Source organism: Brucella sp. NBRC 12953, from assembly GCF_040369775.1.
Taxonomy (GTDB): domain Bacteria; phylum Pseudomonadota; class Alphaproteobacteria; order Rhizobiales; family Rhizobiaceae; genus Brucella; species Brucella pseudogrignonensis.
This window is the reverse complement of the sequence record NZ_BAABSV010000010.1, coordinates 115,025-172,695: the sequence shown is the minus strand read 5'-3', so window position 1 is coordinate 172,695 and position 57,671 is coordinate 115,025. Positions and strand designations below refer to the sequence as shown.

The following is a 57,671-nucleotide window of genomic DNA, read 5'->3' as shown; positions in this document are numbered from 1 at the left end:
TGGGCCCAATGATCATAATCCTGTTGCTGGCCGCGGACATAAAGCAGGCCATTGAGTGATGATGAGCCACCCAGCACCTTTCCGCGCGGCCAGTGCAATGACCGGCCGTTGAGCCCGGGGTCCGGCTCGGTTGCGTAGCACCAGTCATATTTGGGGTCGTGCATGGTCCGGAAATAGCCGACCGGAACGTGGATCCAGGGATTGGTATCTTTCCCTCCCGCCTCCAGCAAATGGACCGTTACCGTGGGATCCGCACTCATCCGGTTGGCCGCGATGCAGCCCGCAGATCCAGCCCCGACGATAATGTAATCTGCAACTTCATTCATAAAGATATTCCTCATCACGGGGTCCGCTTGCAGTCGTCAAGCGGCCCCATTCTATCGCGCTTAAAGTCCGGTCAGTCCTTGCGCTGTCTGCCGGCGCCGTCGTTCCATCGCCAGCGCGCAGGCCAGCGAAATAACCGCAGCAAAAACCACGTAGACGCACACCCAGAAAGGATCGTTGTTATTGATGGCCATCAGATAGGTGGCGATCATCGGGGTCAGACCAGATGCGATGATGCCCGAGAACTGATAGACAAATGAGATTCCGGTATATCGCACCGTCGGATCAAAAAGATCCGCGAACAGCGCCGCTTCCGGACCGTAACACATTGGATAGATGATGCCGAAAGGCAGCACGATACCCAGGATTATCAATGCCGGTTCACCAGTCGACATCAGCCAGAACGCCGGGAACACGCTCAGTCCCAACAGCAATGATCCCCAGGCATAGGTGAGGGGACGACCAATCCGGTCAGACAGATGCCCAAACAATGGAATGAACGCCACCATGACCACCGCCGCCGCACACACGGTCCAAAGCGCTGTTGTCCGGTCAATCCCCGCATAGCGTGTGAGATAGAGAATTGAGAATACCGCGAAGATATTGAAGAAAACGCCGTCGATGTAGCGCGCGCCCATGCCTAAAATGACATTGCCTGGATAGCGCTTGATCATGATGGTGAACGGCAGGCCCTGATCGCGATTGCGGGATGCGGCCTTGGCTTTTACAAATTCGGGACTCTCGTGAATATTTGATCGGATCCAGGTGCCCAGAAACACCAGGATGATCGATCCGATGAATGCCGCGCGCCAGCCCCATGCCATGAACTGATCATCGGGAAGCAGCGACAGCAGCGCCATGACCCCCGATGACAGGAACAGACCGAGTGACAGGCCGATCTGCGGCAGGGAAGCGTAGAACCCACGCTTGTTTTGAGGGGCGTATTCATAAGCCATCAGAACGGCACCGCCCCATTCACCACCAATGCCTATCCCCTGCAGGATGCGCAGGAAAAGAAGCGCGATCGGGGCCAGCATGCCGATCGTCTCATAGCCAGGCAGCAAACCAATCGCGACAGTCGCGCCACCCATCATCAGCAAGCTTAGGATCAGCATGGCCTTGCGACCGACCAGGTCTCCAAAATGCCCAAAGATCAGTCCGCCCAACGGGCGTGCGACGAAACCAACGGCAAATGTCGCATAGGCCATCATGATCGAAACGGTTTCATTATCCGATGGAAAATACAGGTGGTTGAACACGATCCCGGCCACCACACCGTAAAGAAAAAAGTCATACCACTCGATTGTCGAGCCGATCAGACTGGCGAAAACCACTTTTCTGACATCGCTTGTCTGGCTGCGGCTCCTCACCGCATGCACCATTGTATCCGACATGACGCCCTCCTCGCGTTTGACGGTTATCATCCGATCCACACTCCTCCTGTGGATCGCACTGCCTCAAGCTTTTGCGCAAAGCGACCGGGAGTCAATATAAAAATGAGACGAAACGTCTCGAAAAAATTAAGTAATTGAAAATGCCGGATATAATTTCTCTTGGATAGGCTTCCAAGCTGCGCTAAACCACGGGGACCGTGGTTTCTAACGCAGTTTTTTGATGAAGAACGATCCTGACAATCTGGTGAGCAGTCCGAGTATCCGAAACTTGCAAATCCTCGAATTGCTGGGGTCTCGTCGACGTGCCATGACCCCTGCGGAAATCATTGAAGAACTCAGACTGCCAAAGCCCACCGTGCACCGCTTGCTTGCCTATTTGGAAGATCAGGGTTTTCTCGCCAAGAATATCGATGGTAAAAGCTATTTGCCCGGCGCGCGTTTTCGCGAAATGGCGATCGGGGCCATGCATGCGTCCTTGAGCAGTCTTCCCAGCAGAAACGTGCTGGTGTGGCTCAATCAGCAAATCGGAGAAACCTGCAATCTGGCCGTCCCCGACAAGGATGAAATGATCTATGTCGATCGGGTTGAAACACATTGGCCGTTGCGCATCGCGCTGCATATCGGATCGCGTGTGCCCTTGCATGCAACCGCCGCTGGAAAGGTGACACTTGCCTTTCTTTCCGCCGATGCGCTGCAGCGCTATCTGCTGACGGGTACACGCCAAGCGATCACCGCCAAGACGATCATTGACCCGGACACGCTTCGCGCCGAGATCGATCAGGTCAAGGCACAGGGTTATGCCACCGACCAGGAGGAACTCGTCGAGGGGATGATCGCGGTGGCGGTTCCGGTTCTCGACAGCAGGAACAATTTTTGTGCAACGCTTTCCTTTCATGCGCCAACGCAACGGCTTTCCCTGCAACAAGGGCTTGCCCATCTCAATGATCTTCGTCACGCCGCAGAGAAACTGGGCCAGCTGATCTGAAAATTCTTTTCTGCGCTCCGTCATTCGCCCTGCTGGCGGACGGCGTCTGCAAGTTGCCGCAACTGGCCTTGGCAGTGAGCCCGCACAATGACGGAACTTTTCGCAGCCTGGCGCATTGCCGCCATGGATAATGGGCGATGAGGGGCCATGAGCGAAGATCAAGTGCTGCGTCCCGGCAAAAATTGCTGGCGGGTTGAAACTGCTGAGCGCTTCGCGTTCATTGTCGATGGTGCCGATTATTTTGTGTCCTTGCGCAAGGCGCTGCTCAAGGCCCGCCACTCGATCATGCTGGTCGGCTGGGATTTCGACACCCGCATCAATATTGGTGAGTGCAGTGACGGCGGACCACAACAATTAGGGGATTTCATTCTCTGGTTGGCCGAGCGCACGCCGTCTCTTGAAATACGTTTGTTGCGCTGGGATACCGGCGCCTTCAAGGCATTGCTGCGTGGCAACATGCTCTGGACAATCCTGCGCTGGAAAGCCCATCCGCGCATTACCCTGAAATTTGACGCCAAACATCCTCTCGCCGGTTCACACCATCAAAAGATCGTGGCAATCGACGACAGTCTGGCATTCTGCGGTGGCATCGATCTGACAATGCGCCGCTGGGATACGCGGGAACATCTTGACGACGATCCGCGTCGCGTCAGTCCCAGCGGCAGAACCGAGGATCCATGGCATGATGCCACCAGTGCCTTTGATGGCGAAGCGGCGCGTGCCATTGGTGATCTGGCCCGCATGCGCTGGCAGGTGGCGACCGGAGAGACCCTGCCGCGCTGTCAGCAACCCCATGATTGCTGGCCTGACGCTTTGAACGCAACTTTCACCCATATGCGGCTTGGCATTGTGCGCACCATTCCAAAGATGGCGGACCAGCAACCGGTACACGAGATCGAAACCGCCTGGCTCGACATGATCCGCAGTGCCAGACACTTTATCTATGCGGAGAGCCAGTATTTTGCCTCCCGCAAGATTGCCCGGGCGATTGCCGAACGCCTTTGCGAAGCGGATCCTCCTGAAATCGTCATTGTGACACCACAATCGGCGCATGGTTGGCTTGAACCACTGGCGATGGATTGCGCACGCGCAAGACTGGTGCAGGCGCTCGAGCGAATCGATCACCGGCGACGACTGCGGATCTGGCATCCCCGGACCACGGGCGGTCAACCCATCTATGTGCATGCCAAGGTCATGGTGGTGGACGACAAGCTGCTGCGGGTGGGATCATCAAATTTCAACAACCGTTCCATGCGCCTCGACAGTGAATGCGATGTCATCCTTTGCGCGGATGCCGCAGATGATGTCCTGCGTCTGAAGATCGCGCGACTGCGCGATGACCTCCTGGCGGAACATCTTGGCACCAAGCCTGAACATCTCACGCAGAAGCTGGCCGAGACCGGATCATTGATTGAAACGGTCGAGCAACTCTGCGGTGCTGGAAGAAGTCTGTATCCCTATCAGATACCAGAGCTTTCAGGGATAGAAGAATGGCTGGCTGAAAATGAGATTCTTGACCCAAACGGCCCCGACGAAATCTTTGAATCGATTGATAAACGCGGCTTGTTCAAGGGTTGGGACAGGATCAAGGCACGGTTTCCCCATCGCCAGAAACTTTGACATCTCTTTGTTTCATGAAAGGCAGAGCGATGTTTCATCCTGAGCCTTCAAGCGTCCTTCGCACAATCACGTTGCCTCAAGGGCTTCGGACAAGGGCCCGGCAGCCTCGTTTCGGGCGCCTGCAATCCATCTTCGGCTTGTTGCGCCGTCACTCAAGCATGCGTGATCGGCTGTCGTGACAACAGCACTTGCAACGCCCGACATTGCGTTTATAAGCCATCGCCGGTTTGGTGATTTTCACGCCGTCCGATCAGGTTGAGCCCGATCTCACCACCCAGGATTTTGCTGTGTTGTGAGCGTCTGGCCCCGCCGTTTTCTTGCGGCAGGGCAGGGCTGCCGCTGTCCGGGCTGGCACGGGCAGGTCAAATGAAGTCCTGTTTCCAGGCCAGGTCCAATGTCGAGCTTGTGCTCATTTTTGAGGTTGTCATGTCTACGCAATTGCTGGCAATGGTGCTGGCGCCGCTCATGGGACTGTTTATTGTCAGTATCGGAAACGGCTTTTTATCATCCCTCACAACATTACGACTGGATGCCGCCGGTGCCTCGGCCACGGTGGTTGGTATTGTATCCTCTGCTTATTTTATTGGCCTGACCCTCGGAGCGGTTTTTCACGATCGGCTGATTGTGCGCATCGGCCATATTCGCGCCTATAGCAGTTTCGCATCGCTGATCGCGGTGAGCGTTTTGTTGCAGGGGATATATTTCGACACCTGGTTCTGGTTTTTCCTGCGCCTGCTCTATGGTTGGGCGGCAATTGGTGTGTTCCTGGTCATCGAAAGCTGGCTGCTGCTGGCTTCGGATGAAAAAATGCGCGGCCGGATTCTCGCGCTCTATATGATTGCGCTTTACGGCTCAGGGATGATGGGGCAGGCGGGACTGGGGATGATCGATGCCTGGGGTGCGGTAGTGCCTTTCATGGCTGCGGCAATGCTCGCATCGCTTTCGGTGCTGCCGATCGTCATTCTGCCCAGAGTGACCCCGCATGTCGAGCGGGTTGAGCCACTCAAGCCGCTGGAACTTTTGCGCATGACCCCCAGTGGCGTGATCGGGTGTTTTGGTTCCGGCATCGCGATCGCTGCTGTCTATGCCTTGCTCCCGCTCTATCTCCAGCGAATGGGGATGAATGTCGGCGAGGTCGGCAAAATGATGGCCAGCGTCATTCTTGGTGCGATGGTGCTGCAATATCCGGTTGGTCGCTTCTCCGATAGACAGGATCGTCGCGTGGTGCTGATCACGCTCAGCATTGCCTGTGTTGTTCTGGCAGCGGTGATCATTGCGCTGCCGCCGACCTCATCGCTATTGATCTTTGTATTTTTCCTTTTGGGGGGCGGTATTTTTGCCATCTACCCCGTTGCAGTGAGTTTTTCCGCCGATAGCACCTCCGCCGATGCCCTGGTTCGGATGATCCAGGGCCTGCTGCTGATCAACTCATTGGGATCAGCCATCAGCCCGCTCATTATCTCCCCGATGATGACCAGTCTCGGCCCATCTGGCCTGTTCTGGGCGCTTGCCATTCTGAACGCACTGATGGCCGGATTCTTCATCTGGAGACGTGGCGCCCGACCCGATTCCGTGCCCGCTGCACCCTTTGCGCCCGCAACACCATTTTCGCCGATTGGTGCCGAACTTCGCGTCACCGATGAAATGATACAGGGTGCGATCGAAAATGACAGGAATGACAACAACCACATTGTCCTTCCAAGCTAGCCCATTCAAGGGTTTCGTCACAATCGCCAAGATGCGCCCGTCATGCTTTGGGGGCGCATCCCGCTGCGAAACCTGCTTCGCGCAGTTTTAGTTGCGCGCCACAATGCGTCGTTTCTTTGCTGCGCGTGGTTGTCTTGCGATTGCAGATAATGGATATGGCAAATTCGATCACATCATTATTCATGATCAAGGGATATATCTCGCCCGCATGCCTTCAAATGATCGCGCAGCATCTTGACGCAGACCGATGCGTTTGCCTTTGACATTTTCAATATCACTCACGAGCCGGGCTGATTGACAGACACAACCTCAATCTCACATCCGCTCAGCGTAATTTCAACGCAACCCCGGTGCCTTCCCTTATCATCGGCATCATCGGGGTTGAGACGGAATTTGCCTTTAAAATCACCGCGACGGCGTTTACAAGATTTCCCGTGAAGGGCTGACATCATGGACATTGATCTGTTTGAGGATTTCATCATCCTCGCCGACGAGTTGAATTTCTCCGCCGCCGCCGCACGGCGCAATGTCACCCAGCCGGCATTCAGCCGGCGCATTCAGATGCTTGAGCAATGGATTGGCGCGCCGCTGCTTAGCCGCACAAGTCGCTCGGTGACGCTGACACAGGCAGGACGCGTTTTCTACACGCGCGCTTTGAGCATTGTGCGCGACGTCAAAAGGGCGCGCGAAGACACCCGCGATACGGCCGGCAAGGCCGAACGGAGCCTGGCAATCGCCGCAACACACGCTCTGTCCTTCACATTCGTGCCGCGCTGGATGCTGCAAACGATCGGCCATTCCAGTATCGGCTCCGCAAGCCTGGTGACCGACAGCTACGCCGAATGCGAACAACTCCTGCTCAGCGGCGATGCGGTTTTTCTGATCTGCCATCGCCGCCCCGAAACCAAAAACAAGCTGACCACCCGCCAATTCACCGCCTGCACCATTGCCGAGGATGTGCTCATTCCGCTCTCCCTTCCCGGTTCTGACGGGTTGCCACGCTTTAATCTCGATACCGCAAGCGATCACGCACCACTGCCGCAGCTCAGCTATGCTTCCGCCTCCGGACTTGGACGCATTCTCGAAGACTATTTCGCTCAGCGCGAGCTGCGGCAAAAGCTTGAAATCCAGTTCCGCTCTGATCTCGCAGCCACCCTTTTGGAAATGGTCAAGGAAGGCCAGGGCATTGCCTGGGTGCCGCTTTCGCTCGCCGAACGTGAATTGACATCCGGCCAATTGGTGCGGGCAGGCTCCTGCATGTTTGAGGTTCCTGTAAAAATCACGCTGATCCGCCCGACCACGCGACTGAGCGCCCATGCGGAACAGTTCTGGCAGAAAGCCACAGGCACAATAGCGCGATCCCAGCCGTAGGCATGCCGCTGATCAGCATCGCTTACCCTGTCTGATCCAGCCGACGCAGGATTTTATGGTCGAACCCGTATCGCTGTGGCTCCACCATTCCGCACAGCGGGCCTCCGAAAAATGCCTTCTGTCCTTGCCGCCGTCCCGCTTGAACCTTGCAGCCATCATTCGCGGCGCTGCTGCCTGACTGTTTGTCGCTTGCCTGCCGTCTGGAAGGCCTTGAGAATTGCAGCGCACCCCCGCATATCGATGTGGAGTGCGACGTTGCGTGGCCGTTCCTTCAATTAACTGAAAACTGCTTAAGAAATCTTTATCGCGTCGCCTGGTCTTTCTCGCGAGGCTTTCCGTTGTCTTGCTGGGCCACGCTATAAACAGGATATTATCTGCATGCAGATCAACCAGGTTCACAACCGGATCATTTCGTCGAGTAATATGCTTTCGCTGATTAAAAGCAGCCCGCTCGGGGTCTGTATCACGGATGAGCAGGGAAAGTTCATCTTCGTCAACAACGCCTATTGCGCCCTTTACGGCTATCAGGCGGATGAACTGATTGGCCAGGATTTCACAATCATCGTGCCGCCACAGGCCAGAGATGAGCTGATGGCTCTGCATCACGCCTTCATCCATTCAAGCCTGGAGGACAGCGAGCAGGTGCTGACTGAATCGCGCCGTGAGTGGACCGTCATCGATCGTCAGGGCAACCCGCTCACCATCATCGCCAATGCGGTGTTGCTGGTAGGCAAGGACGGGGCACGCAGCAAGGCGACATTCGTAACCGATATTACCCAACAGAAGAATGCCGAGGAAAAGCTGCTGCGGGCCAATCGTCAACTCGCCTATCACGCAAGCCGCGACGAACTGACCGGCTTGTTGAACCGACGCGCCGGAATGGAACGTGTATCGCGGGAAATCGCGCTGGGAAGAGCAAAGTCAAGGCCGCTCAGCGTGGCGTTTCTGGATGTCGATCATTTCAAGAAGATCAACGATACGCATGGCCATCAGGTCGGCGATGAAGTCCTGCACGAAATCTCGGGACTGATTGGGAGCGAGATCAGGGTCGGGGATTGCGCCATTCGCTATGGTGGTGAGGAAATTCTGGTCGTGCTGCCGGCGACCACTGCCGCTCAGGCTGTTGCGGTCATTGATCGCCTGCGCTCAGCGCTGCACAGCCAACGGCTGAGCAGCAAGCAAATCGCTGTCACTTTCTCAGCCGGCATCGCAGAATATTCGGGCGGGGACCGGAGAAAACTGCTCGCTGCAGCCGACAGGGCGCTTTACGCGGCGAAGAATGGTGGACGTGACCGATCGGTCGTCGGGTGACAAGCCGATGGTGCAATGTCGTATCGCGATTTTCCACCCTGCCATAAAAGCCTGCTTCGATGTCCTGAGCCCGCGACAAGAATTGCAGCGGTGATGCTTTGCAAGGCGATGACGTTAGATGGATCCAGCAGACCCTCGCAGATGATCGGAGAAATTGACCCTGCTCGCCTCGCAATAGCGTGACGCCAATTGCTCAAAGCCTTGTCTGTCCTGCTGGCTGAAGCGATTGCTGACCGGGCTGTCGATATCAAGAACGCCGAAAATCCTGCCGTCTTTCCGAAGCGGAATGACCAGTTCGGATCGCGATGCGGCGTCGCAGGCTATATGACCGGGAAAGGCGTGCACATCCGCCACAACAATCGTCTCTTGTTTCGCTACCGAATTGCCACAGACGCCTTTGCCCACCGCGATGCGGACACAGGCAGGCTTGCCCTGAAAGGGACCGAGAACCAGTTCTGAGCCTGATCTGAGAAAATAAAATCCCACCCAGTTGAGTTCATCAACGAGCTGAAAGATCAGGGCTGAGAGATTGGCCGCATTGGCGATATAGTCCGTCTCATCGCCCATCAGCGCATTGGCCTGAAGTTCGAGCTGGCGAAAAAACTCGGCTTTATCGGCTGTGCCGACAGGATCTGCGGAAAACATCGACGTCTCTCCTGGCTGCGCTTTAATCCGTGTCTTCGCATATGCGGCGCATCAATTGCAACGGCAATACTCCAACATTGCCCGATAGGCTTTCAGTCGCCAGCATTTGCCGGTTTCCGATCCATGCTCAAGGCAATCATTCCGCTACTGTCTGAAAACCGAGATGCGATAGACGGGGAAGCGGCGTCGACTTGACTTTCCGCCATCAAGACGGAGGTGGTTGCGCGCCTGAACAATTCTGGTCATCAAAATGCGGCGCCCGCAAAGCTTGGCGGCTTCAATTGCGCCGATTGAGGCAACGACTGTGCGCCTTGTCATGACAGCTGCGGGCAGTTGTGGGCAGATGTGGGTAGGGCAGCAGCCAATATCATTTCTCATCCGACTGCGATTTATGCAGCGACATATCCTGAGGCGATCCGGCAATTGGCCATAGCGGAAGAAGCGTAAGCGCAAAAAAATGACGGCTGTTGCGCTGCAGTCTTCGCATTGTGGTCTTGTCAGAGCTGCTTGGCGCAATCCGTGCTCATCACCATTACGTGGGACCGATCAGATATGCGGGCGATCATGCAGTGCCGCCGGTGCGCGATGGGCACTGGGAGGCGCGCCGGTAATCCGCTTATAGGCGCGGCTGAACGAGGCTTCCGACTCATAACCAAGCCTATGGGCGACAATCGCTACCCGCTGGCCCTGCTTGAGCCATTGATGCGCCTGCTGCATGCGGGTCCGCCCGACATAGCGCGCCGGTGTCTCGCCGACAATGTCGAGAAAACGCTGGGCGAAACTTGACCGCGATGCGCCCATGATCTGCGCAAGATCCTCGACACTCCAGTGGCGCGCCGGGTCCAGATGCACTGCCGCGAGCACGCGGCCAATCTCGTTGTTGCGCAATGCGGCCAGCCAGCCTTTTTCCTTGCCGCAGCCATGTTCTACCCAACTGCGGATCATGGTTGCCGTCAACACGTCGGCGAGCCGCGCAACAATGCCACAGGCGCCGACACGATTCATCTCAACCTCGCGTGCCATGCCCTCCAACAGGGCTGGAATAGCAGGTTCTTTCGCCGCAAAATCATTTGCCCTGATAAAATCGGGCATCAGTTGCAGCAAGGGATGGTTGCGCTCGAGATTGAACGTCATGACAGCGAAAAACAACAGATTGCTCCTGTCCGCATTCGGGCATTCAACATCGATAATGCCACCCACCGACTTCCTCGGAAATGCACCGATCGGGACTGGGCTCACGCCCGGGGCGCTCGCAATGATGTGGGCATCGCCGCGCGGCAGCAACACCGCATCGCCGGGTTTGAGTGGATGCCACTCCCCGTCCGGCGCCTTTATGAAGGCAGAGCCTGAGGCGAGAAAATGAAACCGCGCCGGTTCCCCGGCCGGGAAAGCCGCCGCCCAAGGATCGCAGGGCTGACATCGGCCATATTCAACGCCATCCAGCCTCAGGCTGCGGAGAATTTCGGTGAGCGGATCTTGCATGGCGACACCGGCAATGGAGCGGAAACATTGGAGGAAATGGTATGTAATTCGGATTTACTACCATAGAAACAACGAAGCGTCACCCCTATCCTGGCCGCCAGCAGCAAAATGGAGCGCGTCATGGACATGAAAATCAACACCCCGAACCGCGCGCAGACCGCACCGGACAAGGCGGCTTGGCCGGCGATCCTGTCCCTGTCGCTCGGGGTATTCGGATTGGTGACGGCCGAGTTTTTACCGGTTAGCCTGCTGACGCCGATTTCAGCGGATCTGGGCGTCAGTGTGGGCGCTGCCGGCCAGTCGATGACAATGACCGCCATTGTTGCAGCCTTTGCGGGACCCGGCATCGTCATCTGTTCAAAGGAGCGTGATCGTCGTCACGTTCTGCTGGGTCTCACCCTCATGCTGGTCGTCTCCAGTCTCCTCTCGGCGCTCGCCTCCAATATCGCGGTGCTTTATGCGGCCCGCATTCTGCTCGGGATCGGCCTTGGCGGCTTCTGGGCCTTGTCGCTGGCGCTTGCGATGCGGCTGGCACCCGACGCGATACTTCCCCGCGCCATGGCTGTCATCATGACCGGTGTGTCGCTGGCAACCGTCTGCGCAGCACCGCTGGGTGCATGGATTGGGGCCGCCTTTGGTTGGCGCTACGCATTCCTCCTTGCCGCAGTCGTCGGCGCGGTGACCTTGATGGTGCAGTTTTTAACTGTGCCGTCCTTGCCGGCAAAGACGGGCGCCTCGCTCGCAAGCCTGGTTGGCATCCTCCGCCGACCGATCATTCGTGTCGGCCTCACAACCATCCTGCTGGTTGTCGCCGCGCATTTTGCGAGTTTCACCTATATTCGGCCATTTCTGGAAACCGTGCCGCAATTTGACATCACGCAGATTTCCGCGATCCTGCTGGCCTTTGGCATTGGCGGCTTTTTCGGTAATATTCTGGGTGGCGTTATGGCCGAGCGCAGCACGCGCATGGCGCTTGCTCTGGCAGCATCGGCGCTCAGCCTTGCGACCCTCACGCTGTTCGCCTTTGGCGCCGTCCCATCGCTGGCTGTTGTGGCAACTGTCGTCTGGGGCGTGGCATTCGGGGCGGTCCCGGTGAGCGCCCAGAGCTTCACCACGCGGGCGGCCGGCGATGAAGCGGAAAGCGCAGGCGCGCTGATGCTTGCCACCTTCCAGATTGCCATATCCGGCGGCGCGGTTCTGGGCGGCCTGTTGGTCGATCTGCAAGGTGCGGCAGGCAGCCTGATCTTTTCCGCCGCCGCAGCTCTGGCGGGTGCAAGCCTGATCGCGACGAGCGGGGTGGCGAAAAAACATGCCGTGTCTTCGCAATCTGGTTGCGATCTCACCAGATCAGATCTCGCATAACAACCATAGGGAGCCGGTATCGGAACCGGCTCCTTAAAACGGGCAGAGAACCTCAGCTACTGATCGAGGTGTCTTCCGACCTCCCCGCGCTGCAGCCTTTCCGAAACCACCTTGATGGCCTGCGCCGCTTCCGCCGCCGACCAGCCCGCATCAACCGCTTCCGTTATCAGATCGCGCACGCCCGGAACGCTCGTTCCTTCAACGACGTTGTCGGCATCATCTTCCGAGCGGCCGCCCAGTGTCGCCTGTTTCATCATACTCGTCAGAAAGGGCGCAATCGCCTGTTCGCAGTCGGCGGGACGGCCCGGATAGTTATCGGCGGATTTGGGGCTTAACATGGTTCTTCTCCCTGCGCTTTATTGCGACCGATCCGGATAGGGCTCAGACGGCTTCTTTGTCCTTTGGCTACCCGGCGCATTGCTCTGTTCATGGGTAGGCTTCTGCTGGTGATCACGGGGCTCGACTTTGGACGGGTCGGCGGATTGATCATCTCTGTGCAGGTCCGGATCGGACCATGGGTTCTTCTTTTCTACCATTTTTATATCCTCTCAATCGTCCCGGCCACCATCCAGCGTCTCAAGCAAAATGGTCGCAACTATCTTGATTGCGCGTGCTGTTTCGACGTCATCCCAGCCCGCATTGACTGCAGAGGCAATCAACCCCTTGACTTCATTGGCAACAGCGTTCTGACAATCCATCTCCCGATTGGGGTAATGTCCAGGATGGGTGGGTTTGAGCATGCATTGACTCCTCAGATCATAGTAGAACTCCCAACATCGCAAAAAGGTCCATCCAATTCCCCCAACGCAAGCCGCTTCAATTTCGGAGACGATATTCAGCCTGTTGCTAGCTGTTGCGGTCGCAAAAAGACTGAAGTGCCATCTCAACTCTCCTGTTTCGATCTGGTTCTGCGAGCGCAGCAGGCCTGAAGAAGAGGCATGAATCTGCCATCGGTCCCAAACCGGCTCACATAAAAATCAACAGTCGATGGGAACCAAGCGGCGGTCTTACTCATTGTGTGGTCGTGCTGACTATCAGCGTTTATTTTGGAGAATTGATATGCGTCGTCTTATTTTGGCAACTGCTGCAACCCTGGCTCTTGGATCAATGGCCTTCGCTCAAACCGCAACAAATGTCGAAACCGAGGTCTTTGTCACCGCCAAGCCGACCGATGTGATCTCCAGCAATATCCTCAATCTGGATATTACCAATTCCAAGGATGAATCGATCGGCAAGATTCAGGATCTCATCATCTCCGAAGGTGCCCTGACCGGCTATATCGTGTCGGTTGGCGGTTTCCTGGGCATTGGCGAAAAATATGTGATCGTTGCGCCGCAATCGGTCGAGATCCTTTATGCGGAAAACGACAAGAAGTGGTCGGCCAAGATGGACACCACCAAGGAAGCTTTGGAAAAGGCTCCGGAATTCAAATATGACGGTCGTTGGGCCAAGTAGGACATTGCGTGCTCGAGGGGCGGTCAACCCGCTCCTCAATGCACAAGAATAAAGATGACCAGGTCACGTAACTTGCTGCGCTCGCCGGACTATAACAGTCCTGTGACAATCGTTCCAAGGCAGTTAAAAGTCTATGACTTGGAACAAACAAGTAAAACCCACGTTTACAAATATAAGCCAATCGACACCATGAGTATGGCTTGCAGACTTTCCAGCCGAAAGAAAAGTTTGCTCTTTCTGTAGACCATTGAGAGGAGATCTATGATGGATTGGGATCGCGTAGAAGGTAACTGGAAGCAGTTCAAGGGCAAGGTCAAGGAGAAGTGGGGTGATCTCACCGATGACGACCTTGACAAGATCAATGGCAAGCGTGAGCAGCTCGAAGGCAAGATCCAGGAGCGCTACGGCATTGAAAAAGACGCTGTCCGCAAGGATGTCGATGACTGGTATAACAGCCAGAAATTCTAAAACCGTCTGACCGGTTCAAAGAAGCCACGCGGATTGCGTGGCTTTTTGCCGTTTGACCACCCCATGCCCAGACTGCCCGCCTCCAGCCTTTGCCTACATCCAGCCTCCTGAATGAAAAGCGCGAAAGCTGCCCGGCCGCATTGCGGCAGGCCACATTTGTGTCTACTAATGGACAGACATTACGTCCGCTTTAAGCTATTGATCCGTCTTTGAGAATCGGTGGGGGAGAATCATGTTGTCATCGTTCGAAGGCTCCAGCCGGTTTAAGGAACCGGCCGCGACCGCGATGCTCGCCGTTTCATCCAGAGGCCATGGTCTCCTTCCTCTCCTTCTGTCGCCTCCGAGCAAGAGATTTTCATGACAATGCGTGAAACTGCCAACCGTTCCGGCAAACTGTTCGGAATAGAATTCAGCGTGGCGATGGGCCTGGCTGCTGCTCTGGTGTTTTTCGTCGTGAGCGGGCTGGTCACCTATGTCAATTTTCAAGGGCTGCGGGTGGCCAATCAACGCATTGTTGAAACACACCGCGCCATCGTTTCTCTCCAGAGCCTGCTGTCCAAGCTTCAGGACGCGGAAACCGGGCAGCGCGGCTATCTGCTGACCGGCGAAGATAGCTATCTCGCGCCCTACCGAACTGCCCTTGCTGCCGTGGATGGTCAGTTGGAAAAGGTCGCCGAGCGTACCAAGGATAATCCGGGTCAACGCGAGCGCCTCGACAAGCTGCGCCAGCATGTGGATTTGAAGCTTGATGAAATGGCTGAGGCGGTCGCATTGCGAAAGGAACAGGGACTGGAGCGTGCCCTGGCTCTTGTGCGCTCCGACCGCGGCAAGCTGGAAATGGACGCGATCCGCGAAACCATTGACGCCATGACGCAGGTGGAGAACGAGATGCGTTCCGTGCGGCTCGCCGAAATGGAGCGGGCGCAGAGCCAGGCGCTGATCAGTACTATTCTCGCCGCTCTGCTGGGCATTATCCTGACCTTGGTGATCGGATATCTGCTGCGCAAGGCAACGCTCACCAGGGCCCGCGAAGAATGGCTGCAAACCGGCGAAATCGGCCTGGCGGCTGCAATGATCGGCGACCAGCCAATTGAGGAACTTGGCGCGAGCATCCTCGATTATCTGACAGATTATACCGGGGCGGTGGCCGGTGCATTCTTCTCCGGTAGCCGCGATCAATACAGGCGGGCGGCAGTCTATGGCGTACCCGATGATCACGCCGTTCCCAAACAATTTGCCAATCGGGAAGGCTTGCTTGGACAATGCGCTGCCAAGGCAAGCCTCGTCCTGCTCGATGATGTTCCAGATGGCTATTTGAGCTTTGGTTCGGCGCTGGGTCGCGACAAGCCGAAGCATCTGGTGATCCTGCCCGCTTCCGTCCATGGAAATGTCAATGCGGTGATGGAACTGGGCTATTTACAGCCCCTCGATCCGGACGTGCTGTCTCTGCTGGCCACAGTGGCGGAAGCCATCGCGCTCAGCGTGCAGGCCGCAACCTATCGCGACGAGTTGCAGAACCTGCTTGAGGAAACGCAGCAGCAGTCCGAGGAATTGCAGGCACAGGGCGAAGAACTGCGCGTGTCCAATGAGGAACTCGAAGAGCAAAGCCGCGTCCTCAAGGAATCCCAGTCCCGTCTTGAACAGCAGCAGATCGAACTCGAGCAGACCAACAGTCAGTTGGAGGAACAGGCCAACCAGCTCGAGATGCAGCGCAACGACCTCGAGCGTGCGAACGCCTCCGTGCAACTCAAGGCGCAGGAACTTGAGCGATCAAGCCAGTATAAGAGCGACTTCCTCGCCAATATGTCGCATGAACTGCGGACTCCGTTGAACTCCTCGCTCATTCTCGCCAAGCTTCTTGCCGATAATCCGGACGAAAATCTCACCCAGGAACAGGTCAAATATGCCCGCACCATCCAGTCTTCGGGCAATGATCTTCTCAATCTGATCAACGACATTCTCGATCTGTCAAAGATCGAGGCGGGCCATGTCGAAATTCATCCCGAAGTCACACCTTTGGCGCGGATGGCGGCAGGGTTGCGGCAGCTGTTTGATCCCGTCGCGCAGGAAAAGAAACTCGACTTCGACATTCACATCGATGAGGCGATCCCCAGATCGTTCGAGACCGATCCACAACGACTGGAGCAGATCCTCAAAAATCTGATTTCCAATGCCATCAAATTCACCGATAAGGGCAAGGTGGTGCTCGCTATTGCCGCCGAAGACGACGACAAGATCCTGTTCTCGGTCAGCGATACCGGCATCGGGATTTCAGCAGAGCAGCTGAAAAGCATTTTTGAAGCCTTTCACCAGGCTGACAGCACCATCAGCCGCCGCTACGGTGGCACCGGACTGGGCCTGTCGATTTCTCGCCAGCTTGCCCGGCTGCTCGGTGGCAGCATCCGTGTCGAAAGCACACCCGGCCAGGGCAGCCGCTTTACCCTGACGCTTCCTCTCAAACATTTCGGCTCCGATGCGGCGGCTGCCCCAGCCGCAGCACCGGCCCCTGCGCAAGAATACCCAGCCTCAGAACAATCAACCATCGCGCTGCCGCGCCCACTCGACGATGATCGCGATGCCATCACAGGCGACAAGCGCGTTCTGCTGGTGATCGAAGATGATGAGACATTCGCAACCATCGTGCGCGATCTGTCACGCGAGATGGGTTTCCACTCGGTGGTCGCCCGTACCGCGGAGGAAGCCGTTCGGGTCGCGCGCGAGTTCGCGCCCAATGCGATCGTTCTCGATGTCGGACTTCCCGACCAGTCCGGTCTCTCGGTGCTCGATCGACTGAAGAACGATGTCCAGACCCGACACATCCCTATCCATGTCATATCGGCCGGCGATCATACCCGCACGGCGTTTTCGCTCGGAGCGGTCGGATACCTGACCAAACCGGTCAGCCGCGAACAACTGGTCGGGGTCCTCAACAAGTTGGAGGCCAAGCTCGAACAGCGGATGCACCGGGTTCTGATCGTCGAGGATGACGAACGCCAGCGCGAAGCCGTCTCCAAGCTTTTGGGATCGCGCGAAGTCGAAACGGTCACCGCCGGCAATGCGGCCGAGTGCCTCGATCTGCTGCGTGAACAGAGCTTTGACTGCATGGTGCTGGATCTGTCGCTGCCCGACGCCTCCGGCTTTTCTCTGCTTGAAACACTCAGCAGTGAAAGCGCCTATGCCTTCCCGCCAGTGATCGTCTATACCGGACGCGAGCTTTCGCCGCAAAGCGAGCAGAAACTCCGCCGCTATTCAAAATCGATCATCATAAAGGGCGCGAAATCCCCTGAACGCCTGCTTGATGAAGTCAGTCTCTTCCTGCATCAGATCATTTCGGAATTGCCGCCCGAGCAGCAGAAGATGATCCGCAAGGCCCGCCATCGCGACGCTCTGCTGGAAGGCCGTCGCATTCTGGTGGTCGAAGACGACATTCGCAATGTCTATGCATTGACCAATATTCTGGAGCCGCGCGGCGCTCAGGTGATTATTGCCCGCAATGGCCAGGAGGCACTCGATGCGCTTGATCGTTCAACAGCCAACCCCGATACCACCATCGATCTGGTGCTGATGGATGTGATGATGCCGGTGATGGATGGTCTGACCGCCACGCGTCACATCCGGCAGAATCCGAGCTTTAAAAAATTGCCGATCATCACGCTCACCGCCAAGGCAATGCCGGATGACCAGCAGCGCTGCATCGAAGCGGGCGCCAATGATTACATGGCCAAGCCGCTTGATGTCGACAAGCTATTGTCGCTGGTCCGGGTCTGGATGCCCAAATGACAGGTGTGAACAAGCCCGGTTCGGCTGAAGAAATCGAAATCCGATTGCTGTTGGAGGCGCTTTATCTGCGCTACCATTATGATTTTCGCAATTATGCGATGAGCTCGATCCGGCGCCGGTTGCGGCAGGCCCGCGAACAATTGGCGTTTCCAAGTTTCTCCGCCATGCAGGATCGCCTGTTACGCGATCCGGCCATGCTGCCGCAGTTGCTGCGCTTCCTGACTGTTCAGGTCAGCGACATGTTCCGCGACCCCGATTATTTCCGCGCCATTCGTGAGCGCGTGATACCGCATCTGCGAACCTATCCTTCGTTGAAGGTCTGGATTGCCGGTTGCAGCAGCGGCGAAGAACTCTACTCCATGGTCATCCTGTTTCGCGAAGAGGGGCTGGAAGAGCGCACGCTTTTTTATGCGACCGACATCAATCAGGAGGCGTTGCAGGCGGCAGAAGCCGGTGTCTATGCCATTGAACGGGTTCGGTCCTTCACCACCAATCACCAGCGTTCGGGCGGCAAGTCATCGCTGTCCGATTATTATCAGGCCGCTTATGGACGGGTGTCGTTTGACAAGTCGCTGCGCCGCAACGTGGTGTTTTCCGACCACAGTCTGGTCACCGATGCGGTGTTTGGCGAGATGAACCTGATTTCCTGCCGCAATGTGCTGATTTATTTCGACAATGACCTGAAGGATCGTGTGCTGGGCCTGTTCCGGGATTCGCTTGCCCATCGCGGTTTTCTCGGGCTGGGCGCCAAGGAAAGTGTGCGCTTTTCCGCCCAGGCCGCGACATTCGCGGATTTCGTGCGCGAGGAGAAAATCTATCAGAGGGTGACGTCATGACGGCTTCTGCAGCGCAGGCCGTGGTGATCGGTGCTTCCGCAGGCGCTTTCGATGCCCTTTCGGTCATCCTGCCGCAGCTCAAGCCCGGCTTTCGGCTGCCTGTGCTGATTGTCGTGCATCTTCCTCCCGATCGGCGCAGCTTGATGGCTGAACTGTTCCGACAAAGATGCAGTCTGATGGTTGAGGAAGTCGAGGACCGCCAGCCGCTGGAGCCAGGCACCATCTATTTCGCGCCGCCCGACTACCACCTGCTGGTGGAGAACCGCCGCAGTCTGTCGCTTTCCAAGGATGACCCTGTGCTGTTTTCACGACCGTCTATCGACGTGTTGTTCGAAAGCGCCGCCGAAGTGTTCGGCGCAGACTTGATCGCGGTGGTGCTGTCGGGCGCAAACGACGACGGCGCACGCGGGGCGGCCGTCATTCAGGCCTGTGGCGGCACCATACTCGTGCAGGATCCCAAACAGGCCTTGGTGCCCGTCATGCCCCTAGCGGCATTGCGCTGCTGCCCTGAGGCAAGAATTCTGTCGCTCGACGCGATAGCTCAGTATTTAAGAGAGGTTTAAGTCAACATGAAACCCATATCGTTTCTCCTCGTTGACGATCTTGAGGAAAATCTTGTCGCTTTGGAAGCCCTCTTGCGCCGCGATGGCTTGCAATTGCTCAAAGCCAATTCTGGCGACCAGGCGCTGGAACTACTGCTCGAGCACGACGTGGCGCTGGCGCTTGTCGATGTCCAAATGCCCGGGCTCGACGGATTTCAACTCGCGGAACTGATGCGAGGCAATGAACGCACCCGACATGTCCCGATCATTTTTGTCACCGCTGGCAGCGCCGGACAGCGCCGCTTTCAGGGCTATGAGGCGGGAGCAGTCGATTTCATTCAAAAGCCGATCGAACCGGATATCCTGCGCAGCAAGGCCGAGGTTTTCTTCGAGCTCTATCGTCAGCGACAGCAGCTCGCTCTGCAAAGAGATGAACTGGCAGCACAGGCGCAGGCGCTGCGCGAGGCAGCGCAGCAGAAAGATATTCTGCTCCAGGAGATCAACCATCGTATCAAGAACCTGTTCGGTCTCGCCTCGGGACTGATATCCTTGAGCGCTCGCTCTGCCGAAACCATTGAAGAGCTGGTTACGGACTTGCGTTCGCGGCTGCAGGCGCTGGCACGCGCGCATGAACTCACCCTGCCTGTGCTGGGCAAGAATAGCCCTTCGGATCGCGCCACTTCTGTTGTGGCCCTGATCGAGGCGATTGTCGCGCCGCATAAGGGTGAGCAACACTCTCCTGTGAAAATCACCGGTGCAGACGTTCCGATTTCGGGCAATGGTCTCACCTCCTTCGCACTTCTGCTGCATGAACTGACCACCAATTCCGCCAAATATGGCGCTCTGTCATCCCCGGAGGGGCAACTGGCGATCAATATTGGTCTGGATGAGGAGCTGCTGTCGTTGAACTGGAAGGAAACGGGCGGGGAAATCCTGCAACAACCACCTGAACGCAAGGGATTTGGTGCCGCTCTCGAAAAGGCGACAGTTCAGGGCCTCAATGCGGTGATCGCACGGGACTGGCAGCCCGAGGGCCTGTCGCTTTCCCTCAAAATACCCGCAGAGCGCCTGGTCTATCGCGATACTCATCCTGGCTGAACAACGTCGGTAACAACAAGACCAGCTTTCGGAATGGTGAGGCCTTTGACCCGCATCATTCACAGCTGCGCCGACCTCTGTTTTGTCTTTCGCAAAGCCTGTTGCTTTTGCAGGTCCACGCAGGCCCCTCCCAGTCTGACCATTATTGCGATTTGTTCTGGAACCATCTCTGCTCACCGGGGTTAGTTAGCATGCCAACCAGAAAATGAGAGGAAATGCTATGAAGTTCACAACACTCCTGATCGCAGGTGCGATGGCCCTTTCACCAGCGCTTGCTGGCGCACAGGCAACACAGACCCCCAATAGTGACGCGCCTGGTGCCACCGACACCCCCACTCATGATGATAAGACCCCTGATGCTGGTCAGAACAGCCTGACTGAAGCCCAGGCAACCGAGCTGTTCAACAAGGCCGGCTATACGGAGCTGAAAAATCTCAAGCTCAACGAGCAGGGACTGTGGGAAGCGTCGTCAATGAAGGATGGCAAAACCGTCATGCTGACCTTGGACGCCGAGGGCAAGGTTTCCGAGCATATGATGTAAATCATTGCCCTTGATGAAAAAAGCCGCGTCAGCGGCTTTTTTTATGCGTGCTGCGAAGGTCAGAACGCTCAAGCATGACGCAACAATCTCCGATCATGCCGCTACCGCCCCCGGATTGCCAGAGGTCTTGAGCGATGCTCTGTGGCGATATTCGCCAGATGTCGACAGGGTCTGGCATTGTGATGAAAACATCAATTCTGCCGTGCAGGCGTCAGTGATTTCAGCGCGTCGACAAACCGGATCATGGTCGGGGACAGGTTTCGACCTTCCATCGTCAGAATGTGCAACGCACTGGTCGCCAGAACGGGATCGTCGATTGGAACCAGAGCAATATTGGCGTCATTGTCGCGGACCAGATCAGGGGAACCGGTAATCGAGGTTGTTCCCGAAGAGAAACTATAGGCGCGCAGCATCGCCATCGAATTGGTGGAGAAGACTGGGTTAAAGGCAATTCCTTTCGCCGCCAGTGCCGCCTGCAGCAGAAGTCGCTGCGTCCAGTCCTCGTCAGGAACCGCCCATTGTTCGCCGCGCAGATCATCCAGTGTGACAGAGGGCCCGCCCGCCAGGGGATGATCGCAGCGCAGCGCGGCCAAGATCGGTTGTCAGGCAATAAGCTTGATGGCAATATCGGGCGGTGGCGGCTCGCTATAGGGGATAGCAATATCCGCTGTGCCATTCTTGATGTGGGGACAGATATCGGGCGAGGTGCCGAGCCAGACATGGAAATGCACCGCCGGCTGCTGTTGCCGAAACGCCGCGATGGCATAGCTAAGGCAGCCCAAAGCGAAACCTGCCTGGTTCGCAATCCGTATCAGGCTATGCGATTTTCTGGCAAGTGCGCGCAGTTCCGACAGCGCCTCTTCCAAGCCGATTGATAGTTGCTGCTTACGTTGCAACAGCAATTCCCCCGCAGCGGTTAGCACCAAGCCGCCAGGCCGCCATAAGCCCTCTAAAGCCCCACGGCTTTGCGTAGTGCTTCGTTCATACGGCCCTGCCAGCCTTTGCCGCTGGCCTTAAAGCGTTGGACTACATCTTGATCAAGACGAATAGTTACCGGAGTTTTAGGAGTATCCAGTCGAGGGCGTCCGCGAGCTGCAATTGCTTTCTCCATTTTCTCCGCCATTTCGGGGAAAACTTCCTTAAATGGCTTCATACTGGATAGCTCTTCGTCGGTTAGCGGTGGGCTATCGACTGCGTCCCAATCCTCTTTGGTATAGCCGTGGGCTTCTGCATGTTTAGGTCTGAATTTGTTAGCCACTAGATTTTGCTCCTTTCGACCTTATTTGCTGTTCGCATGGAAATGATTGAAAGCGCTTCTGTTCCGAGAGTGATGAAGATGACAACAATCGTTCCATCAGCAAGACGGCCAATAGCTTTTAGCCGCCCTTGTTTTGTGCTGGCTACGTTTGCAGCCAAAAAGAATTCATAAGACAAGTCTGCAAAATCAAGCCCGTGCTTGGATAAGTTGGATTGTCTTTTTGGTTCGTCCCAAACGATGTTCATATAATGTACGTACATTAAATGGAAAGCGCAAGCAACAATAAAAGTACATACATAAATATTTTGTGTAGGTACAATCAAGCTCCTGCCATTTCAAGGGGAACTGAAACGGTATGTCATCTGATAATTGAGGAAAGAACAACTTGGCGCTTCGCCTTTCAGAGAGGGACAAAGCGGTAATCCTGCAGGTCGGCCCAAAGACGCACGCTGCAAGCTCGGGGAAAACTTCTCGAAGACCTTTTGCATTCATGGGAAGCGCCAGGCCCGGCTGTCTATCAGACGGTCATTGATTCCAAACCGGAAGCTTATTTGAAGGGCGTTCCGTCTTTGATGCCGAAAGACCTGAATCAACGTCGACCAGACTGGCGAGATGTCTGATGAGCAACGCCGTGAACGGCTCTGAAAACGCGACGCTACAATCAAAGCTTTCCTCACTTCGCATTCAAAAGATGGAAATCATGCAGGAGAGGGAGCGGCGACAGAGCATTAATCGACTTCGCTTTTAAAAACCCTATTCGCAACAGATTGAGTTTCACACTGCAGCCGCTTCTCACAGGGAGCGCCATTTTGTTGCTGGCAACGAGCCTGGTAAATCATCCGATCATCCTGCTGGTTCTAAAAGCGGCAAACCTACACGCGATGGTGTGCAGCGCCTTTTGATGGGCCATCGGATCGGGAAGAGGAATGGGGACCGGCCTGCCGTTATCAGATACAGAAAACTATTAAAGAAGTGGGCGGGATTAGCGGACACAAAAGCAGCGCCACCACAACAAAAGCGCGTCTATCGTTCCTCTCCCCTGCATTGCAAAGCGTACTTTCCGTACGCCTCCAGAGGCGGGAATGATCGCTCCGATCTGTGGGTCGTTTGTTATGCTTTGCTCACACCAGGCCTTGCTGGCACACAGGCAACACAGACCCCAAATAGTGACGCGCCTGGTGCCACCGACACACCCACCCATGATGATAAGACCCCTGATGCTGGTCAGAACAGCCTGACCGAAGCGCAGGCCACCGAACTGTTCAACAAGGCCGGCTATGCCGAGCTCAAAAATCTCAAGCTCAACGAGCAGGGCCTGTGGGAGGCATCCTCAATGAAGGATGGCAAAACTGTCATGCTGACATTGGATGCCGAGGGCAAGGTGTCTGAGCATATGATGTAAATCATTGCCCCCGTTGCAGAAAAAGCCGCGTTAGCGGCGTTTTTTGTATGGGTATCGAAGCTGCGGGCGGGTTGAAGCATCCTCCCAAAAAGCGGTGCGCGCGTATCGCAGAGACGGCGCAACACCAGGGCGGGGAACACAGTCCCCGCAACGAAGCGACCGCCACGGCGTCCCCCTACATTCGATCGGCCCTTTATCCTATCGGATGAGGGGCTCCATGCCGGACAAATCTTAACTCTGCACGGGTGGCGTCAGCGCTTTGAGCGCGTCGATAAACCGATCCATTGTCGCAGACAGGTTCCGACCCTCCATTGTCAGAATATGCAGGGCACTGGTCGCCAGAATGGGATCTTCGATCGGCACCAGCGCAATATTGCGGTGATTGCCGCGCGCTAGGTCTGGCGATCCTGTGATCGAGGTTGTCCCTGAAAAGAAACTGTAAGCACGCAGCATCGCCATCGAATTGGTGGAGAAGACTGGGTTAAAGGCAATTCCTTTCGCCGCCAGGGCGGCCTGCAACAGAAGCCGCTGGGTCCGGTCCTCGTCGGGAACCGCCCATTGTTCGCCGCGCAGATCATCCAATGTAACAAAGGGCCTTCCCGCAAGGGGATGATCGGAGCGCAGCGCAGCAAAGATCGGTCGCAAGGCGATATGCTGAATGGCAATATCGGGCGGCGGCGGATAGCTGTAGGTGATACCAATATCCGCCGCGCCATTCTTGATGCGTGTACAGATATCAGGCGAGGTGCCGACCCAGACATGAAAATGCACCGCAGGGTGCTGCTGGCGAAAGGCCTCGATGGCATAGGTAAGGCAATCAAGGGCGAAACCTTCATAGCTGGCGATCCGAATGAGCCCATGCGATTTTCCGGCAAGCGCGCGCAATTCCGAAAGCGCCTCTTCCATGCCGATTGCCAAACGCTGCGTGCGCTGCAGCAGCAGATCGCCCGCAGCGGTCAGGACCATGCCGCGCGGTCGCCGCTCGAACAGCACGATGCCCAGAGACTCCTCGAGTCTGGCGATCTGGCGGCTGATGGCCGAGGTCGAGATATGTAGCCGTGACGAGGCTTCATGCAGGGAACCTGTCTGGGCGACTTCGCGAAAATAAACCAGCGATCGATGTTGCATGGACACCCTGTTGCATAAAATGCAACAGGGTGTCCACTTTAAAGCAATTGTTGCAAGCCGTTACGGCTGATAATTGCGTTCAGGACCGGTTTGAAGCCGCCTGTGCCTCGCCCGGGTCAGACTGCAGGCGGTGACCCCGTTCATGGCAGCGGCTGCGGTGACGCTCATGCTGCCAGCAGAGCCGCAAGGCACCGACCGACCATTATCCTGGAGGAAATGATGAACCCGTTCCTGGACTATCTCACCACCCATGCAGACGATATGCTCAATGACCTGAAGGCGCTTGTCGAGCACCAGTCGCCAACGCAGGACAAGGCTCTGGTCGACGCCTGTGGCGCCTTTCTCTGTGACCTGTTTGCGCGTCATTTGAAGGTGCAGCCCGAACGCTTCGCGCAGAGAGAAGCCGGTGATCATCTGTTGTTCAAGATCGGACAGGGAAATCGCCGCACCTTGCTGTTGACCCATTTCGACACGGTCTGGGATCTCGACCGCCTTGGCACCCGCATCGAAGACGGAAAATATTACGGACCTGGCGCCTTCGATATGAAGGGCGGTGTCATCCAGGGTATCTGGGCGTTGAAGGCGTTGATCGCCAGCAAGTCCCTTGACAATCACGAGGTCTGGTTCCTGTGCACTAGCGACGAGGAAACCGGCAGCTGGCATTCGCGCGCGCTGATAGAGGAGATCGCCCGACAATGCGATCAGGTGCTGGTGCTTGAACCGTCGGAGGAGGGGAGCGGAAACCTCAAGATTGCACGCAAGGGGACCGGGCATTTTCATATGCTGATCAAGGGAAAGGCCGCGCATGCCGGTAACAATCCGCTCGGCGGTGTCAGTGCGGCCGAGGAAATGGCCCGACAGATCCTCAGACTTCATGCGCTGCAGGACCTATCCAGAGGCACCACGGTCAATGTCGGTATCGCTCAGGCGGGAAACCGCATCAATGTTATCCCCGATCATGCCAGCCTGTCGATCGACGTGCGCGTCACCTCGCTTGAGGAAGCCGAACGGGTGGAAGCGGAAATCCGCGCCTGCCCGGTTTTTCTCGACGGCGCCCAGATCGAGGTTTCCGGCGGACTCAATCGTCCGCCCATGGAGCTCAATGCGCGCAACAAATCCCTGTTCGAACAAGCTGTCCGTGCGGGAGCCGCCCTTGGCATGAGCGTGTCGGGCAGTGCTGTCGGTGGGGGAAGTGATGGCAATTTCACCTCGGCGCTCGATATTCCGACGCTGGATGGACTGGGTGCCGAAGGCGGTGGCCCGCATGCCGAATACGAGCATGTGAGCATAGCCGGACTTCCACGCCGCGCCGCGCTGATCAGCCAGATCATCGCCAACAGCTGAGCAATTCGGAGTAGGGAGGCGGCATGATCAGCCGCCTCCGCAGGAGGAAATAAAGCCCATGACTGCAACCCCATCATCCGCGGCCCCCAAAAAGGGCCTCAGTCTACAAAACCCTTACGTTCTTCTCTTCTGCATGCTGGTTCTGGCCGGGATCGGCACCTGGATCATTCCGGCAGGCCAATATGCCACTGAAGTCCGCAATGGCATTTCGTTCTCCGTACCCGGAAGCTATCATGGTGTTGACCAGCATCATGTCTATCCGCAGGCGCTGTTTCTCGCCATTGCCGAAGGTCTGATTAAAAGTGCGCCGATTGTCTTCATGGTGATGTTTACCGGCGGCGCCCTGTATGTGCTTGAGCAATCCGGTGCTGTGCACCACATGCTCAACGGCATAGCAAGAAACCGCAGGCTGAACGACCTCACCCTGATCATCCTGTTCTGCGTCGTTTTTTCGGTGCTGGGCACAACCGGTATCGTCGTTAATTCGGTAATTGCTTTCGTCCCCATCGGGATCATGGTGGCGCGCTCGATTGGCATGAACAAACTGTTCGGCATTTCACTGGTCTATATCGCCACCTATACCGGCTATAATGCATCGATCTCGGCACCGACATCGGTCGGACTTGCGCAGCGGCTCGCCGATGTCCCGCTCCTCTCAGGAATTGGCTTGCGGGTCGTCATATTCCTGGCGTTCCTGCTGGCCACCATCGCTTTCCTGTGGCTTTACGCCCGCAGCCAGCGCAAGATATCACCGCGCCCCAACCAGATCGAGGATGGCGAACCGCAGGGCGATCCAGCCCCCGGTCAGCGCACCCGCTACTGGCTCGCCCTGCTGTTTACGGCCCTCTGCCTTGGTGGCTTTATTGCCGGAGCCGTCACGCTCAACTGGAGCGAGAAGGAAATGCTTGCCATGTTCATCATCATGGCAATCGGTGTCGGCATCATCGCCCGCATGTCTGCCGACGAGATCGCCAAAGGCTTCCTCAAGGGCTGTTCGCAGCTTGTTATTGGCGCCTTCATCGTCGGCTTGGCGCGTGCCATCTCGATCATTCTCGAACAGGGCATGATCCTCGACACCATCGTCTCCTATGCCGTGCTGGCGCTCGACGGGTTGCCCCGTTCCCTTTCAGCAATCGGCATGTATGTCAGTGCGATGATCATGCATGTGTTTATCTCGTCTGGATCCGGCGAATCCGCGGTGCTGATCCCGGTATTCACACCGCTAGGGGATATTCTGGGGATTACCCGGCAGACCACCGTCCAGTCCGTCGTGTTTGGAGAAGGGGTCGTCAACTGCATCAATCCGACATCCGGCGTGCTGATGGCAATCCTTGCCACATCCGAGGTCTCCTATGGCAAGTGGGTGAAATTCATCGCCCCGCTCGTCATCGCCTGGGGTTTGATCAGTGCGATCTTTCTCTACATCGCGGTTCAGATCCAGTGGGGCCCGATCTGACTGCATTACGGCGTTGACGCCGCCAACAGAGGCCCTGCAATTGGCAAGCCGTTGCCAGGGCCTTTCATAGCAGCCCAGTCGATAGCATGGCCTAGATGGCATGGCCTTAATGGCATGGCATCGATCGCATGCGAGGATTGCATGGCGAGGATGGCGCTTGACAGAAGGGTCCCGCTCACCGATTGTAACTGGACCACTGGATAGACCAGTGGATCAGTGAGGTCGGATTTGAACGCTGCGCATGATCTTCTCCTCGATAACAAGGCCGGCCTCGGGCGCAATCTGGAGCGACGGACCATGCGCGACGTCATTGCTGACAAGATCGGCGCGCTGATCGCATCGGGTTTGCTTCGTGTCGGCGATGAGCTTCCGGGCGAGCGCGAATTGGCGAGCGCTCTTTCGGTCAGTCGGCAAACGGTGCGCGGCGCCATTCAAATCCTTGCTGCACATGGCATCCTCGATGTGGTCCAGGGCACCAGAACCCGGGTTGCCCGCTCAGATCTCGGCAGCCTGTCGATCGGTATTACCGCGCAAATCAATGTCGATCGCTATGATGTTCACGCCGTGCATGCGGCGCGTATGCTGGTCGAACAACAAATTGTCGGCGACGCAGCGCAGCTTATTTCCGAGGCAGCGCTTGAAAGCTTGCGGCTTTCGCTCGCAGCGCAGGCTGCCTGCCTCAATGATCCCGTGCGCTTTCTCATCTGTGACCGCGAGTTTCATGTCACCATCTATCGAGAATGCGGAAATCCGCTGCTCGCAGACATCGTCACCGATCTCTACACCTATATGATGGAGCATCGCCGTCGCGCGGTTGCCCAGCCCGGGGCCCTTGACGGCAGTTTCTCCGACCATCAGAAAATCCTGACAGCGCTTGAAAATCGCGATCGCGTCGCGGCCATGGCAGCCTTCGCAGTCCATGAGCAACGCATTTACACCTCCACACAAAAATCGCTGGCCACGCGCGGTCAGCTCCCCTCTGAAGCCAGCACGGCTGCTAAGCCGTGATGGCTTAGCAGCAATTTGAAAAGGGTCCTTTGAATGCATGTCTTGATTATCGGTGCGGCTGGCATGGTCGGAAGAAAACTGACACAGGCCATCGTCGCTGTTCCAGCGATTGACGGGGTGCCGGTTGAAAAACTCAGTCTGGTCGATGTGGTGGCGCCACAGGCGCCTGCCGGATTTGAGGGCAATGTCACGTGCAAATCCGTCGATATTTCAGACCCACGCGTCGCCACGACATTGATCGCAGACCGACCGGATCTGATCTTCCATTTGGCGGCCATCGTTTCGGGGGAGGCGGAGGTCGCGTTTGAAAAGGGCTATGCCATCAACCTTGATGGCACCCGTTTCCTGCTGGAAGCCATTCGGCAACAGGGCGAAATCTCAAATTACAGGCCGCGACTGGTGTTCACATCCTCCATCGCGGTGTTCGGCGCGCCTTTTCCCGATCGGATCGATGACGAATTCTTTCTCACCCCGCGCACCAGCTATGGCACGCAAAAGGCAATCGGCGAATTGCTGCTCGCCGATTACGCCCGCAAGGGCTTTGTTGATGCGATCGGTATCCGTCTGCCGACTGTCTGCATCCGTCCGGGAACACCCAACAAGGCAGCCTCCGGGTTCTTTTCCAATATTCTGCGTGAACCGCTCATTGGCAAGCAAGCGATCCTGCCGGTCGCCGAAACCGTGCGGCACTGGCATGTCAGTCCGCGCCGGGCTATCGGCTTCCTGCTGCATGCAGCCAAAATCGACACCGATCGACTTGGACACCGCTGCGTGCTCAATATGCCGGGTCTTTCGGCAACCGTTGGCGAGCAGATCGAAGCGCTGCGCCGGGTGGCCGGTGATCAGGCGATCGCTCTGATCCGCAAGGAGCTCGACCCGCAGATCGCAACGATCGTCGATGGCTGGGCCCAGGATTTTGACGCCTCACGCGCCCTTGAACTGGGTTTTGTCGCGGACAGTTCCTTTGACGAGATCATCCATATTCATATCGAAGACGAGCTGAAAGGCGTGCTGAAAGAAGGGGTGAACTAAGGTGAGCGATCCACAGACCGTAACCATTATTGGCCTCGGCTCGATGGGCTTTGGCGCCGCAACCGCGCTTTTGCGCGCAGGCTTCCGCGTCAAGGGTGTTGATCTGCGCAGCCAAGTCCTGCAAGAATTTGCGGCACAGGGCGGTGACGCCTATCCGACCGCAAAGCAGGCCGGTGCAAGCGATATTGTCTTTGTGTTCGTCGTCAACGCCAAGCAGACCAAAGAGGTGCTGTTTGGCTCCAACGGCGCGGTAAGCCAGGCCCCGCAAGGCACCGTCTTCGTGCTGTGCGTGACGATGGAACCGAGCAGCTGCATCGAAATTGCGGCCGCGCTTGAAGCGGCTGGAATGCTGGTGATCGATGCGCCGGTCTCCGGCGGCAAGCAAAAGGCGGCAACCGGCGAACTCACGGTGATGGGCTCGGGATCACAACAGGCCTTCGACAAGGCTGCCCTGGCGCTTGAGGCGATTGCCGCCAAGGTCTTCCATCTTGATGACAAGGCTGGAACCGGCTCGAAGGTCAAGATGATCAACCAGTTGCTGGCCGGCGTTCATATCGCTGCAACCGCCGAGGCGCTGACGCTCTCGGCCGGGCTCGGCCTCGATCTGGGAACCGTCTTCGATGTGATCCGTGTTTCGGCCGGCGCCTCCTGGATGTTCGAAAACCGGGGCCCTCACATTGTCGAGGGCGACTATGCCGCGCGTTCGGCAGTTAATATCTTTGTCAAGGATATGGGGATCGTCACAGCCGAGGCCACGGCGCTGGGGGCCAGCACACCGCTCAGCGAAACCGCGCTCTCCCTGTTCCGTGAGGCAGCGGAAGCTGGCCTCGGCCTTGAGGATGATGCGGCGGTCGCCAAGATCTTGGCACACAAGAGCGGCCTGCGGCTGCCTGGCATGGGGGCGTAAGTCATGGCAATTGCCTTGGGCGCGATCGCAGATGACTTCACCGGCGCCACCGATCTTGCAGCCTTGCTGGCGCGCAGCGGCTATCCCGTCTCGCTGCGGCTCGGCCTGCCCGACAAAAACGAACCGGTCGCGCAGGCTTCCGCCATTGAAATCATCGCCCTGAAAATCCGCAACGCGCCGCGCGAAACGGCCGTCGCCCACGCTCTTGCAGCTTATGACTGGCTCAAGCAACGCGGCCTCAACAAGCTTTACTGGAAATATTGTTCGACCTTTGACAGTACCGCTGATGGCAATATCGGCCCGGTCGCCGAAGCGCTGATGCACGCAACGGCCGCACAACAGACCATCTATTGCCCGGCATTTCCAGAAAACGGCCGCACCGTGTTTATGGGACATCTTTTCGTGGGCGACAGGCTGCTCAGCGATACTGCGATGAAGGATCATCCGCTGACGCCGATGCGCGATTCCAATCTGCTGCGCCTGCTCGCGCCGCAGGTGCAAGGCAAGGTCGGTCTGGTTAACCGCCTGACCATCGCCAAAGGCGTCAAATCCGTGCGCGCAGCACTTGCGGCGCTCAAAGCCAGCGACATCGCCCATGTGGTGATGGACGCGGTGGCGGATGCTGATCTTGCGACCATTGCCACAGCGACGCTCGATTTGCCCTTGCTAACCGGTGGCAGTGCGCTGGCAATGCCATTGCCTGCACTTCTTGACGCACAAGGTCTGTTGCAAGCGAAGGCCAACCCGGCAGCTCCCCCGGATCTGGGCGCAGGCCAGATCGTGCTCTCTGGCAGCTGTTCCGCCATGACCCTTAAACAGGTGGCCACCTTTCAGAACCAAGCGCAAAGCTACCGGCTTGATCCGATCCGACTTGCTCAGCCAGGTGGCAGTCGGGCGGTCATTCAATGGCTTAAAACAGTGCCGGTCACAGCGCCCAAACTGATCTATGCGAGCACGGATACCAGCGGGCTGAAAGCCGCGCAGGCGGCACTCGGCGTTGAGCGCGCTGGACAGATTGTCGAGCAAACGCTCGCCGAAATTGCCGTCGCCGCCTTTGCACTTGGCACCAGACGCTTTGTGGTCGCCGGCGGTGAGACTTCTGGTGCGGTCGCACAGGCGCTCGACATCAAAAAGCTGCGGGTCGGCCGTGAAATTGCGCCTGGCGTTCCTTGGACCTATGCCACAACACAAGGTGCCTCGGTCGCACTGGCCTTGAAATCCGGCAATTTCGGAACTCCCTCCTTCTTCCGTGATGCCTTGAACATGCTGGAGGCGGGATGAGCGAAGAAGCCCAGCTGCGCGAAACGATCTGTGTGTTGGCAAAGTCGATGTATGATCGCGGTCTCACTGCCGGATCGTCCGGCAACATCTCCGCCCGCCTCTCCGACGGACGCCTGCTCGTGACCCCGACGGGAAGCTGCTTTGGTCGGCTGGATCCGCAGCGATTGTCGTTGTTTGATCCGGCGGGCCACCTGCTCGACGGTGATCCGCCAACCAAGGAGATGCCGCTGCATACGGCCTTTTACGAAACCCGTGGTGCCCGCGCGCAGGCCGTGGTGCATTTGCACGCCTGCCATTCCGTCGCTCTATCGCTGCTGCCCGATACCGATCCCGACAATATGTTGCCGCCGCTCACCGCCTATTCCATCATCAAACTGGGGAAGGTGAAGATGCTGCCCTATTTCATGCCGGGCGATCCGGCGATCGGGGCTGCGATCAAGGGACTTGCCGGAAAGCGCAGCGCCGTCATGCTCGCCAATCACGGACCCGTCGTCGCGGCAAGCGACCTCGAAGCCGCTGTCTACGCGATCGAAGAACTTGAGGAAACCGCCAGGCTCGCCTTGCTGACGCAGGGCCTTAGACCCAATGCGCTCACCAGCGCGCAAATCCTCAAGATCGTTGAAAAATTTGATGTGGAGTGGGACTAGAATGGCGCGGTTTTCTGCAAATCTCGGCTTCTTGTGGCAACAGCTGTCCTTGCCCGATGCGATCCGCGCGGCAAAACAGGCCGGCTTTGATGCCGTGGAATGTCACTGGCCCTACGCGCATGCTGCAGCTGACATTCTGACAGCCCTTGAGGAGACCGGCCTCGCCATGATCGGCTTGAATACCGTCCGCGGCAATGTCGAGGCGGGTGACAATGGACTGAGTGCCCTGCCGGGTCGCCAACCGGAAGCGCGGGCGGCGATCGACCAGGCGATCGATTATGCCGCGGCCCTTCGCTGCGCCAATATCCATGTCATGGCCGGACGCGCAAATGGCGATGAAGCGCACAAGGCGTTTCTCGCCAATCTGCGCTATGCCTGCGCGCGCGCATCAGAACACGGCATCACCATCCTGATCGAACCGCTCAATGATCGTGACGCCCCAGGCTATTTCCTACGCAATTCTGGGCAGGCCAAAGCCATTATCGATGCCCTGCGGCTGCCCAATCTCAAACTGATGTTTGATTGCTATCACATCCAGATCATCGAGGGCGATATCAGTCGTCGTCTTGCGGCGCTGTTGCCTGTCATCGGCCATGTGCAGATTGCCTCCGTTCCCGACCGTGCCGAGCCCGACCACGGCGAACTCGACTACATGTTTGTTCTCAACAGACTTCAAACTCTTGGATATGCGCGACCAATTGGTGCGGAATACCGCCCGTCGGCCGATCGCCAGGACGGGTTGGAGTGGTTGCAGATATTGCGCCAATCCCCACCGGATATAGGTGCACCGACTGCCAAGAAATCGCCAATAGGATCAAGAGGAGGTCAGGATGAGTGAAGATGTGGTGGCCGGGAAAAAACCGGTAGCACTGGTGACGGGCGGCGGGACCGGCGTGGGCCGCGCCATCGCAAAAGCATTGGCCCTTGCCGGTTATCAGCTTATCATTTCCGGCCGGCGCACCGCCGTGCTGGAAAAGGCGGCCGCGGCGCTCAGCGCCGAAACCAAGGGCAGTTTTTTAGCCGTGACCGCCGATGTCAGCGATCCGGTTTCCGTCAAAAGCCTGTTTGACACGATCGAAAAAAGCTTCGGTCGGCTGGACTTGTTGGTCAATAATGCCGGAACCCTGGTGCCTGGCGTTGCGATCGAGGAGGTCAGCTTCGATGACTGGACCGCCATCCTCGGTGCCAATCTCACCGGCGCTTTCCTGTGCACACAGCAGGCTTTTCGCCTGATGAAGGCACAAAACCCGCGCGGTGGCCGCATCATCAATAATGGCTCGATCTCGGCAACCACCCCGCGCCCCAATTCCGCGCCCTATACTGCGACCAAACACGCCATCACCGGTTTGACCAAGTCCACCGCGCTCGACGGTCGCAATTTTGATATTGCCTGCGGCCAGATCGATATTGGCAATGCCGCCAGTGAGATGACGCAGAAAATATCGACCGGTGTCGTCCAGGCCAACGGCACCATTGCTGCAGAGCCAACCATTGATCCGGTCCATATCGGCAACGCGGTCGTCTATATGGCAAGCCTGCCGCTGGATGCCAATGTATTGACCATGACCGTGATGGCGACCAAAATGCCACTGGTCGGCCGCGGCTGACCCAACTGCAACCAACACGGCGAAAGGGGAGAAAAACACCAAAATGCAAACGTCGGAAGTGAGGAGCCGGCGGTTCATTTTCTCAATCGTTCAAATCATTGATCACATTCTGGGAGGAATGCATGGCAGCTGTTGCGTTTGCGGAAGTCAAAAAGTCTTTCGGCACCTTTCCTGTAATCAAAGGCGTGAATATCGATATTGAAGATGGCGAATTCGTCATTCTCGTCGGGCCATCCGGCTGTGGAAAATCCACCCTTCTGCGTATGCTGGCGGGGCTGGAAAACATCTCCGGTGGGGAAATCCGGATCGGTGGCAGGACCGTCAATAATTTGCCCCCCAAGGAACGCGATATTGCAATGGTGTTCCAGAATTACGCGCTTTATCCCCATATGACGGTCGCCAAGAACATGGCATTTTCCTTGATGCTGAGCGCCGCGCCACAGGCCGAAATCGACGAGCGGGTGAATTATGCGGCCTCTATTCTCGGTCTGACCAAGCTGCTTGATCGCTATCCACGCCAACTCTCCGGCGGACAGCGCCAGCGCGTGGCCATGGGACGGGCGATTGTCCGCGATCCGCAGGTGTTCCTGTTTGATGAGCCGCTGTCCAATCTTGATGCCAAGCTGCGCGTTGCCATGCGCGCCGAAATCAAGGAACTGCATCACCGTCTCAAAACCACCACCGTCTATGTCACTCATGACCAGATCGAAGCCATGACGATGGCCGACAAGATCGTTGTCATGCACGATGGCCGTGTCGAGCAGATCGGTTCGCCGCTCACGCTCTATGATCACCCCAACAATCTGTTCGTTGCCGGCTTCATCGGATCGCCGGCCATGAACATGATCAAAGGCACAATCCATGCCGAAGACCCGGCGAGCTTTATCGCCGAAGACGGCATGCGGTTGCCACTTGCCAGAGCCTATCCGCAGGCGGTCGGCCTCAGCCTGGTCTACGGCTTGCGGCCTGAATATATAAGGCTTGACGATGCGGGCATGAAGGTGCCGGTAGTGGTGATTGAGCCCACCGGCTACGAAACCCAGATCGTGGTCAGTTTCGGGGGCAGCGAAAATACCTGCATTTTCCGCGAACGCGTCGATGTGCGCCCGGGGGAAACCATTTCCGTTTCCATTGATCCGGCCAATGTCCATCTGTTCGACGCGCAGGACGGACACAGACTGACGGACTGAATAGCCATTGCGCGGCGGGGAGGGAGCCCGCGGTGCAATCCGCACCAAGCATCAGACGACATCTCGACAACCGCGCCTTGGGACAGCGGCTGTCAAGGATGAGAAGTCCCATCTTTGGAGGAGGAGCATGATGACTATCAGAAGAAGGACATTCCTTGCAGGAACCGCAAGCCTGGCCGCTGCTGCAGGCCTCTCTGGCCTCGGCTTTCAACCCGCCTTTGCCGCCGAACCAGATTACAAACCCGAAGACGGCGCCAGTCTGCGCCTGCTGCGCTGGACGCCCTTCGTCAAGGGCGATGAAGAAAGCTGGATCGCCAATAGCAAGAAATTCACCGAGGCGACCGGCGTCGAAGTTCGCATTGACAAGGAAAGCTGGGAAGATATCCGGCCAAAGGCCGCCGTGGCTGCCAATGTTGGCTCAGGGCCTGACATGGTCATGTGCTGGTTCGATGACGCCCATCAATATCCCGACAAGCTTGTCGACCTGACCGAACTCGGCAGCTATCTCGATGGCAAATATGGCGGCTTCTACGATGGCCTGAAAGGCTATGCCGTGCGTGACGACAGGTTCATTGCCATGCCACTGACGGCGATCGGCAATGCCATCGTCTATCGCGATAGCCATATGAAGAAAGCCGGTTTCACCGAATTCCCGAAAGATACTGCGGGCTTTCTCGAGCTGTGCAAGGCCATGAAAGCCAACAACACACCGGCCGGCTTTCCGCATGGCAAGGCGGTCGGTGACGGCAATAATTATGCCCATTGGCTTTTGTGGAGTCATGGCGCGCAAATGGTCAATGAGAAAGGCGAAATCACCATCAACTCGCCCGAGACGCTCGCTGCGCTCAATTATGCCAAGCAACTCTACGCCACCTTCATTCCCGGCACCGAAAGCTGGCTGGACATCAATAACAACCGCGCATTTCTGGCCGGACAGGTTTCCCTCACCGCCAATGGCGTCTCCATCTATTACGCTGCGAAGAACGATCCGAAGCTCGCAGAAATCGCCGAGGATATGCGCAGCACCAACTTCCCGCTCGGTCCGGTCGGTAAAAGTGTGGAACTGCACCAAACCAGCTCGCTGCTGCTGTTCAAACATACAAAATACCCCGAAGCGGCAAAGGCTTACATCAAGTTCATGATGGAGGCCGACCAGATGAACAACTGGCTCAAACAGTCGAGCGCCTATTGTTGCCAGCCGCTGAAGGCTTTCGCCGATAACCCCGTCTGGACCGACAACCCGATCCACGCACCCTATGCACGCGCATCGGAAACGCTGCGGCCCAATGGCTATGCCGGACCGCTCGGCCATGCGTCTGCGGCGGTGATGGCCGATTATGTTCTGGTGGACATGTTCGCTTCCGCCGTCACCGGTGCCGAAACGCCGGAGGATGCCATGGCAAGCGCGGAGAAGCGGGCAAATCGCTATTACCGCTCCTGATGCGCATGATGGTGAGGCGCGGAAGCAATCCCGCGCCTCTTTCTGGTTTTGTTGCGGAGAGGTGATCCATGACGATGACGCAAAGAAATGTACCCGCTAACCCAAACATCGAAAAGGCACCCGATCGGGGTCGCCTCAGCCATAATCGCGATGTGCTGGGCTTGTTGTTCATGCTGCCTGCGGCGGTCTTTCTGCTGTGCTTTCTGACCTATCCGCTGGGGCTCGGCGTCTGGTTGGGTTTTACCGATACCAAGATTGGTCGGGATGGCATCTTCATAGGCCTTGAAAACTACCAGTTCCTTTGGGACGACAGCGTGTTCTGGTTGTCAGTGTTCAATACAGTGCTCTACACTTTTGTCGCCTCGGTCCTCAAATTTGCACTCGGCCTGTGGCTTGCGTTGCTTTTGAACGAAAACCTGCCAATCAAGTCATTCTTTCGCGCCATTGTCCTGTTGCCCTGGGTGGTACCCACCGTGCTTTCCGCCCTCGCATTCTGGTGGATATATGACGCCCAGTTTTCGATCCTTTCCTGGTCGCTGATGAAGATCGGACTGATCGAGCAGCCGATCAATTTTCTGGGCGACCCGACCAATGCACGCTTGTCGGTGATCGCCGCCAATGTGTGGCGCGGCATTCCTTTCGTGGCGATTTCCCTGCTCGCCGGACTGCAGACCATTCCTGCATCGCTGCAGGAGGCAGCGTCACTGGACGGCGCGTCGAGCTGGCAACGCTTTCGCCATGTCACGCTGCCCATGCTCACCCCGATCATTGCCGTGGTGATGACATTTTCCGTGCTGTTCACCTTCACCGATTTCCAGCTGATCTATGTGCTGACGAAAGGGGGACCGGTCAATGCAACCCACCTGATGGCCACCCTGTCCTTCCAGCGTGCAATCCCCGGTGGGCAATTGGGGGAGGGGGCTGCGATTGCGGTCGCGATGATCCCGTTTCTGCTCGCCGCAATCATGTTTTCCTTCTTTGGCCTGCAACGTCGCAAATGGCAGCAGGGCGGAGGTGACTGAGAATGGAGCGGATCATGAAAGACTCCCAAGACCCCGCCCTTTCCGATGATACGCAGGGCATGTCCTATCTCAACCGATTGCCACGAAGAGTGGTGACAATCTACCTCCCGCTTGCGCTGTTCGTCTTCGTGTTGCTGTTTCCATTCTACTGGATGGCGATCACCGCGGTGAAACCCAATTCGCAGCTCACCGATTACCAGAATTACAGCCCGTTCTGGGTGGTCGATGCAACGCTCGACCATATCAAATATCTGCTGTTTGAAACCTCTTATCCAGGCTGGCTGTGGAACACGATGCTGGTGGCAACGGCTGCGACCATCATCTCGCTCGTCACCTCGATCCTCAGCGCCTATGCGATTGAACGCATCCGCTTTACCGGTTCACGCTCGGTCGGATTGCTGATCTTTCTGGCCTATCTGGTGCCGCCGTCAATCCTGTTCATTCCCCTTGCCTTCATCATTTTCAAACTGGGCATCTACGACTCGCGCCTGGCCCTGATCTTCACCTATCCGACATTCCTCATTCCGTTCTGCACATGGCTGCTGATGGGATATTTCCGCTCGATCCCCTTTGAACTTGAAGAAAGCGCTCTGGTCGACGGCGCCAGCCGCTGGCAGATCCTGGTCAGGATCATCCTTCCGCTCGCGGTGCCCGGGCTGATCTCGGCCGGCATTTTTGCATTCACGCTGTCGTGGAATGAATTCATCTATGCGCTGACATTCATCCAGTCCTCGGAAAACAAGACGGTGCCGGTCGGTGTGCTGACGGAGCTTGTCCGCGGGGATATTTTCGAATGGGGCGCGCTGATGGCGGGTGCCTTGTTCGGGTCGCTTCCGGTGGTTATTCTCTACTCGTTTTTCGTCGATTATTACGTGTCATCCATGACCGGTGCAGTGAAGGAATGACCGATGCGGGGCCCGTGTCGGCAAAGGCGCAGTCAAGCCTTTGCCGACACTAACGCCTGCCAGGGCGTTACAGCTGCTGCAAGGCGTTGGCCACGGCAAGATCAGCCATGGCGCGTGCGGCCTCGCGCGAGCGCGCTGCCGCGATAAATCGTCCCTTATGGCAAAAGCTTGCGCCGCTCACGCCTGTGGCGGCTTCAAGCGCACCATTGCTAAGCCCAGCCCAGCTCTCCGGCAAGTCGGCCCTGAGTTCGAAACCCTCATCGGAGCGGCGAATGCCGGTGAGGACCCAGTCGGACGCTCTTGGATGCACGACAAACAACAAATGTTCCGCGCCGGCCTTGAGGATAGCAGAGCGAAACGGCATCCCCATCGGCAATTCCAGAACATGGCCCGGACCCGCCAGGATGATCGCTTCTGCGACCAGGGCCTCGGCGCGCAGTTTGGCGGCAAGACCAGCGATCCTGGCCTCCACAAAACTGCGTGCAATGGACAAAGCGTGCTCGAAAGCCCGATTCTCGGCGTCTATATTGCAATCATCAAATACTGGCTTCAATGTCTCCAGCAGCGCCGGCAGGGTCAAGGCGCTCAACGCGCCCGCTGTTGCAGGCGATAATTCGCCATTGTCGACCAGATCAACGGGCAGCACGAACCGCGCGTCAAAATCCGCGTGAATGGACGCAATATCCTGCTGCGGAACATTGCAGGCTTCAAGATAGTCGTGTCCATAATGCTTCCAGACCAAACCAAACGAGCTGAAAGCCTGATCGGTGTCGCGCCGCGGCGCGCCGCGCTGATGATGGTCATAGATCCGCGCCTGATGATCGTACTGACCGCCAACGTCATAGATGATGCGATCGTCTGCCGTTGTGATAAGGCTCGGCTCGCGGCTGCGCACAATTTCTGCATCGGGAAAAAGCCGGGTGAGAATGACGCTCGACAAGAGTTCGTCGGCATGAAAGCCGCCCGAATGCGTGACGAGATATTTGATGGTCATGACAAAGGCCTTGTTTAAGAGCGATCAGATCGCGAAAGAAGAAAGGCGCTGATAGCCGCTCAAGCGTCCAAGCTCAAGCGGATTGCCAATGACAATAAAGCATCCGCGCGTGCCGATCCTCACGCCCGGGCCTTTGTTGCCCAAAACCTGGCTGAGGACAGAAGGTGATAAATTTCTGTCATGAAGCTGTGCTAGCAAGCAATCTTAACAATAAACGAATCAAGAAAATACGTATAGAATGGATTTATATTTACATAGTTCATTGTTTGATAAATCAAAGAAATTTTTGTGAAATATATATTCGTATTAGCCAATAATAATTTCATTAAAAATACATAATATATTTATTGATTAAGTTATTTTATATTCTATAAGCCCTCGCGTCACACCTCGCTTATGGAGTTATTTTATGAGGGTTAAGAATTTTCTCTGCGCTTCGGCTGCAGTATTTTCTTTCGCATCGGTTGCACAGGCGGCCGATGCAATTGTTGCACCAGAGCCAGAAGCTGTAGAATATGTGCGCGTCTGCGACGCTTATGGCGCGGGCTATTTCTACATTCCAGGCACGGAAACCTGCCTGCGTATTCATGGCTATCTGCGTTATGACATTAAAGGGGGCGATAACGTCTACGCAAAGCGTCTGTCGCAGCTCGATCGCGACACCTATGACATGAAGTCACGATTTGAGCTTCGCTTCTCGACTGCGTCGGAAACCGATCTCGGCACTTTGAAGACCTATGCCGACATGCGTTACGACTGGAACAATGGCGATAACGGCGCCAGCGGCCAGTTGCGCTTTGCCTATATCGAACTGGGTGGGCTGCGTCTGGGTCTTGATGAATCGAAATTCGTGACCTTCACCGGATATCTCGGCGACGTCATGAATGACGATGTCATTCTCGCAGGTGGTACCCGGACCAACGCGATCAGCTACACATTCAAGGGCGGCAACGGTTTCTCGGCGGTCGTCGCTCTCGAACAGGGCGGCAATGGCGATTCCGACGTCAATGTCACGATCGACGATTACACCCCGCATGTCGTTGCGGGCCTGAAATTTGCCCAGGCCTGGGGCTCGATTGCCGGTGTCGGCGCCTATGACGCGCTGAACGAAGAATGGGCCGGAAAGCTTCGCCTCGATGTCAACCTCACCGAACAGTTCTCTGTTTGGGTGCAGGGCGCCTATAAGTCAAACGATGATAATTACACCGTCACCCAGCGTTTTGCTGATGGCAGCTGGCGTGGCGTTCGTCGTATTGACAGCTTCTATGGAACCTGGGGCGGCGACTGGGCTGTCTGGGGTGGCGCAAAGTTCAAGGCGACCAAGCAGGCAACCATTAACGTTCAGGCAGCCTACGAAGATGCCGGTCGTTTCGCAGCAACAGCAAACCTCGCTTACACCCTCGTTCCAGGCTTCACTGTCACGCCAGAAATTTCCTACACAAAATGGTCGGATGATCGTTCCGAACTCAAGGGTGAACAAGCCTGGCAGGGCATGGTTCGCTTCCAGCGTTCATTCTAATCTGATCCTTCGTTCGGATTTGATACCCTCCAGTCAGATTTGAAACGAGAAAGTAGCGGCTTGAAAAAGCCGCTACTTTCTGTTGGGTTCGTTTCGACCTACAAGGGCTTCAGCATGTGCCGTATGACGGGTGGCGTGTCGCCCAGATGAAACATGTTCAATGTCTTTTGATCAAGCTGATCTGAATGGGTGACACGGGCATGCTGGCGCTGATGTTCGATCCAGCTTTCGACGATGAATGCTTCAACCACACGGCCGGGTACTGCAACATCTTCCCATATATCCCAGCGGATCGCGCCATCGCGGTAACGAACAGCACTGAACTTGCGCAGTGCTTTGGTAAATTCAACAAGACGCTGTGGGTCGACCGAGTATTCGATTTCGACAAGCACCGGACCGCGATCACCTTCGGGACGCACCGCAACAACCGGTTCCGCCCAGTGGTTTGAAGGAGCAAGGTCGGTGGTCTGGTCTTTTGGCAACTGCCAGATGCGTGCCAGTATCAAGGAGATCACCAGAGCAATGGCTGCAACCACAAGGGCGGTCGTGACATTGAAGCGCGATGCAATCGTCCCCCAGATGATGCTGCCGCCGGTCATCGCCCCCTGAAACACCAGAAGATACACAGCAAGCGCGCGCGCCTTCACCCAGCCGGGTGCAGCCATCTGTGCTGCAACATTGAGCGAGGTCAGCATGCCGATCCAGGCAAGGCCGGCAAGGAACATCACCGCGCCACCGATCCATGCATTTGGCACCAGAGCCAGTGTCAGCGTTGCAAAGGCAAATAGCAGCGTTGCCCAGATCGAGATGGTGTTGGCAGCAACGCTCTTGCGGAGTTTCTTGAGAATGAGTGCACCGAGAACCGCGCCTGCCCCCATGCAGCCAAGAAGAGCACCATAGCCCGCAGCATCAAGACCGAGTTCGCGACGGCCAACCAGCGGCAGCATCGCCCACAGGGCGCTCCCAAACAAGAAGAAGCCAGCGGAACGGATCAGAACCAGCCGCATCGCCGCCGAGTGGCGTGCATAGCGGTAGCCTGCACGCAGCGCGCCGAAGAAATGTTCGGGTGGCAGCGCAGATTGGGTCGGTTTGCGTTTCCAGAAAAAAATCACGACCAGAACAGCGATGACGGAAACAGCGTTGAGGGCAAAGACCGCTGGAATGCCTGCCACTGCAACAATCACCCCACCAAGTGCCGGGCCGATTGCCCGGGAAATATTCACGCCGAGGCTGTTGAGAGCAACCGCGTCGGGCAGCGCCTGCTTGTCAACAAGTTCCGGCACGATGGCCTGAAAGACAGGGGCGCTCAGTGCGGCCGATATGCCGAGTACGCAGGTGACGCCAAGCAGGACCCAGGGTGTGGTGAGACCAGCCAGAGTCAGCATTGCCAGTGTTGCAGCGCCGACAAGGCCCAGAACCTGTGCACCCAGAAGCAGCTTTCGGCGGTCGACGATGTCAGCCATGGCACCGGCAGGCAGTGCCAGAAGGAACATCGGCAGTGTGGTGGCGGCCTGAACAAGCGCCACAAACATCGGGCTGGGCGACAGCGAGGTCATCAGCCAGGCAGAGCCAACATCGTTCATCCATGTGCCGATATTGGAGATGATGGTGGCGATCCAAAGCGCTCTGAAAACGCGGAAGCTCAATGGGCCGGTTGCAATGTCCTGTTTGGGGGGAGTGGCGGCGGTCATCCTGTTTCCTTTTCGAGAATTCAGATGCTTTGAAAGGGCGGAGATCTGGAACAAGTGGTCAAGCTTCAAATAGCATGCGCGGGCGATCGAGGATTGTAGATTCCCATCGGCCGGCACACCCGCTTGGGCTGGCCCGGCGCTGACGCCAGACCAGTTTGATTGTCAGAGTGCTGGCTTTGGCGCGAGACGCGGGCCTTTGTGCTGGCTGCGTGATTTTGCGCCATGAACCATGGTGTAGGCGTAATCGACGCCCATCCCGTAAGCCCCCGAATGGTCGCGCACGATGTCCATGACGGCGTCATAGGTTTCGCGCTTTGCCCAGTCGCGCTGCCATTCAAGCAGGACCTGCTGCCAGGTGACAGGGATAACGCCCGCCTGAACCATGCGGTCCATCGCATGATTATGGGCTTGCAGCGAGGTCCCGCCCGATGCATCCGCGACCATGTAGATGTCGTAATCGGTGTCGTTGAGCGCTGACAGGGCGAAGGTGGTGTTGCAAACTTCGGTCCACAGGCCCGAAACCACGATCTTCTTGCGGCCATTAGCTGCGCCTTTGGCGAGCGCTTCGCGGACTTTCAGATCGTCCCACGAGTTCATCGATGTGCGTTCGAGAAGTGGGGCATCGGGGAAAACATCAAGCAGTTCCGGATAGGTCTGGCCGGAGAAGCTGTCGGTTTCAACCGTGGTAATCACGGTCGGAATGTTGAAAACCCTGGCGGCCTTTGCCAGTCCAACAGTATTATTCTTCAAAACCTGACGGTCGATCGACTGGACGCCGAAAGCCATCTGTGGCTGATGGTCAATGAAGATGATCTGGCTGTTGTCAGGGGTGAGAACTTCGCGCTTGCTGGACATGGTTATCTCCGTCTGTGGTTTGAGTTTGGTCTGTGGTGGTGATCGCTTGCCTGTTGCTCTGCGACCGTGTTGACCTCAAATTAGCCGGATCTATAATTGATAACAATTGCTACAATAATTGCGAGTATATTGCTTTTTATGTAATAATGAACCCAATGCGGCGTTGGATCCCAAACGAGCAACCCCGGCAAGCTTGCGCGCCGGGGTCGGGTGGTTTCGTCGGTGCTGTTTGCGACAGTTTGATCAGGCAGCGCGCAGGAAGTCGTTCAGGCTTTCAATCTCAGCCGGACGGATTTCATGGCCGCCGGGTGCAATCAGCGATGTCACATCCGCACCCTGCGTGCTGAACCATTCAATCAGGCTGTTCGACAGGGTTAATGGCGCGATCGGATCTGCTTGACCTGCGGTGATCAGGACCCGTTTGCCGGACAGTTGCGGCTGCGGCTGCGGGGTCCACGGAATCAACGGATGCATCAGAACGGCACGGTTGAAAAGGCTCGGATCGTCAAACAGCATCGAAGCCAGAATATTGGCGCCATTTGAATAGCCGAGCGCATAGATTTCGCGTCGCGGATTCTGCGCGTGAACCGCTCTTACAAAACCCAGCATCTTTTCGGTACGCAGACGAAGATCATCCATGTCATAGACCCCTTCGCCCTTGCGCCGGAAGAACCGGTTGGCACCCATTTCTAAAACATCGCCGCGCGGCGCGACAATGCCAGCATCGGGCAATATCTGGTCGATCAGGCCGGTGAACTGGTGTTCATTACCGCCGGTGCCGTGAAAGGCGATGACGAGGGGTGAACCCAGCACGCCTTCACGAGAAAAACTTTGATAGTCATTTCGGGTCATGATGATCCTCCAAAGCAATGCGCCTCCGACAAAGCCGGAGGCTTCCTGCTATTTACCTGTCAAAGGTTCGAGATTGGCTTCGATGCGATCACGATAGGCCTCATAGCGGCTTGGCAGTTTGAGTGCTTCGCCCAAATGCGCCGTATCCTCATCGCGGTCGAAGCCCGGCTCATTGGTGGCAATTTCAAACAGCACACCGCCCGGGGTCCGAAAGTAAATCGCCCAGAAATAATCGCGGTCGATCACCGGCGTGACATGATAGCCGGTGTCCATCAGCGCCTTGCGCACGTCAAGCTGTGCAGCCCGGTCCGGCACTGCGAAAGCGATATGGTGCACGGAACCCGCGCCCTGACGCGCAGCCTGTGCCGATGGCAGCGCTTCGAGGTCGATCGTATCGGCACCATTGCCATTGGGCATGATGAAGCGGCTGACATTGCCTTGCGTTTCAGCGCGTTGATATCCCATGAAGGTGAGCAGTTCGGCGGTGGCATCACTCTCGTGAAGCCGCATGCGTGCGCCGCTAAAACCGCGGATCGCCACATCCGCAGGGACGCCCGCACTGATCCAGGGCGCACGTTTGTCGCCATCAATCTCAACCAGCGCAAAACCATCGCCATCCGGACCTTGAAAACGCAGACGTTCGGCACCAAAAATGCGGTCGGCTTCAAGGCCAGTGACGCCTTTGGCAACCAGACGATCTTTCCAGAAGCCAAGCGCGCCCTCTGGCACTGCGAATTCGGTTTCGCCGACTTCACCGACACCTTGACGGCCCCGCACGATGTTCGGGAATGGGAAATAGGTCATCACCGAGCCGGGGGTGCCAACCTCATCACCATAATAAAGATGATAAACACTGGGTTCGTCGAAATTGACGGTCTTCTTCACCCGACGCAGGCCCAGTGTGTCGGTAAAGAACTGATTGTTCTGCCGCGCATCCGCAGCCATTGATGTGACGTGATGAAGGCCCTTGATCTGGTTCAGCATGATTTTGCCTTTCCGCGGCCAAGCCGCTTTGCAATCCTGATTGGGGGCAATCTAATGCGGGGAATAATTGATGGCAATTGACATGAAAGTTGCGAATATATTGCGCAAAATGTAACAATGACCACTGCATCAGAGACCGTATCCGGTGAAGATTGAGGCACGGGGCTCACTTTGCCGTGATTCTGGCAAAGGCGGTTCTAACCGCAGCAGATTTTTCACACTTTGTTGGCCAAACCGGCTATAGCGGCGCGCAAACAAGGCGCTTCGCGATCGTTTGACGAAAGGCTTCTCCACAATCTTGTCCTAGCGGTGAGAGCAGTCTCAACGCGCTGCCCTCCGCGTTGGGATCACCCTCTCTCGCGATCACTGATCCCAACCCTTGCGGACACCATTCCACAACCTCGCCCGAGTTCCTGTAATTGATCCTGTCTCAACCGTGCACGCGCTGTCCGGTTCTTTCTCCTCTCACCCTTTCAGAATGCCAGAAATGTCCACGCCCTCCCTGTTCAATGACACTGCAAACGACACCCGGACCTCAACGCTGATTGGCACGCTGGCCATCCCGCTCTGGAGCGTCTCGATCGGCTTTATTCGTTCGGTTTCAGAAATATTCGGACCGATCGCCGGTGCCGCCCTGATATATACAGCAAGTGGCCTGGTTGCGGCGCTCGTGCTTGGCCTGCCGAGCCGGCGCGCGCTTCACAATCCCGGAATCTGGTGGTGCGGACTGTTGTTTATCGGCTATGAGATATCGCTCGCGCTCGCCATTGGATTGGCCCATAATCGCGACCAGGCTCTGGAACTGGGCATGATCAATTATTTGTGGCCGAGCATCACTGTGCTGTTCGCGGTGCTCAGCAAACAGCAGCGTGGGTCCTTTCTGCTGGCGATCGCATTGCTTTTTTGTCTGCTCGGTATCAGCTTCGTGATGAAAGGCGACAGGGATCTGTCCTTTCAAAGCTTTCTTCTCAATGTATCCGGCAATCCGTTCGCCTATCTATATGCGCTTGCCGCCGCGCTGTTGTGGGGACTTTATTCCGTGGTTACCCGCCACTATCATAGCGATAAGACCGCGGTGCCGTTTTACTTTCTCCTGACAGCTGCCATTTTGTGGATCAAGTTTTCACTGAGCGCAGAACCGCAGCTGCCGCTGAATGTGAGCGGGCTGGCACAGGTTGTCATTTTTGGTTCCATGTCCGCGACCGCCTATGCCTGCTGGAACCGCGGCATCTGCCGCGGCAATATTTCCCTTCTCGCCACGCTGTCCTATTTCACGCCGGTTCTTGCCGCCGTCATGACCTGCCTGTGGCTGGGGATTCGCCCCGGCATCGCATTGTGCACCGGCGTCGCCATGATCACCGTCGGCTCGCTGATGTCATGGCGCGCCTCGCGCGAAAAATCCTGACGCGCGCAACTACCCAAAATTGGTTCTATTCTTGACCGCGGCGCTTGCGTCGTGGTCTTGCCAACCCCGCAAAACAAGTCTTTTACCGATATTTTTAGGCGTTTTTCATGGCGGCAGTGCCGCTTCCCCTCCCTTTTGCAAGCAATGCTGGCATTTTCTTGGTTGACAACCCTTATTGCCGGTGAGAATTCTAAATTAGTCATCAGTTGATGGTGATTTGGTGTGGGGCCAGATTAATCCATTAAAAATTTCGGAATTCGACCAGAGGTCAAATTATCGCTGTTTCCGGCGATAGTTTGTCAATAGTATTTTGCGTAGCGTTCTTCAGAGTAACTGACAATTCGGCCATTTGCTTTGGGGAATATTATGGCATTGAATCATGCATTGCTTTCGCGCGACCTGTCGACAAATCATTATCTTAAAAAAATACCAAAGGGCATCGTGTCAATACTGGCATTCGCGATGCCTTTCATCGGCACGCTATCCGCGGCTCAAGCCGACGCCACCAACACGCCGAGCGCCTTTTGTACGCGTCCGGGCTTTGGCGGCAATGGCGCCTGGACCTGTACCGTACCCACCGCCAATGGCGGCCAGGCGCTGATTGCAGGTGTCCCTTCCGATGCCAGCGGATCAACCATCAATCTGAGCGTGCTTAACGCCTGGATGAGCTCCAATCTCGGCCAGAATGCGGTGATCGTCGGCGATATGAGCAGCAGTGCCGCCGGCCAGAATGCCGTCGCGCTTGGCGCAGGCGCGACCGCCAATAGCGCAAACAGCGTGGCGCTGGGCGCCGGCGCTGTGACCGAGGCAGCGGTTGCGACTGCGAACACGACAATTGCCGGACAAAGCTACGGTTTTGCGGGTGCACAGCCCGTGGGTACCCTGTCGATCGGCACGCGCAATAATGAGCGCACGCTGACCAATCTCGCAGCTGGTCGCATTTCTCAAAGCTCCACCGATGCCATTAACGGATCGCAGCTTCATGCCACCAATGTGGCAGTGGAAAAGCTGGACAATGTCGCCGTCAAATATGACGAGAACCCCGATGGCAGCAGATCCAACACCATCACTTTACAGGGGGGCGATCCCGCCACACCGGTGGTGATTTCCAATGTCGCAGCTGGTGTCAACGACACCGACGCCGTCAATCTTGCCCAGCTGAACGCTGTTCTGGCCGGTCACGTCCCGACACAGAATTACAGCTATGTCGACAATCGCATCGATACGCGCATTGAAAATGCCTTTGCCGAGGTCAAGAACTATACCGAACAGCGCTTTTCGGAACTGGTCTCCAGTATCGATGGTGTCCGCGACGATGCCCACCGTTCCGCAGCCATCGGGCTGGCCGCCGCTTCCCTGCGCTATGACGACAATCCGGGCAAGCTCTCTGTTGCGGTCGGTGGTGGCTTCTGGCGGGGCCAGAGCGCGCTGGCCTTTGGTGCCGGTTACACCAATGATGACAGCACGATCCGCGCCAATGTTTCGGGAACCAGCTCGGGTGGCAAAATGGGCCTGGGAGCCGGCTTGAGCTTCACCCTCAACTAAGGCGAAACCATTGTTGTTAAGACCCATTGCCTGTGTCGTTCTGTATTTCCTGTGCGGCCTGATCTCTGCCGCCGCGCAGGAACAGAACCACCGTTATTTCCTCAAGCCCTCCGACGTTGCGCTGCCCAAGGGTGCGCAATGGGGGGAGATCAGGCGCACGATCCAGCCTTTCGAGAACTGGACGTTGATTTGTGACGAAAATCTCAAGCGCAAGCAGAAGACCTGCAATGTCAGCCAGATTATTACCGATCAGGCTGGCGTTGCGATCTTCAGCTGGTCGCTTGCGGCGACCCGGAACGGCGAGCCGTTCCTGTTGTTGCGCGTGCCGCCAGCAGTGGAAAAGCGCGAAGCGCTGAAAATCTCCTTCCCTGGCAGGCCTAAGCCGGTTGTTCTCGACTACAAGGGCTGTGATGACAGCATCTGCCTGGCCATGCTCCCCGTCGGTCCGATCACCAGAGAGCATATCGACAAGGAATCGGTGGTGACGATTGGCTTTTCCCAAAACCGGCAGCCGATCGAAATCATCGTGCCACTCAAGGGTCTCAAGGCCGCATTGAATGCAATTAATTAAGCATCGGCGGAACCTTGCAGACCACTGGTTTGAGCGGTTAAACCCGCCTCGTCGGGCTCATCGATCGGACATGCAAAGGTTGACACTACGCTGTCTTGAATGGTCAAAGCAGGTCTTTGGTCTGATCCCACCATCAATCCGATCTCGCGCTATCATGCGTGTCAATGGTGATTTTTGTGGTGTCAGGCAGTGCGTTGACGGGAGAAAACAATGCGTATGACGACTTGTGCCATGGGATTGATGATAGGCTTTACCGGTTCCGCCTTTGCACAGGACAGCACAGAAAACTTGCAGAAAGCCCTGGCGCAAATACCGCAAGCAGCGCTTTCAACGCCTGACGCGATGCAGATCCTGTTCGTCGATATCAAGGCATGGCGCGGGCTTGATGAAGCAGCCCCTTCCGCAGAGGCCATGCGCCGGCTGGCTCTGGTTCAGCAGATTCCCGCCCTGCAACCGATCGGCTATGGATTGGATGCGTGGTCAAGCCATGCCAAAGTCGCTTTCGATGACGTCGCTTATTTTGCGGCCTACGGACAGGCTCCGGCGAGTGTCACCTATTGGGGGCTCAAAGATCAGGCCAGCGTCACACAGTTGCTCGAAAGCCTGAAACAATCGGATTTTGCTGCTGCCGACCCGGCTGTTCCGGGCCTCCTCGCCAACGGTGAAGCCGGAAAAATGGATCTATCAAAAGCCAATGCCAAGGACCCATGGCGCGGGGCGATGGGAACCGCGCGCTTTGTGCTTCCGATTGGAAGCGCCCTGATCGAGGCGAGCTCGCCCAACCATCTCAAAGAAATCGCTCAACCAAATCCCGCGGTTGCCGAAAGTCCGTTGGTTCTCGCTTCGATCGCCGGTCTCAAGGCTTCAGTTTCGACGGACGGCGCACAGATTGTGCAGGCCGCTGTCATCTCGCCGATTTTTGGCATGGAAGGAGCCGATCCGCAAAAGGTGCTGGCGGCTTCCTCCCTGGATGCCGACAGCGCACGGCAAAACCTCGAAGCGATCGTAAAGGACCATGAGGCGGGCCTTCCGCCCTACCTTGCTGGTATCATCGCTGACGTTCAGACTAAAGCCGCGCCGGCTGTGGCGATTTCCCTTTCCTATGGCGATTGTAAATCCGCAGACAAGGCGCTGGCAGCCATCAAATCGGCCTGGTCGGAGATGGCAGTCGCGCAAGAAGCCACATTTTCAGGAGAGAGCCTTCAGGCGGGCAAGCTTTGTTCGGCTGTCGTCACATTGACCGCTGCCAACGCCGCTGATGCCGGCAATCCACTCCTGTCCGAAATCATGGGGCGCTATATCCAACGCGATCTACCCCTTTTGAGAATTGGTGCCTCGCTTTGAAGCTGGGGCATCTTGTCGTTTGCTGACGTCGCCTCTTTATCCGGGGCGACCTCCGCTATTGCTGACTGCATTTTACCCAGGAAAACAGATCCGAGCTTCTTCGCTTCACGCGACCTAAATTGGGGTTGGTATTCGCCGGGGCTCGAGCAATTGACGCATTCGTCTGAATCGATGATTTCGACACGCCTGCCAGTCCGTACCAATGGTCTGCTGACAGGTGGTTCTTCCGCCTTGAACAACATCGCCTTAAGGCGGGTCAGGAGGCGTCGATCCGGCTGACCACCGGCGTAAACGGCACAATCAATGCTGGTCTTGCGGCTCATGTCTCCATCCGTTCCCGTATCTTGGGGGCTTGTGACGTGACAGCTCATCGACGATTGCGCCCTCGCAGCTGCGCAGTTGGGGTTCGGGTCCCCGGCGCAGCAAAGGCTCACGTAAAAGGTCGGTCGCGTCGCACGCGTCGTGCGCAGTGGCCATTGGATTGCTTCCGGCTTGAAATCCCGGTCCGCCTGTTCTTGCGCTGCGACCGTGTACCCTGCGCGATGCGGTCTCCCAAAAGCGCGTCCCAATATTGAAGCGGGCTGATCGGCGCCCGGTTGCGGCTGACTTCATGGTCAGGGTTAGCTGCAAGGGAAGCCACACATTCCTCTCATACAGCCTCAACGCGACTAAACGCATCGCTTGTTCCCCCATTGCTTTTTGAATTTGAGTCCCGGACGGTGACATCGACACGGCGTCAGCGCGGGGCCGAGAGGTTTTCCAGGGCCTGGCAAGGTTGGCAGAACTCGCACGCAGCGCGATCGGCGAAGCCAGAGGTTGAAGCGCAAAAGCCCACAGAAATTCATGGCGGGCGGGCGGAGCAGGAGCATCGAGCGCGAACGAGTGTCGGTTGTGACTTTGAAAAATTACCTTGGGAAGATTGCCCGGTCCACGTGGGTTCTTGATCGCAACAATCTGGGAATTTCCTTTTATATTCGCATCTCATAATCTTCGCCAAATGTTATTGCCTGTCGGTCGGCAATATTGAGGGATTGCGATTGAATAGTTTCACATTTCTGACGGTGCTTTGCATTTCGATGGCGATTGGCTCTCATGCCGCCGCTGCCGAGGTCGAAATTACCTCGCAAGCCATGCAGGAGTTTCAATATGCAAACGCACCGGGACAAAACCATATGACAACGTTGCGCATCGCTCTTGTGGCTATTGCCACCGCATTCATGATGGGTGGCACCAATGCTGCCAGCCGATACTGTGCTTCAATTGCTGGGTGGTGCGGTCGCAGGCCGACCGATGGCGCTGCTATTGCTCTGAAGAGCCGCGGACTGAAAGTGTAAATGAGGGCTGGGGCGGTCATTTTACCGGACGGTTGTAGCGGCGATCGGGCTGCGCGCTCACGCACCCGACCGCGAATTTGATCGCAGACTGAAAGTCGCATCGCCTGATCGTGCGATTGCATGCCCCCTCCGCGACCAAGTTAAGACCTGTATTGATTTTGATGCCGCACGCAATGCTGCCGCAATGTCGAAGTTGGACAAGTAGGACAAGGAAGTGGGTCTTGAAGGCGATCAAGCCGATAGTACGCAGCAATGGCGACCGCGGCTCGGTCAATGAAAAGCGCGTGTTCAATGCCTGTTCGGGCCACTGATCCGGATAGAACAAATGCGCGTGCCGCCCGAAAATGATGAGAAACAGCAGATTTTCAGGAATAACGATTGGTTAGTCAATTTCTTCGCCCATCATGGATCATCGGATTCCTGCCGTTTGTTGCCTCTTGTGTCACTGTCGGACCCGACGTCCACAAGCCGGTCGTCATCACCCCTGCGGCCTTCAACGGCAACACCGATATGCGGGCTCCCCTGCGTGGTGATTGGTGGAAGCGGCTCAATGACCCGGTTCTTAACGCGCTGATTGCACAAGCCATGATGTCGAGCGTCAGCTTGGCCGATGCCAAAGCCAAGGTCCGCCTGGCGCGCGCGCAGCTTGCCGCGACAGGCGCGACGCTCTCCCCCTCACTCAATAGCGACGTCGGCTATAAGCGCAGTGATAGTGCAGCAACGCTGGCGTCCAGCGCCACCAATCTGAGCTTTCAGACCCGCTGGGAACTGGATCTGTTTGGCGGCAACCGACGCGGCGTTGAGGCAGCCTATTACAACGCCTTGTCCGCCGATGAACAGATGCAGGCGGTGCTGCTCACATTGATCGGCGAGGTTGCAATCAACTATGCGCAGTTGCGCGGTGCAGAGGCAATCATTGCCATTGCCGACCGCAATGCGGCGGCTCAGCAGCGGACCGTCGCGCTGACTGGAACCCAGTTCAGCGCTGGCCAGATATCGCAGGTCGATCTGCTCAGCGCTCAAACCCAGGCAGCGACAACGCTTGCTCAGATACCGAGCTTGCGCATCCGCTACGCGTCCTATCTCAACAGTTTGACTGTTCTGGTCGGGCAATCGAGCATGGTGATCGCACAAACACTCGCCAAGCCGGCGGCAATACCCACCGTGCCGCGCGCAGCGGCGGCGGGTCTGCCGGCGGATCTGCTGTTGTGGCGTCCGGACCTGCGTGCAGCGCAGCACGATTATGCCAGCGCCACAGCCAAGATCGGGCAGGCGGAGGCCGCCCTTTACCCGAGTGTTTCGCTGAGCGGAGCCATCAATACCGGCGGCGCCAATTTCGGCGATCTCGCAAAACGCTCAACGATCGGCTGGAGCTTCGGGCCGACCTTATCTGTTCCGATCTTTCAGGGCGGCAAGCTGAACGCCGAAGTCGATGGCGCAAGGGCAGGCCGCGACCTGACCTTGATTGCCTATAGAAAAGCAATTCTGACGGCGCTCAGTGAAGTGGAGAATGCAAGCGTCGCATTCAATCAGAACCATCTGCGCGCCGCGCAGTTGCAGACGATCGTCCGCAACAGCCGCAAGATCAGAGAACTCACGCTCGCGCAATTTGAGGGAGGAAGCAAGAGTTTCATCGATGTGTTGAACGCCCAGCGCGACCTCCTGAATGCCGAAACAAGTCTCGCGGAGATCCGAACCGATCTGGTGGTCAATTACATCGCGCTCCAAAAGGCGCTTGGCGGTTCCTGGCAAGGTCGGCTGGACACAGGCAAACCGGAAGTCATCGACGGCTATTCCGGTCCGCACCTGATAAAAACACCCGTATCGACGAGGCTGCCATGAAAACCACGACATCCTCCTCCAAGCGAGCGGTGCGCTGGCGGCTCTGGCTTGCCCTGCTTGTTCTCGCCTCGGGCATCGGCTTTGTCATCATCACACGATTAAACAGCGACGCGCCCCTGCCTGCCACAACGCGCATTGCGCGCGGCAATCTGGAAAGCGCGGTTCTTGCAACGGGGGTGCTGAAACCGCAGAGCCTGGTGGCGATCGGGGCACAGGCCACCGGCCGTATTCTCTCGTTGAAGGTGCGGCCGGGCCAAAAGGTCCGCAAGGGCGACGTCATCGCGCTGATCGATGCCACATCGCAGCAAAACGAGCTGCAGAAAGCCCAGGCAACCTTGCGCCAGAATGCGGCGACCCGCGCGCAAAATACCGCGCAACTCGAACTCGCGCGCAGCGAACTTGCCCGCAACCAACTCATGGTCGCAAACAAGGCCATCGCGCGCTCCGAATATGACAAGGCCATCAGCGCGCTCAAGGTGCAGGAGGCCCAGCTCAGCCACAGCGAAGCGGTCATCGCCGCCGCGCAGGTTGAAGTCAAGATCGCCGAAACCAATCTTGCCTATACACGGATCACCGCGCCGATCGATGGCACGGTGCTTGCGACCCTTGTTCAGGAAGGCCAGACGGTGAATGCCGCTCAGTCGGCCCCGACGATTGCCATTCTGGGTGCACTCGACACGATGACGGTTGAGGCGGATATTTCCGAGGCCGATATCACCAGGGTGCAGCCCGGCTTGGCTGTCTATTTCACCGTATCCGGTGACAGCGCCAAGCGCTATCAGGCAAAGCTTGCCACCATCAATCCCGCGCCTGACACCATTGTCAATGACAAGAGCTTCGCTGCCAGCAGCGTGGCTGCTGCCCCGGCAACCTCTGCTGTGGCAATCTACTACAAGGGAATTTTTCAGGTACCCAACAAAGACGGGTTCCTGAAGACCTATATGACGGCCGAAATCCATATTGTTCTGGATGAGGCCCGCGATGTGCTGATCGCCCCGGTCTCTGCGCTGCGCCGCGCGGAAGACAACAAAGCCATTGTGCGTGTGCTCGGCCCTGACGGCCGCACCAGTGATCGTCTCGTTGTCACAGGCATTTCAGACAAGATCAACACGGAAATCCGCTCCGGGCTCAAGGCAGGCGAGACAATTCTGACTGATAATCAGCTTCCCGATCCCGATGCGGTTTCAAGCGATGCCGCGACGGAATTGTGAGATGGCAAAAGCTCCGCTGATCGCGCTTGAAGGCATTTATCGCCGCTATTCTGCCGGTGACGGCTTCACCCAGGTGCTCAACAATATCGCGCTGACGATTGAGCGTGGCGAGATGGTCGCCATTATCGGGGCTTCCGGCTCCGGCAAATCGACATTGATGAATATTCTGGGATGCCTCGACAGACCGTCCGAAGGGACCTATCGGATTTGCGGGCGGGAAACCGCAGATCTTTCCCCCGATGAACTTGCGCTGTTGCGACGCGAGCATTTCGGCTTTATCTTTCAACGCTATCACCTGCTCAGCGAACTCGATGCGGTCGGTAATGTTGAAATCCCTGCCATCTATGCGGGGCGCGACCGCAAGGCACGACGAGAAAAGGCCAGCAGCATCCTGCAACGCCTGGGTATGGGTGAACGACTGCACCATCGCCCCAATCAGCTTTCGGGCGGCCAGCAGCAGCGGGTTTCGATCGCCCGCGCGCTCATCAATGACGCTGCAGTGATCCTTGCCGATGAACCAACCGGTGCACTCGACCGCCAGAGCGGCGAGGATGTGCTTGCAATTTTACAGCAACTCAATGACGAGGGTCACACGATCATTATTGTCACCCATGATCGTGCCGTCGCCGAACGGGCCAACCGCATCATCGAAATCAGCGACGGGACGATCATTGCCGATGATCGCAAGGCCAGGCGTGTGGGGGGCGAGCAGCCACATCAGCCTCAACCGTCAGCAGGCAATGGCAGGTCGCATTTTCTCAACGGATGGAAAGACCGGTTCCTCGAAGCCTTCGCTATGGCGCTGCGGTCGATGAATGCCCATCGCATGCGTACATTCCTTACCATGCTCGGCATCATCATCGGTACAGCTTCTGTGGTTTGCGTGATCGCGCTCGGCCAGGGCTCACAAAAGAAAATCCTTGAACAGATCAGCGATCTTGGCAGCAATACGCTTTATATCAGCCCCGGCCGCGGATTTGGTGATCTCAAGGCCGCGCAAATCACGACGCTGACGATCAGTGACGCCCAGCAGCTCGAAAAGATGCCCTATGTCATTGCGGCCACGCCTTTGGTGTCCACCGCCTCGACCGTGCGCGTGGGCAACAAGGAAGTCAGCGTGACCGTCAATGGCGTCGGCCCGCAATATTTCGTCACCCGGAAAAGCAGATTGCTCGAAGGGCGGTTCTTCGATCCCGCAGCCGTGCAACAGCGCGTCCAGGACGCGCTGATTGACGAAAATGCCCGCAAGACGCTGTTTGAGCATGAGCAGGGGACAGTGATCGGGAAGATTGTGATGCTGCGGCAGACGCCGCTGCGCATTATCGGTGTGGTGAAAGCGCAGGAACAGGGGATGGGTGCCTCGCAGAATCTTGAGATCTATCTGCCCTACACCACGGTGCAAACCCGCATGACCGGAACCCGTAGCCTGCAGTCGATCATCGTGCGTGTTGCCGATAGGATGGATCCGGCCACTGCCGAAAAGATCATCACATCCTTCCTGAGCTTGCGGCACGGGGCGAAAGACTTTTTCATCTTCAATACCAGCAGCCTGCAGAAGACCATTGAAGCAACCACCGCAACATTGGCTTTGCTGGTTGCAAGCATCGCCGGCATATCGCTTTTTGTCGGCGGCATTGGCGTGATGAACATCATGCTGGTCTCGGTATCCGAACGGATCAACGAGATTGGTGTGCGCATGGCCGTGGGGGCGCGACAAAGCGATATTCTGCAACAGTTCCTGATTGAATCGGTTCTGGTTTGCCTGCTAGGAGGGCTTGCCGGCACGGCCCTTGCGCTTGGCTTCGGAGTTGTGTTTGCCCAGTTCAACAGCATGTTCGCGCTCATCTATTCCACCGGCTCAATCCTGATCGCAATCCTTTGCTCATCGCTGATTGGCGTCGGGTTCGGCTTCATTCCGGCCCGCAACGCGTCCAGACTGGACCCGGTGGTGGCGCTCACACGCCATTAGAGGAAAGCATCTTTTGCTGTGATCCATTATCACAGCCGCTGCTGGAGGGGTGCGCTTTCATCCCTCAGAGTCCAGGCGGCGCTTGAGCCAGGTCAAGAGGGATCGCGGAACCGCCGGCCAAGCCTCAGGGGCCAGCCGCAATTATTAGCGGCAATTTCTTGCGATTGTTTGGCCCTGTCGGCGGGTGTTAGCCTGTGCAAGGCCAACAAAGACGTGAATGGCTTGCCGCCTGATGCCGCCTGATGCCGCCTGATGCCGAATGTCGCGCCGAATGTGACGCGGAATGTCACGCTGAGGTCCAGCCCGTTGCTCTGCCAACAAGAGTGATTTTTCCAGCCGTTCGGCCGGTCCGGGTCCCGGCAGAACGGTATCTGTGCACTGTTCTCATCCCCAGCCCTTTCATCCTCCTTTTTTAGTATCAGGATATCCGAATGCCAGAACATGATGCCGTAACAGCCTATCTTGCAAATGATGAAGAGATGCTCGCCGTAACGGCGCGCTCGGTGGTTCTCGAATTCCCCGGGGGTGAAACGATCGAAATCTGCTGGGAACCACCTCTTGCCGGTGACTGCCGGCCGCTTGCCATCGAGATCTGGGGAGGCAGACGCCTCCCACGGGACGATTCCGCCGAGCCCGACGAACGCATCACCACCTTATCGCTGTCGCCAAGTGCCGCAAATCTCGTTCTGGTTCGCCCCCATTGCCATCCGCGCGGGCAGGCGGGTGCGCGACAGCCAGATCTGGCCATCCCCTCGACAGGATCCAAGGTTGCACCCGATCGGGATCTTCTTTTCGAGCAGTCAAAGGAGTTTTCTCACCATGGAATGGGGGCAACCGATAGAGCTGGTCGGCAAGGATGATCAAAGCCGACTGACCATCACCAATATTGCCACGGCGCTCGATTGGCTATTGCAAACGCGCGCCTCCACGTCCCAGACGCACCTCCATGCTGCGGCGATCAATGCCTGTATCGCTGAGATGGAGGGGCAGTCCACGCAGGCTCGTG

Annotated in this window: 54 protein-coding genes and 1 pseudogene (2 of these 55 running past the window's edge); 39 read left to right on the top strand and 16 right to left on the bottom strand. The window is 57.0% G+C overall.

Annotation, left to right across the window (positions count from 1 at the left end; translation table 11 throughout):
- Together ABWV94_RS20730 and ABWV94_RS20725 are read right to left on the bottom strand one after the other, a co-directional pair.
- Window positions 1–326, bottom strand: the 5' end (the start) of a protein-coding gene (locus tag ABWV94_RS20730; RefSeq protein ID WP_353415209.1) for a GMC family oxidoreductase. It extends 1,327 nt beyond the left edge of the window; only the first 326 of its 1,653 coding nucleotides appear in the window; the start codon lies at window positions 324–326; its stop codon lies beyond the left edge, outside the window.
- Between the two features lie 60 nt (window positions 327–386).
- Entirely contained in the window at window positions 387–1,718 is a 1,332-nt protein-coding gene (locus ABWV94_RS20725; protein ID WP_502905200.1) for an MFS transporter, read from the bottom strand.
- Between the two features lie 220 nt (window positions 1,719–1,938).
- On the opposite strand from ABWV94_RS20725, the gene ABWV94_RS20720 reads away from it, so the two are divergent.
- The 5 genes from ABWV94_RS20720 to ABWV94_RS20700 all read left to right on the top strand — a co-directional run bounded on the left by ABWV94_RS20720 (window position 1,939) and on the right by ABWV94_RS20700 (window position 8,712).
- Window positions 1,939–2,703, top strand: coding sequence for an IclR family transcriptional regulator (locus ABWV94_RS20720; protein ID WP_113496270.1), 765 nt, complete (start codon window positions 1,939–1,941; stop codon window positions 2,701–2,703).
- A gap of 147 nt (window positions 2,704–2,850) precedes the next feature.
- Complete coding sequence (locus ABWV94_RS20715; RefSeq protein WP_353415208.1) at window positions 2,851–4,323, top strand: phospholipase D-like domain-containing protein; 1,473 nt, start codon at window positions 2,851–2,853, stop codon at window positions 4,321–4,323.
- 255 nt (window positions 4,324–4,578) lie between these two features.
- Window positions 4,579–6,030: an MFS transporter gene (locus tag ABWV94_RS20710; RefSeq protein WP_353415207.1), complete on the top strand. Its 1,452-nt coding sequence runs from the start codon at window positions 4,579–4,581 to the stop codon at window positions 6,028–6,030.
- A 450-nt stretch (window positions 6,031–6,480) separates the two neighbouring features.
- Complete coding sequence (locus tag ABWV94_RS20705) at window positions 6,481–7,401, top strand: LysR family transcriptional regulator (RefSeq protein ID WP_113496267.1); 921 nt, start codon at window positions 6,481–6,483, stop codon at window positions 7,399–7,401.
- Window positions 7,402–7,779: 378 nt separating this feature from the next.
- Complete coding sequence (locus tag ABWV94_RS20700; RefSeq protein ID WP_353415206.1) at window positions 7,780–8,712, top strand: GGDEF domain-containing protein; 933 nt, start codon at window positions 7,780–7,782, stop codon at window positions 8,710–8,712.
- A 114-nt stretch (window positions 8,713–8,826) separates the two neighbouring features.
- On the opposite strand, the gene msrC is transcribed toward ABWV94_RS20700, so the two are convergent.
- From msrC to ABWV94_RS20685, 3 genes are all read right to left on the bottom strand, one after another.
- On the bottom strand, window positions 8,827–9,357 hold the full coding sequence (msrC, locus tag ABWV94_RS20695) for a free L-methionine (R)-S-oxide reductase MsrC (RefSeq protein WP_353415205.1): 531 nt from the start codon (window positions 9,355–9,357) through the stop codon (window positions 8,827–8,829).
- 144 nt (window positions 9,358–9,501) lie between these two features.
- Window positions 9,502–9,675 carry a hypothetical protein gene (locus ABWV94_RS20690; RefSeq protein WP_353415204.1) on the bottom strand — a complete coding sequence of 58 codons (174 nt, stop codon included), beginning with the start codon at window positions 9,673–9,675 and terminating at the stop codon, window positions 9,502–9,504.
- Between the two features lie 228 nt (window positions 9,676–9,903).
- Window positions 9,904–10,839, bottom strand: coding sequence for an AraC family transcriptional regulator (locus tag ABWV94_RS20685; RefSeq protein ID WP_353415203.1), 936 nt, complete (start codon window positions 10,837–10,839; stop codon window positions 9,904–9,906).
- Window positions 10,840–10,965: 126 nt separating this feature from the next.
- Between ABWV94_RS20685 and ABWV94_RS20680 the strand changes: the two genes are divergently transcribed.
- A complete protein-coding gene (locus tag ABWV94_RS20680; protein WP_353415215.1) occupies window positions 10,966–12,201 on the top strand; it encodes an MFS transporter in 1,236 nt (411 codons plus the stop codon).
- Between the two features lie 56 nt (window positions 12,202–12,257).
- On the opposite strand, the gene ABWV94_RS20675 is transcribed toward ABWV94_RS20680, so the two are convergent.
- Both ABWV94_RS20675 and ABWV94_RS20670 read right to left on the bottom strand, forming a co-directional pair.
- Window positions 12,258–12,539, bottom strand: coding sequence for a hypothetical protein (locus ABWV94_RS20675; RefSeq protein WP_353415202.1), 282 nt, complete (start codon window positions 12,537–12,539; stop codon window positions 12,258–12,260).
- Between the two features lie 210 nt (window positions 12,540–12,749).
- A complete protein-coding gene (locus tag ABWV94_RS20670; RefSeq protein ID WP_353415201.1) occupies window positions 12,750–12,941 on the bottom strand; it encodes a hypothetical protein in 192 nt (63 codons plus the stop codon).
- Window positions 12,942–13,260: 319 nt separating this feature from the next.
- Between ABWV94_RS20670 and ABWV94_RS20665 the strand changes: the two genes are divergently transcribed.
- The 7 genes from ABWV94_RS20665 to ABWV94_RS20635 all read left to right on the top strand — a co-directional run bounded on the left by ABWV94_RS20665 (window position 13,261) and on the right by ABWV94_RS20635 (window position 20,921).
- Entirely contained in the window at window positions 13,261–13,656 is a 396-nt protein-coding gene (locus ABWV94_RS20665) for a PRC-barrel domain-containing protein (protein WP_064322587.1), read from the top strand.
- Window positions 13,657–13,920: 264 nt separating this feature from the next.
- Entirely contained in the window at window positions 13,921–14,124 is a 204-nt protein-coding gene (locus tag ABWV94_RS20660) for a CsbD family protein (protein ID WP_007880399.1), read from the top strand.
- Window positions 14,125–14,481: 357 nt separating this feature from the next.
- Window positions 14,482–17,904 (top strand): response regulator, encoded by a 3,423-nt coding sequence (locus tag ABWV94_RS20655; protein WP_353415200.1) that lies wholly within the window; start codon window positions 14,482–14,484, stop codon window positions 17,902–17,904.
- Window positions 17,901–18,740 (top strand): CheR family methyltransferase, encoded by an 840-nt coding sequence (locus tag ABWV94_RS20650; protein WP_353415199.1) that lies wholly within the window; start codon window positions 17,901–17,903, stop codon window positions 18,738–18,740. The genes ABWV94_RS20655 and ABWV94_RS20650 overlap by 4 nt, the downstream gene beginning before the upstream one ends.
- Window positions 18,737–19,303: a chemotaxis protein CheB gene (locus ABWV94_RS20645; RefSeq protein WP_113496258.1), complete on the top strand. Its 567-nt coding sequence runs from the start codon at window positions 18,737–18,739 to the stop codon at window positions 19,301–19,303. The genes ABWV94_RS20650 and ABWV94_RS20645 overlap by 4 nt, the downstream gene beginning before the upstream one ends.
- Before the next feature lie 6 nt (window positions 19,304–19,309).
- Window positions 19,310–20,380 carry a response regulator gene (locus ABWV94_RS20640; RefSeq protein WP_113496257.1) on the top strand — a complete coding sequence of 357 codons (1,071 nt, stop codon included), beginning with the start codon at window positions 19,310–19,312 and terminating at the stop codon, window positions 20,378–20,380.
- Between the two features lie 220 nt (window positions 20,381–20,600).
- Window positions 20,601–20,921, top strand: coding sequence for a hypothetical protein (locus ABWV94_RS20635; RefSeq protein ID WP_064322582.1), 321 nt, complete (start codon window positions 20,601–20,603; stop codon window positions 20,919–20,921).
- A 191-nt stretch (window positions 20,922–21,112) separates the two neighbouring features.
- On the opposite strand, the pseudogene ABWV94_RS20630 reads toward ABWV94_RS20635, so the two are convergent.
- The 3 genes and pseudogenes from ABWV94_RS20630 to ABWV94_RS20620 all read right to left on the bottom strand — a co-directional run bounded on the left by ABWV94_RS20630 (window position 21,113) and on the right by ABWV94_RS20620 (window position 22,424).
- Window positions 21,113–21,787 (bottom strand): annotated as a pseudogene (locus ABWV94_RS20630) (LysR substrate-binding domain-containing protein).
- 83 nt (window positions 21,788–21,870) lie between these two features.
- Complete coding sequence (locus ABWV94_RS20625; RefSeq protein ID WP_064322579.1) at window positions 21,871–22,179, bottom strand: BrnA antitoxin family protein; 309 nt, start codon at window positions 22,177–22,179, stop codon at window positions 21,871–21,873.
- Window positions 22,179–22,424 carry a BrnT family toxin gene (locus ABWV94_RS20620; protein WP_094543984.1) on the bottom strand — a complete coding sequence of 82 codons (246 nt, stop codon included), beginning with the start codon at window positions 22,422–22,424 and terminating at the stop codon, window positions 22,179–22,181. Before ABWV94_RS20620 ends, ABWV94_RS20625 begins: the two co-directional genes overlap by 1 nt.
- Before the next feature lie 124 nt (window positions 22,425–22,548).
- On the opposite strand from ABWV94_RS20620, the gene ABWV94_RS20615 reads away from it, so the two are divergent.
- Window positions 22,549–22,734 (top strand): DUF5681 domain-containing protein, encoded by a 186-nt coding sequence (locus ABWV94_RS20615; protein WP_353415198.1) that lies wholly within the window; start codon window positions 22,549–22,551, stop codon window positions 22,732–22,734.
- Window positions 22,735–23,296: 562 nt separating this feature from the next.
- The gene (locus ABWV94_RS20610; protein ID WP_235819081.1) at window positions 23,297–23,581 is read left to right on the top strand and encodes a hypothetical protein; all 285 of its coding nucleotides are present in this window, start codon (window positions 23,297–23,299) and stop codon (window positions 23,579–23,581) included.
- 231 nt (window positions 23,582–23,812) lie between these two features.
- On the opposite strand, the gene ABWV94_RS20605 is transcribed toward ABWV94_RS20610, so the two are convergent.
- Entirely contained in the window at window positions 23,813–24,709 is an 897-nt protein-coding gene (locus tag ABWV94_RS20605; protein WP_113496253.1) for a LysR family transcriptional regulator, read from the bottom strand.
- 219 nt (window positions 24,710–24,928) lie between these two features.
- On the opposite strand from ABWV94_RS20605, the gene ABWV94_RS20600 reads away from it, so the two are divergent.
- The 13 genes from ABWV94_RS20600 (at window position 24,929) to ABWV94_RS20540 (ending at window position 38,549) form a co-directional block, all read left to right on the top strand.
- Window positions 24,929–26,053: a M20 family metallopeptidase gene (locus ABWV94_RS20600; RefSeq protein WP_353415197.1), complete on the top strand. Its 1,125-nt coding sequence runs from the start codon at window positions 24,929–24,931 to the stop codon at window positions 26,051–26,053.
- A 58-nt stretch (window positions 26,054–26,111) separates the two neighbouring features.
- The gene (locus ABWV94_RS20595) at window positions 26,112–27,509 is read left to right on the top strand and encodes a YfcC family protein (protein ID WP_353415196.1); all 1,398 of its coding nucleotides are present in this window, start codon (window positions 26,112–26,114) and stop codon (window positions 27,507–27,509) included.
- Between the two features lie 297 nt (window positions 27,510–27,806).
- Window positions 27,807–28,517, top strand: a complete 711-nt coding sequence (locus ABWV94_RS20590; RefSeq protein ID WP_353415214.1) for a FadR/GntR family transcriptional regulator — start codon at window positions 27,807–27,809, stop codon at window positions 28,515–28,517.
- Window positions 28,518–28,550: 33 nt separating this feature from the next.
- Window positions 28,551–29,549, top strand: a complete 999-nt coding sequence (gene denD, locus ABWV94_RS20585) for a D-erythronate dehydrogenase (RefSeq protein ID WP_353415195.1) — start codon at window positions 28,551–28,553, stop codon at window positions 29,547–29,549.
- A 1-nt stretch (window position 29,550) separates the two neighbouring features.
- A complete protein-coding gene (gene ltnD, locus ABWV94_RS20580) occupies window positions 29,551–30,456 on the top strand; it encodes an L-threonate dehydrogenase (RefSeq protein WP_353415194.1) in 906 nt (301 codons plus the stop codon).
- Window positions 30,457–30,459: 3 nt separating this feature from the next.
- Window positions 30,460–31,737 (top strand): 3-oxo-tetronate kinase, encoded by a 1,278-nt coding sequence (otnK, locus tag ABWV94_RS20575; RefSeq protein WP_353415193.1) that lies wholly within the window; start codon window positions 30,460–30,462, stop codon window positions 31,735–31,737.
- The gene (otnC, locus tag ABWV94_RS20570) at window positions 31,734–32,384 is read left to right on the top strand and encodes a 3-oxo-tetronate 4-phosphate decarboxylase (protein WP_113496246.1); all 651 of its coding nucleotides are present in this window, start codon (window positions 31,734–31,736) and stop codon (window positions 32,382–32,384) included. The genes otnK and otnC overlap by 4 nt, the downstream gene beginning before the upstream one ends.
- Before the next feature lies 1 nt (window position 32,385).
- Entirely contained in the window at window positions 32,386–33,222 is an 837-nt protein-coding gene (locus ABWV94_RS20565) for a hydroxypyruvate isomerase family protein (RefSeq protein ID WP_353415192.1), read from the top strand.
- A complete protein-coding gene (locus ABWV94_RS20560; protein WP_353415191.1) occupies window positions 33,215–33,991 on the top strand; it encodes an SDR family oxidoreductase in 777 nt (258 codons plus the stop codon). The genes ABWV94_RS20565 and ABWV94_RS20560 overlap by 8 nt, the downstream gene beginning before the upstream one ends.
- Window positions 33,992–34,113: 122 nt before the next feature.
- Window positions 34,114–35,181, top strand: coding sequence for an ABC transporter ATP-binding protein (locus ABWV94_RS20555; protein ID WP_113496243.1), 1,068 nt, complete (start codon window positions 34,114–34,116; stop codon window positions 35,179–35,181).
- A 130-nt stretch (window positions 35,182–35,311) separates the two neighbouring features.
- Window positions 35,312–36,622, top strand: coding sequence for an ABC transporter substrate-binding protein (locus ABWV94_RS20550; protein WP_113496275.1), 1,311 nt, complete (start codon window positions 35,312–35,314; stop codon window positions 36,620–36,622).
- A gap of 170 nt (window positions 36,623–36,792) precedes the next feature.
- Entirely contained in the window at window positions 36,793–37,644 is an 852-nt protein-coding gene (locus ABWV94_RS20545; protein ID WP_353415213.1) for a carbohydrate ABC transporter permease, read from the top strand.
- 14 nt (window positions 37,645–37,658) lie between these two features.
- Entirely contained in the window at window positions 37,659–38,549 is an 891-nt protein-coding gene (locus ABWV94_RS20540) for a carbohydrate ABC transporter permease (RefSeq protein ID WP_353415190.1), read from the top strand.
- A 67-nt stretch (window positions 38,550–38,616) separates the two neighbouring features.
- On the opposite strand, the gene ABWV94_RS20535 is transcribed toward ABWV94_RS20540, so the two are convergent.
- Complete coding sequence (locus tag ABWV94_RS20535; protein WP_353415189.1) at window positions 38,617–39,543, bottom strand: MYG1 family protein; 927 nt, start codon at window positions 39,541–39,543, stop codon at window positions 38,617–38,619.
- A gap of 409 nt (window positions 39,544–39,952) precedes the next feature.
- On the opposite strand from ABWV94_RS20535, the gene ABWV94_RS20530 reads away from it, so the two are divergent.
- A complete protein-coding gene (locus ABWV94_RS20530) occupies window positions 39,953–41,062 on the top strand; it encodes a porin (protein ID WP_113496241.1) in 1,110 nt (369 codons plus the stop codon).
- Window positions 41,063–41,160: 98 nt separating this feature from the next.
- Here the strand turns inward: ABWV94_RS20530 and ABWV94_RS20525 are convergent, their stop codons facing one another.
- From ABWV94_RS20525 to ABWV94_RS20510, 4 genes are all read right to left on the bottom strand, one after another.
- Window positions 41,161–42,753, bottom strand: coding sequence for an MFS transporter (locus ABWV94_RS20525; RefSeq protein ID WP_353415188.1), 1,593 nt, complete (start codon window positions 42,751–42,753; stop codon window positions 41,161–41,163).
- A 162-nt stretch (window positions 42,754–42,915) separates the two neighbouring features.
- The gene (locus ABWV94_RS20520) at window positions 42,916–43,608 is read right to left on the bottom strand and encodes a hydrolase (protein ID WP_113496239.1); all 693 of its coding nucleotides are present in this window, start codon (window positions 43,606–43,608) and stop codon (window positions 42,916–42,918) included.
- A 243-nt stretch (window positions 43,609–43,851) separates the two neighbouring features.
- On the bottom strand, window positions 43,852–44,460 hold the full coding sequence (locus tag ABWV94_RS20515; RefSeq protein ID WP_113496238.1) for an alpha/beta hydrolase: 609 nt from the start codon (window positions 44,458–44,460) through the stop codon (window positions 43,852–43,854).
- A 48-nt stretch (window positions 44,461–44,508) separates the two neighbouring features.
- The gene (locus ABWV94_RS20510; protein ID WP_353415187.1) at window positions 44,509–45,444 is read right to left on the bottom strand and encodes a VOC family protein; all 936 of its coding nucleotides are present in this window, start codon (window positions 45,442–45,444) and stop codon (window positions 44,509–44,511) included.
- A gap of 487 nt (window positions 45,445–45,931) precedes the next feature.
- Here ABWV94_RS20510 and yddG point away from each other — a divergent pair, with 487 nt between their 5' ends.
- The 10 genes from yddG to ABWV94_RS20460 all read left to right on the top strand — a co-directional run.
- On the top strand, window positions 45,932–46,849 hold the full coding sequence (gene yddG / locus ABWV94_RS20505) for an aromatic amino acid DMT transporter YddG (protein ID WP_353415186.1): 918 nt from the start codon (window positions 45,932–45,934) through the stop codon (window positions 46,847–46,849).
- Between the two features lie 366 nt (window positions 46,850–47,215).
- Window positions 47,216–48,394 carry a YadA-like family protein gene (locus ABWV94_RS20500; protein ID WP_113496235.1) on the top strand — a complete coding sequence of 393 codons (1,179 nt, stop codon included), beginning with the start codon at window positions 47,216–47,218 and terminating at the stop codon, window positions 48,392–48,394.
- A 10-nt stretch (window positions 48,395–48,404) separates the two neighbouring features.
- Window positions 48,405–48,965 carry an invasion associated locus B family protein gene (locus tag ABWV94_RS20495; protein ID WP_353415185.1) on the top strand — a complete coding sequence of 187 codons (561 nt, stop codon included), beginning with the start codon at window positions 48,405–48,407 and terminating at the stop codon, window positions 48,963–48,965.
- A gap of 210 nt (window positions 48,966–49,175) precedes the next feature.
- A complete protein-coding gene (locus ABWV94_RS20490) occupies window positions 49,176–50,309 on the top strand; it encodes a hypothetical protein (protein ID WP_353415184.1) in 1,134 nt (377 codons plus the stop codon).
- A 1,037-nt stretch (window positions 50,310–51,346) separates the two neighbouring features.
- Window positions 51,347–51,643: a hypothetical protein gene (locus ABWV94_RS20485; RefSeq protein ID WP_353415183.1), complete on the top strand. Its 297-nt coding sequence runs from the start codon at window positions 51,347–51,349 to the stop codon at window positions 51,641–51,643.
- A gap of 378 nt (window positions 51,644–52,021) precedes the next feature.
- The gene (locus ABWV94_RS20480) at window positions 52,022–53,485 is read left to right on the top strand and encodes an efflux transporter outer membrane subunit (RefSeq protein WP_353415182.1); all 1,464 of its coding nucleotides are present in this window, start codon (window positions 52,022–52,024) and stop codon (window positions 53,483–53,485) included.
- Complete coding sequence (locus ABWV94_RS20475; RefSeq protein ID WP_113496231.1) at window positions 53,482–54,696, top strand: efflux RND transporter periplasmic adaptor subunit; 1,215 nt, start codon at window positions 53,482–53,484, stop codon at window positions 54,694–54,696. The genes ABWV94_RS20480 and ABWV94_RS20475 overlap by 4 nt, the downstream gene beginning before the upstream one ends.
- Before the next feature lies 1 nt (window position 54,697).
- Window positions 54,698–56,665, top strand: a complete 1,968-nt coding sequence (locus ABWV94_RS20470) for a MacB family efflux pump subunit (protein WP_353415181.1) — start codon at window positions 54,698–54,700, stop codon at window positions 56,663–56,665.
- A gap of 431 nt (window positions 56,666–57,096) precedes the next feature.
- Window positions 57,097–57,525: a hypothetical protein gene (locus ABWV94_RS20465; RefSeq protein ID WP_353415180.1), complete on the top strand. Its 429-nt coding sequence runs from the start codon at window positions 57,097–57,099 to the stop codon at window positions 57,523–57,525.
- Window positions 57,485–57,671: the 5' portion of a DUF982 domain-containing protein gene (locus tag ABWV94_RS20460; protein ID WP_113496228.1), read on the top strand. 65 nt of this gene lie beyond the right edge of the window; 187 of the gene's 252 nt are visible here — the first part of the coding sequence; the start codon lies at window positions 57,485–57,487; its stop codon lies off the right edge, out of view. The genes ABWV94_RS20465 and ABWV94_RS20460 overlap by 41 nt, the downstream gene beginning before the upstream one ends.

Coding starts and splice junctions, on each gene's coding strand:
- ABWV94_RS20535 (WP_353415189.1), bottom strand. CDS start 39,543: ATGACCATCAAATATCTCGTCACGCATTCGGGCGGCTTTCATGCCGAC.
- ABWV94_RS20500 (WP_113496235.1), top strand. CDS start 47,216: ATGGCATTGAATCATGCATTGCTTTCGCGCGACCTGTCGACAAATCAT.
- ABWV94_RS20675 (WP_353415202.1), bottom strand. CDS start 12,539: ATGTTAAGCCCCAAATCCGCCGATAACTATCCGGGCCGTCCCGCCGAC.
- ABWV94_RS20680 (WP_353415215.1), top strand. CDS start 10,966: ATGAAAATCAACACCCCGAACCGCGCGCAGACCGCACCGGACAAGGCG.
- ABWV94_RS20620 (WP_094543984.1), bottom strand. CDS start 22,424: ATGAACATCGTTTGGGACGAACCAAAAAGACAATCCAACTTATCCAAG.
- ABWV94_RS20715 (WP_353415208.1), top strand. CDS start 2,851: ATGAGCGAAGATCAAGTGCTGCGTCCCGGCAAAAATTGCTGGCGGGTT.
- ABWV94_RS20705 (WP_113496267.1), top strand. CDS start 6,481: ATGGACATTGATCTGTTTGAGGATTTCATCATCCTCGCCGACGAGTTG.
- ABWV94_RS20650 (WP_353415199.1), top strand. CDS start 17,901: ATGACAGGTGTGAACAAGCCCGGTTCGGCTGAAGAAATCGAAATCCGA.
- ABWV94_RS20540 (WP_353415190.1), top strand. CDS start 37,659: ATGAAAGACTCCCAAGACCCCGCCCTTTCCGATGATACGCAGGGCATG.
- ABWV94_RS20665 (WP_064322587.1), top strand. CDS start 13,261: ATGCGTCGTCTTATTTTGGCAACTGCTGCAACCCTGGCTCTTGGATCA.
- ABWV94_RS20470 (WP_353415181.1), top strand. CDS start 54,698: ATGGCAAAAGCTCCGCTGATCGCGCTTGAAGGCATTTATCGCCGCTAT.
- ABWV94_RS20515 (WP_113496238.1), bottom strand. CDS start 44,460: ATGACCCGAAATGACTATCAAAGTTTTTCTCGTGAAGGCGTGCTGGGT.
- ABWV94_RS20530 (WP_113496241.1), top strand. CDS start 39,953: ATGAGGGTTAAGAATTTTCTCTGCGCTTCGGCTGCAGTATTTTCTTTC.
- ABWV94_RS20550 (WP_113496275.1), top strand. CDS start 35,312: ATGACTATCAGAAGAAGGACATTCCTTGCAGGAACCGCAAGCCTGGCC.
- ABWV94_RS20635 (WP_064322582.1), top strand. CDS start 20,601: ATGAAGTTCACAACACTCCTGATCGCAGGTGCGATGGCCCTTTCACCA.
- ABWV94_RS20520 (WP_113496239.1), bottom strand. CDS start 43,608: ATGTCCAGCAAGCGCGAAGTTCTCACCCCTGACAACAGCCAGATCATC.
- ABWV94_RS20510 (WP_353415187.1), bottom strand. CDS start 45,444: ATGCTGAACCAGATCAAGGGCCTTCATCACGTCACATCAATGGCTGCG.
- ABWV94_RS20725 (WP_502905200.1), bottom strand. CDS start 1,718: ATGTCGGATACAATGGTGCATGCGGTGAGGAGCCGCAGCCAGACAAGC.
- ABWV94_RS20640 (WP_113496257.1), top strand. CDS start 19,310: ATGAAACCCATATCGTTTCTCCTCGTTGACGATCTTGAGGAAAATCTT.
- ABWV94_RS20600 (WP_353415197.1), top strand. CDS start 24,929: ATGAACCCGTTCCTGGACTATCTCACCACCCATGCAGACGATATGCTC.
- ABWV94_RS20700 (WP_353415206.1), top strand. CDS start 7,780: ATGCAGATCAACCAGGTTCACAACCGGATCATTTCGTCGAGTAATATG.
- ABWV94_RS20465 (WP_353415180.1), top strand. CDS start 57,097: ATGCCAGAACATGATGCCGTAACAGCCTATCTTGCAAATGATGAAGAG.
- ABWV94_RS20655 (WP_353415200.1), top strand. CDS start 14,482: ATGACAATGCGTGAAACTGCCAACCGTTCCGGCAAACTGTTCGGAATA.
- ABWV94_RS20525 (WP_353415188.1), bottom strand. CDS start 42,753: ATGACCGCCGCCACTCCCCCCAAACAGGACATTGCAACCGGCCCATTG.
- ABWV94_RS20720 (WP_113496270.1), top strand. CDS start 1,939: ATGAAGAACGATCCTGACAATCTGGTGAGCAGTCCGAGTATCCGAAAC.
- ABWV94_RS20595 (WP_353415196.1), top strand. CDS start 26,112: ATGACTGCAACCCCATCATCCGCGGCCCCCAAAAAGGGCCTCAGTCTA.
- ABWV94_RS20690 (WP_353415204.1), bottom strand. CDS start 9,675: ATGACAAGGCGCACAGTCGTTGCCTCAATCGGCGCAATTGAAGCCGCC.
- ABWV94_RS20490 (WP_353415184.1), top strand. CDS start 49,176: ATGCGTATGACGACTTGTGCCATGGGATTGATGATAGGCTTTACCGGT.
- ABWV94_RS20685 (WP_353415203.1), bottom strand. CDS start 10,839: ATGCAAGATCCGCTCACCGAAATTCTCCGCAGCCTGAGGCTGGATGGC.
- ABWV94_RS20565 (WP_353415192.1), top strand. CDS start 32,386: ATGGCGCGGTTTTCTGCAAATCTCGGCTTCTTGTGGCAACAGCTGTCC.
- yddG (WP_353415186.1), top strand. CDS start 45,932: ATGTCCACGCCCTCCCTGTTCAATGACACTGCAAACGACACCCGGACC.
- otnK (WP_353415193.1), top strand. CDS start 30,460: ATGGCAATTGCCTTGGGCGCGATCGCAGATGACTTCACCGGCGCCACC.
- ABWV94_RS20645 (WP_113496258.1), top strand. CDS start 18,737: ATGACGGCTTCTGCAGCGCAGGCCGTGGTGATCGGTGCTTCCGCAGGC.
- msrC (WP_353415205.1), bottom strand. CDS start 9,357: ATGTTTTCCGCAGATCCTGTCGGCACAGCCGATAAAGCCGAGTTTTTT.
- denD (WP_353415195.1), top strand. CDS start 28,551: ATGCATGTCTTGATTATCGGTGCGGCTGGCATGGTCGGAAGAAAACTG.
- ABWV94_RS20660 (WP_007880399.1), top strand. CDS start 13,921: ATGGATTGGGATCGCGTAGAAGGTAACTGGAAGCAGTTCAAGGGCAAG.
- ABWV94_RS20605 (WP_113496253.1), bottom strand. CDS start 24,709: ATGCAACATCGATCGCTGGTTTATTTTCGCGAAGTCGCCCAGACAGGT.
- ABWV94_RS20670 (WP_353415201.1), bottom strand. CDS start 12,941: ATGCTCAAACCCACCCATCCTGGACATTACCCCAATCGGGAGATGGAT.
- ABWV94_RS20560 (WP_353415191.1), top strand. CDS start 33,215: ATGAGTGAAGATGTGGTGGCCGGGAAAAAACCGGTAGCACTGGTGACG.
- ABWV94_RS20555 (WP_113496243.1), top strand. CDS start 34,114: ATGGCAGCTGTTGCGTTTGCGGAAGTCAAAAAGTCTTTCGGCACCTTT.
- ABWV94_RS20475 (WP_113496231.1), top strand. CDS start 53,482: ATGAAAACCACGACATCCTCCTCCAAGCGAGCGGTGCGCTGGCGGCTC.
- otnC (WP_113496246.1), top strand. CDS start 31,734: ATGAGCGAAGAAGCCCAGCTGCGCGAAACGATCTGTGTGTTGGCAAAG.
- ABWV94_RS20590 (WP_353415214.1), top strand. CDS start 27,807: ATGCGCGACGTCATTGCTGACAAGATCGGCGCGCTGATCGCATCGGGT.
- ABWV94_RS20545 (WP_353415213.1), top strand. CDS start 36,793: ATGCTGCCTGCGGCGGTCTTTCTGCTGTGCTTTCTGACCTATCCGCTG.